General features: G+C 72.4%; 53 protein-coding genes (1 of these 53 only partly in view). 29 read left to right on the plus strand and 24 right to left on the minus strand.

From position 1 onward, the window contains the following. On the plus strand, positions 1 to 646 hold the 3' end of the coding sequence (locus tag CG747_RS05270; RefSeq protein ID WP_100600418.1) for an alpha-galactosidase. Its footprint begins 1,415 nt before the window's first position; 646 of the gene's 2,061 nt are visible here — the last part of the coding sequence; its start codon lies off the left edge, out of view; the stop codon is at positions 644 to 646. Next, entirely contained in the window at positions 643 to 1,932 is a 1,290-nt protein-coding gene (locus tag CG747_RS05275) for an MFS transporter (protein WP_100600419.1), read from the plus strand. The genes CG747_RS05270 and CG747_RS05275 overlap by 4 nt, the downstream gene beginning before the upstream one ends. On the opposite strand, the gene CG747_RS05280 is transcribed toward CG747_RS05275, so the two are convergent. Continuing rightward, positions 1,916 to 2,581, minus strand: a complete 666-nt coding sequence (locus tag CG747_RS05280; protein ID WP_180985391.1) for a TetR/AcrR family transcriptional regulator — start codon at positions 2,579 to 2,581, stop codon at positions 1,916 to 1,918. The two genes, CG747_RS05275 and CG747_RS05280, sit on opposite strands and share 17 nt — an antisense overlap. Before the next feature lie 62 nt (positions 2,582 to 2,643). Here CG747_RS05280 and CG747_RS05285 point away from each other — a divergent pair, with 62 nt between their 5' ends. Next, positions 2,644 to 3,978 carry a GH1 family beta-glucosidase gene (locus CG747_RS05285; RefSeq protein ID WP_100600532.1) on the plus strand — a complete coding sequence of 445 codons (1,335 nt, stop codon included), beginning with the start codon at positions 2,644 to 2,646 and terminating at the stop codon, positions 3,976 to 3,978. 71 nt (positions 3,979 to 4,049) lie between these two features. On the opposite strand, the gene CG747_RS05290 is transcribed toward CG747_RS05285, so the two are convergent. Next, the gene (locus CG747_RS05290; RefSeq protein WP_100600533.1) at positions 4,050 to 4,508 is read right to left on the minus strand and encodes a helix-turn-helix domain-containing protein; all 459 of its coding nucleotides are present in this window, start codon (positions 4,506 to 4,508) and stop codon (positions 4,050 to 4,052) included. A gap of 1,194 nt (positions 4,509 to 5,702) precedes the next feature. Here CG747_RS05290 and CG747_RS05295 point away from each other — a divergent pair. The 3 genes from CG747_RS05295 (at position 5,703) to CG747_RS05300 (ending at position 10,697) form a co-directional block, all read left to right on the plus strand. Further along, positions 5,703 to 6,740, plus strand: a complete 1,038-nt coding sequence (locus CG747_RS05295) for a ParB/RepB/Spo0J family partition protein (RefSeq protein WP_219621412.1) — start codon at positions 5,703 to 5,705, stop codon at positions 6,738 to 6,740. 328 nt (positions 6,741 to 7,068) lie between these two features. Continuing rightward, the gene (locus tag CG747_RS46875) at positions 7,069 to 7,239 is read left to right on the plus strand and encodes a mersacidin/lichenicidin family type 2 lantibiotic (protein ID WP_107490302.1); all 171 of its coding nucleotides are present in this window, start codon (positions 7,069 to 7,071) and stop codon (positions 7,237 to 7,239) included. Positions 7,240 to 7,394: 155 nt separating this feature from the next. Next, positions 7,395 to 10,697 carry a type 2 lanthipeptide synthetase LanM family protein gene (locus CG747_RS05300; RefSeq protein WP_100600420.1) on the plus strand — a complete coding sequence of 1,101 codons (3,303 nt, stop codon included), beginning with the start codon at positions 7,395 to 7,397 and terminating at the stop codon, positions 10,695 to 10,697. 82 nt (positions 10,698 to 10,779) lie between these two features. Here CG747_RS05300 and CG747_RS50910 read toward each other — a convergent pair whose 3' ends face one another. After that, a complete protein-coding gene (locus CG747_RS50910; protein ID WP_100600535.1) occupies positions 10,780 to 11,361 on the minus strand; it encodes an Imm53 family immunity protein in 582 nt (193 codons plus the stop codon). A gap of 22 nt (positions 11,362 to 11,383) precedes the next feature. Here CG747_RS50910 and CG747_RS05310 point away from each other — a divergent pair, with 22 nt between their 5' ends. The 5 genes from CG747_RS05310 (at position 11,384) to CG747_RS05330 (ending at position 19,677) form a co-directional block, all read left to right on the plus strand. Then, positions 11,384 to 13,783 carry a toll/interleukin-1 receptor domain-containing protein gene (locus CG747_RS05310; protein WP_180985393.1) on the plus strand — a complete coding sequence of 800 codons (2,400 nt, stop codon included), beginning with the start codon at positions 11,384 to 11,386 and terminating at the stop codon, positions 13,781 to 13,783. A gap of 23 nt (positions 13,784 to 13,806) precedes the next feature. Beyond that, complete coding sequence (locus tag CG747_RS05315; protein WP_100600422.1) at positions 13,807 to 14,220, plus strand: hypothetical protein; 414 nt, start codon at positions 13,807 to 13,809, stop codon at positions 14,218 to 14,220. Next, positions 14,217 to 16,118, plus strand: coding sequence for an AMP-binding protein (locus CG747_RS05320; RefSeq protein WP_100600423.1), 1,902 nt, complete (start codon positions 14,217 to 14,219; stop codon positions 16,116 to 16,118). The genes CG747_RS05315 and CG747_RS05320 overlap by 4 nt, the downstream gene beginning before the upstream one ends. Positions 16,119 to 16,268: 150 nt before the next feature. Next, the gene (locus tag CG747_RS05325) at positions 16,269 to 18,467 is read left to right on the plus strand and encodes a tetratricopeptide repeat protein (protein ID WP_180985394.1); all 2,199 of its coding nucleotides are present in this window, start codon (positions 16,269 to 16,271) and stop codon (positions 18,465 to 18,467) included. 319 nt (positions 18,468 to 18,786) lie between these two features. After that, on the plus strand, positions 18,787 to 19,677 hold the full coding sequence (locus CG747_RS05330) for a DUF4190 domain-containing protein (RefSeq protein WP_100600425.1): 891 nt from the start codon (positions 18,787 to 18,789) through the stop codon (positions 19,675 to 19,677). Positions 19,678 to 19,699: 22 nt separating this feature from the next. Here the strand turns inward: CG747_RS05330 and CG747_RS05335 are convergent, their stop codons facing one another. The 8 genes from CG747_RS05335 to CG747_RS05375 form a co-directional block, all read right to left on the minus strand. Next, on the minus strand, positions 19,700 to 20,503 hold the full coding sequence (locus CG747_RS05335; protein ID WP_257980227.1) for a VWA domain-containing protein: 804 nt from the start codon (positions 20,501 to 20,503) through the stop codon (positions 19,700 to 19,702). 140 nt (positions 20,504 to 20,643) lie between these two features. Further along, a complete protein-coding gene (locus CG747_RS05340) occupies positions 20,644 to 21,483 on the minus strand; it encodes an META domain-containing protein (RefSeq protein WP_100600426.1) in 840 nt (279 codons plus the stop codon). A 5-nt stretch (positions 21,484 to 21,488) separates the two neighbouring features. Next, positions 21,489 to 22,139 carry a hypothetical protein gene (locus CG747_RS05345; protein ID WP_100600427.1) on the minus strand — a complete coding sequence of 217 codons (651 nt, stop codon included), beginning with the start codon at positions 22,137 to 22,139 and terminating at the stop codon, positions 21,489 to 21,491. A 148-nt stretch (positions 22,140 to 22,287) separates the two neighbouring features. Further along, positions 22,288 to 23,007, minus strand: coding sequence for a hypothetical protein (locus CG747_RS05350; protein WP_257980228.1), 720 nt, complete (start codon positions 23,005 to 23,007; stop codon positions 22,288 to 22,290). 324 nt (positions 23,008 to 23,331) lie between these two features. Further along, positions 23,332 to 24,288: an alcohol dehydrogenase catalytic domain-containing protein gene (locus CG747_RS05360; RefSeq protein ID WP_100600428.1), complete on the minus strand. Its 957-nt coding sequence runs from the start codon at positions 24,286 to 24,288 to the stop codon at positions 23,332 to 23,334. Between the two features lie 168 nt (positions 24,289 to 24,456). Continuing rightward, a complete protein-coding gene (locus tag CG747_RS05365) occupies positions 24,457 to 25,674 on the minus strand; it encodes a serine hydrolase (protein WP_100600429.1) in 1,218 nt (405 codons plus the stop codon). 265 nt (positions 25,675 to 25,939) lie between these two features. Next, positions 25,940 to 26,353, minus strand: coding sequence for a thiol-disulfide oxidoreductase DCC family protein (locus CG747_RS05370; protein WP_100600430.1), 414 nt, complete (start codon positions 26,351 to 26,353; stop codon positions 25,940 to 25,942). Positions 26,354 to 26,450: 97 nt separating this feature from the next. Next, complete coding sequence (locus CG747_RS05375; protein ID WP_100600431.1) at positions 26,451 to 26,837, minus strand: DUF5997 family protein; 387 nt, start codon at positions 26,835 to 26,837, stop codon at positions 26,451 to 26,453. Positions 26,838 to 26,907: 70 nt separating this feature from the next. Here CG747_RS05375 and CG747_RS05380 point away from each other — a divergent pair, with 70 nt between their 5' ends. Then, on the plus strand, positions 26,908 to 27,687 hold the full coding sequence (locus CG747_RS05380) for a LysR family substrate-binding domain-containing protein (RefSeq protein WP_100600432.1): 780 nt from the start codon (positions 26,908 to 26,910) through the stop codon (positions 27,685 to 27,687). A gap of 22 nt (positions 27,688 to 27,709) precedes the next feature. On the opposite strand, the gene CG747_RS05385 is transcribed toward CG747_RS05380, so the two are convergent. The 4 genes from CG747_RS05385 to CG747_RS05400 all read right to left on the minus strand — a co-directional run bounded on the left by CG747_RS05385 (position 27,710) and on the right by CG747_RS05400 (position 30,919). Beyond that, positions 27,710 to 28,708 carry a chitinase gene (locus CG747_RS05385; RefSeq protein WP_257980241.1) on the minus strand — a complete coding sequence of 333 codons (999 nt, stop codon included), beginning with the start codon at positions 28,706 to 28,708 and terminating at the stop codon, positions 27,710 to 27,712. A gap of 202 nt (positions 28,709 to 28,910) precedes the next feature. After that, positions 28,911 to 29,540: a TetR/AcrR family transcriptional regulator gene (locus CG747_RS05390; RefSeq protein ID WP_100600434.1), complete on the minus strand. Its 630-nt coding sequence runs from the start codon at positions 29,538 to 29,540 to the stop codon at positions 28,911 to 28,913. A gap of 193 nt (positions 29,541 to 29,733) precedes the next feature. Beyond that, positions 29,734 to 30,258, minus strand: coding sequence for a MepB family protein (locus CG747_RS05395; protein ID WP_100600435.1), 525 nt, complete (start codon positions 30,256 to 30,258; stop codon positions 29,734 to 29,736). Between the two features lie 115 nt (positions 30,259 to 30,373). Beyond that, positions 30,374 to 30,919 (minus strand): GNAT family N-acetyltransferase, encoded by a 546-nt coding sequence (locus CG747_RS05400; protein WP_100600436.1) that lies wholly within the window; start codon positions 30,917 to 30,919, stop codon positions 30,374 to 30,376. A 112-nt stretch (positions 30,920 to 31,031) separates the two neighbouring features. Between CG747_RS05400 and CG747_RS05405 the strand changes: the two genes are divergently transcribed. From CG747_RS05405 to CG747_RS05420, 4 genes are all read left to right on the plus strand, one after another. Next, the gene (locus CG747_RS05405; RefSeq protein WP_100600437.1) at positions 31,032 to 31,598 is read left to right on the plus strand and encodes a nitroreductase family deazaflavin-dependent oxidoreductase; all 567 of its coding nucleotides are present in this window, start codon (positions 31,032 to 31,034) and stop codon (positions 31,596 to 31,598) included. 60 nt (positions 31,599 to 31,658) lie between these two features. Then, positions 31,659 to 32,093 (plus strand): MerR family transcriptional regulator, encoded by a 435-nt coding sequence (locus CG747_RS05410; RefSeq protein ID WP_100600438.1) that lies wholly within the window; start codon positions 31,659 to 31,661, stop codon positions 32,091 to 32,093. Positions 32,094 to 32,229: 136 nt separating this feature from the next. After that, positions 32,230 to 33,141 carry an ABC transporter ATP-binding protein gene (locus CG747_RS05415; RefSeq protein ID WP_100600439.1) on the plus strand — a complete coding sequence of 304 codons (912 nt, stop codon included), beginning with the start codon at positions 32,230 to 32,232 and terminating at the stop codon, positions 33,139 to 33,141. Next, positions 33,138 to 34,022 carry an ABC transporter permease gene (locus CG747_RS05420; RefSeq protein WP_100600440.1) on the plus strand — a complete coding sequence of 295 codons (885 nt, stop codon included), beginning with the start codon at positions 33,138 to 33,140 and terminating at the stop codon, positions 34,020 to 34,022. Before CG747_RS05415 ends, CG747_RS05420 begins: the two co-directional genes overlap by 4 nt. Before the next feature lie 521 nt (positions 34,023 to 34,543). Here the strand turns inward: CG747_RS05420 and CG747_RS05425 are convergent. Beyond that, complete coding sequence (locus tag CG747_RS05425) at positions 34,544 to 34,759, minus strand: hypothetical protein (RefSeq protein ID WP_100600441.1); 216 nt, start codon at positions 34,757 to 34,759, stop codon at positions 34,544 to 34,546. A gap of 20 nt (positions 34,760 to 34,779) precedes the next feature. Further along, a complete protein-coding gene (locus CG747_RS05430) occupies positions 34,780 to 35,151 on the minus strand; it encodes a hypothetical protein (RefSeq protein ID WP_100600442.1) in 372 nt (123 codons plus the stop codon). Between the two features lie 129 nt (positions 35,152 to 35,280). On the opposite strand from CG747_RS05430, the gene CG747_RS05435 reads away from it, so the two are divergent. Beyond that, a complete protein-coding gene (locus CG747_RS05435) occupies positions 35,281 to 38,553 on the plus strand; it encodes a CHAT domain-containing protein (RefSeq protein ID WP_100600443.1) in 3,273 nt (1,090 codons plus the stop codon). Between the two features lie 137 nt (positions 38,554 to 38,690). On the opposite strand, the gene CG747_RS50660 is transcribed toward CG747_RS05435, so the two are convergent. The 3 genes from CG747_RS50660 to CG747_RS50915 form a co-directional block, all read right to left on the minus strand. Further along, positions 38,691 to 39,980: a cytochrome P450 gene (locus CG747_RS50660; RefSeq protein ID WP_100600444.1), complete on the minus strand. Its 1,290-nt coding sequence runs from the start codon at positions 39,978 to 39,980 to the stop codon at positions 38,691 to 38,693. A 204-nt stretch (positions 39,981 to 40,184) separates the two neighbouring features. After that, the gene (locus CG747_RS05445) at positions 40,185 to 40,925 is read right to left on the minus strand and encodes a TetR/AcrR family transcriptional regulator (protein ID WP_100600445.1); all 741 of its coding nucleotides are present in this window, start codon (positions 40,923 to 40,925) and stop codon (positions 40,185 to 40,187) included. 42 nt (positions 40,926 to 40,967) lie between these two features. After that, the gene (locus CG747_RS50915; RefSeq protein ID WP_374701743.1) at positions 40,968 to 41,423 is read right to left on the minus strand and encodes a hypothetical protein; all 456 of its coding nucleotides are present in this window, start codon (positions 41,421 to 41,423) and stop codon (positions 40,968 to 40,970) included. Here CG747_RS50915 and CG747_RS47075 point away from each other — a divergent pair. From CG747_RS47075 to CG747_RS05460, 3 genes are all read left to right on the plus strand, one after another. Beyond that, positions 41,380 to 41,661, plus strand: a complete 282-nt coding sequence (locus CG747_RS47075) for a hypothetical protein (RefSeq protein WP_180985403.1) — start codon at positions 41,380 to 41,382, stop codon at positions 41,659 to 41,661. The two genes, CG747_RS50915 and CG747_RS47075, sit on opposite strands and share 44 nt — an antisense overlap. Positions 41,662 to 41,921: 260 nt before the next feature. Next, positions 41,922 to 43,091, plus strand: coding sequence for a PP2C family protein-serine/threonine phosphatase (locus tag CG747_RS05455; RefSeq protein WP_100600446.1), 1,170 nt, complete (start codon positions 41,922 to 41,924; stop codon positions 43,089 to 43,091). Positions 43,092 to 43,245: 154 nt separating this feature from the next. Then, on the plus strand, positions 43,246 to 43,689 hold the full coding sequence (locus CG747_RS05460) for an SRPBCC family protein (protein WP_100600447.1): 444 nt from the start codon (positions 43,246 to 43,248) through the stop codon (positions 43,687 to 43,689). Between the two features lie 190 nt (positions 43,690 to 43,879). On the opposite strand, the gene CG747_RS05465 is transcribed toward CG747_RS05460, so the two are convergent. Further along, on the minus strand, positions 43,880 to 44,167 hold the full coding sequence (locus CG747_RS05465) for a hypothetical protein (RefSeq protein WP_100600448.1): 288 nt from the start codon (positions 44,165 to 44,167) through the stop codon (positions 43,880 to 43,882). A 314-nt stretch (positions 44,168 to 44,481) separates the two neighbouring features. On the opposite strand from CG747_RS05465, the gene CG747_RS05470 reads away from it, so the two are divergent. Further along, complete coding sequence (locus CG747_RS05470) at positions 44,482 to 45,615, plus strand: site-2 protease family protein (RefSeq protein WP_100600449.1); 1,134 nt, start codon at positions 44,482 to 44,484, stop codon at positions 45,613 to 45,615. A gap of 70 nt (positions 45,616 to 45,685) precedes the next feature. After that, entirely contained in the window at positions 45,686 to 46,438 is a 753-nt protein-coding gene (locus CG747_RS05475) for a PP2C family serine/threonine-protein phosphatase (protein WP_100600450.1), read from the plus strand. Positions 46,439 to 46,555: 117 nt separating this feature from the next. Here the strand turns inward: CG747_RS05475 and CG747_RS05480 are convergent, their stop codons facing one another. After that, on the minus strand, positions 46,556 to 47,443 hold the full coding sequence (locus CG747_RS05480) for a phenylalanine 4-monooxygenase (RefSeq protein ID WP_100600451.1): 888 nt from the start codon (positions 47,441 to 47,443) through the stop codon (positions 46,556 to 46,558). A 281-nt stretch (positions 47,444 to 47,724) separates the two neighbouring features. Between CG747_RS05480 and CG747_RS05485 the strand changes: the two genes are divergently transcribed. After that, the gene (locus CG747_RS05485; protein WP_100600452.1) at positions 47,725 to 48,810 is read left to right on the plus strand and encodes a sugar ABC transporter substrate-binding protein; all 1,086 of its coding nucleotides are present in this window, start codon (positions 47,725 to 47,727) and stop codon (positions 48,808 to 48,810) included. Positions 48,811 to 48,862: 52 nt separating this feature from the next. Here the strand turns inward: CG747_RS05485 and CG747_RS05490 are convergent, their stop codons facing one another. Beyond that, entirely contained in the window at positions 48,863 to 49,375 is a 513-nt protein-coding gene (locus CG747_RS05490) for an Lrp/AsnC family transcriptional regulator (RefSeq protein WP_100600453.1), read from the minus strand. Positions 49,376 to 49,674: 299 nt separating this feature from the next. Between CG747_RS05490 and CG747_RS05495 the strand changes: the two genes are divergently transcribed. From CG747_RS05495 to CG747_RS05525, 6 genes are all read left to right on the plus strand, one after another. Beyond that, positions 49,675 to 50,133, plus strand: a complete 459-nt coding sequence (locus CG747_RS05495; RefSeq protein ID WP_100600538.1) for a DUF6624 domain-containing protein — start codon at positions 49,675 to 49,677, stop codon at positions 50,131 to 50,133. A gap of 163 nt (positions 50,134 to 50,296) precedes the next feature. After that, positions 50,297 to 50,890, plus strand: coding sequence for a helix-turn-helix domain-containing protein (locus CG747_RS50920; protein WP_374701744.1), 594 nt, complete (start codon positions 50,297 to 50,299; stop codon positions 50,888 to 50,890). Between the two features lie 724 nt (positions 50,891 to 51,614). Continuing rightward, entirely contained in the window at positions 51,615 to 52,334 is a 720-nt protein-coding gene (locus CG747_RS05510) for a hypothetical protein (protein WP_100600454.1), read from the plus strand. Positions 52,335 to 52,496: 162 nt separating this feature from the next. Next, positions 52,497 to 53,024, plus strand: coding sequence for a GNAT family N-acetyltransferase (locus CG747_RS05515; RefSeq protein WP_100600539.1), 528 nt, complete (start codon positions 52,497 to 52,499; stop codon positions 53,022 to 53,024). A gap of 315 nt (positions 53,025 to 53,339) precedes the next feature. Continuing rightward, a complete protein-coding gene (locus CG747_RS05520; RefSeq protein WP_180985401.1) occupies positions 53,340 to 54,842 on the plus strand; it encodes an FUSC family protein in 1,503 nt (500 codons plus the stop codon). 184 nt (positions 54,843 to 55,026) lie between these two features. Next, a complete protein-coding gene (locus CG747_RS05525) occupies positions 55,027 to 56,118 on the plus strand; it encodes a lactonase family protein (RefSeq protein WP_100600456.1) in 1,092 nt (363 codons plus the stop codon). A 34-nt stretch (positions 56,119 to 56,152) separates the two neighbouring features. Here CG747_RS05525 and CG747_RS05530 read toward each other — a convergent pair whose 3' ends face one another. After that, positions 56,153 to 56,506 (minus strand): nuclear transport factor 2 family protein, encoded by a 354-nt coding sequence (locus CG747_RS05530; protein ID WP_257980229.1) that lies wholly within the window; start codon positions 56,504 to 56,506, stop codon positions 56,153 to 56,155. Positions 56,507 to 56,643 lie beyond the last annotated feature (137 nt).

Genomic DNA, 56,643 nt, shown 5'->3' on the forward strand with positions numbered 1-56,643 from the left:
GGTCTACGAGGTGATGGACCGGCTGCGCGCCGCCCGTCCCGGCCTGTACCTGGAGTCGTGCGCGGGCGGTGGCGGCCGGGCCGATCTGGGCGTGCTGGCCCGCGCCGACCAGATCTGGACGTCGGACAACACCGACGCCGCCGACCGGGTCGCGATCCAGCACGGCCACGGCCAGCTGCTGCCCGCCCGGACCATGGGCGCCTGGGTCACCGACAGCCCGCACAGCCTCACCGCCCGCCCGACCTCGATCCGTTACCGCTTCCATGTGTCGATGGCGGGGGCGATGGGCATCGGCGGCAACCTGCGGAACTGGAGCGAGGAGGATCTGGCCTGGGCCCGGATGCTGGTCGAGCAGTACAAGCGGATCAGGCCCGTGGTGCACGGCGGTGTCCAGTACCGCCTGGCGCGCGACGCCGTGCAGTACCTCACCGAGGACGAGGTCGTCGTCTTCCAGTTCCAGCCGTCCGCACTGACCCGCTCGGCCGCCCGCGTCCGGCTGAAGGGCCTCGACCCCGATGCCCGCTACCGGGACGAGGGCACCGGTGCCGTCCACGAGGGCGCCGTCCTGCTCAGCCACGGGCTTCCGCCGCTGCTGTCCTTCGACTGGACGAGCGAGCTGGTCCACCTCAGGAGGGTGCCCCGATGAGCCTCGCCCCCGAGCGCCGCGAGCGCCCTGAGCCGCCCGAGCTGCCCAAGGCCCTCGCCGAGCCTGTCCGCAAGGTCGGCCCGGGCTGGGTCGCCCTGTACGTCCTGGCCAACGTCGGGGTGTTCCTCCCGATGCAGGTGCCGACCACGTTCCTGATGCCCGAGCAGATCGCCCGGATCGACCCGGTGGGAAAGGTCGGCAGTTACGCCTGGGTCAGCATGATGGGCGCGATCTCGGGAATCGTCATCGCACCGCTGGCCGGCGCGCTCAGCGACCGCACCACCAGCCGGTTCGGCCGCCGCCGGCCGTGGCTGGTCGTGGGCGCACTGGTCTGCATGGCGACGCTGGTCTTCGTCGGCATCCAGACGACGGTCGCCGGGGTCGCGCTCGGTTCCCTCGTACTGTCCGCCTCGTTCATGATCATCGGCGCCGGACTCTCCCCGGTGGTGCCCGACCAGGTCCCGGTCGCGCAGCGCGGTGCGGTGCTGGGCTGGGCCATGGTCCCGCAGGCCGGCGGCTTGATCGCGGGCGGGCTGCTGCTCGGGCTGGTCACGGGCTTCCCCGCGCAGTACCTGCTGCTGGCCGCATTTCCGCTGCTGATCCTGCTGTTCGCGACCGTCTTGAAGGATCCGCCGCTGTCCCGCCGGCACCGCGAGCCGTTCTCGCCGGGTGCCTTCCTGGACGGCTACCGGATCAGCCCACGCGCGCACCCCGACTTCCTCTGGGCGATGAGCTCCCGGTTCATCATGGGCCTCGGCTACGGGACGGGCACGCTCTACCTGCCGTACTTCCTGGACGACGTCCTGCACTACGAGCAGTTGTTCCCCGGCCGGTCGACCGAGGACGGCCTGCTCATCGTGATCGGCGTCAACTGCCTGGCCACGATCTCGACCGTCGTCCTCAGTGGCTGGCTCTCCGACCGGCTGGGCAAGCGGCGCATGCTGGTCTTCCTCGGCGGCGTCACGATGGCCGTCGCCGCGGTCCCGCTCGCGCTGTGGCCCACCTGGACCATGACGTTGGTCGCGGCCGTCATCCTGGGCCTGGGCTACGGTGTGTACCTGGCCGTCGACACCGCCCTGGTCACCGAGGTGCTCCCGGCCTCGGCGGATCGCGGCAAGGACATGGCCCTGGCCAACCTGATGACTTCCCTGCCGTATGTCCTGGTTCCCCCGATCGCCTCGGTCGTGCTCGGCGGTCCAGGGGGCTACCACTCGCTGTTCCTCTGCTCCGCGGCCCTGTCCGCGCTCGGTGCGGTACTGGTCTGGAGGGTCAAGACCGTCCGCTAGGTCGTGTCCGCTGACTGGACGCCAGGAGCCGGATGCGGTCGCTCAGATAGCTGTTGAGGACGTGTTTGCACTCGGCGATGAGCTGGGGATCGCCCTGCGGATCGGTACGGAAGGCCAGTTGCAGCACGCCGTCCGCGCACTCCAGGGCCACCCGCACGGCGATGTCGAGTTCGGCGTTGTCCGGGACACCGGTCAGGGAGGCGGTCAGCGCGCGCAGCCGTCCGGCGACCGCGGTGTTGTTGTCCAGTGGCGGCTGCAGGATGTGGTCCTGTCCCACCGCACCGAAGTCGACCACGCCGAATCCGGTGATCGTCCGGCGCATGGCGACGAACTCGTCGACGGTCACCTCCACGACGCCCGAGATGCCGTCGGGCGCCTCGCGCTCCAGCCGGTCCGCGACCCGCTCCAGAAAGGACTCCAGGTTGCGGGCGGCGAGCGCGCCGATCAGTCCCTCCCGGTCGGAGAAGAACTGGTAAAGGGTGCCGATGGGCACCTCGGCTCGGCGTGCCACCTCCTTGGTGGTCAGCGCGGCATAGCCGACCTCGTCCAGGAGTTCGGCGCAGGCATCCAGCAGCCGTTCGAAGCGTACGACGCTGCGCTTCTGGACCGGCAGCCGGCGCGGCGTCCCTGCAGTGCGGTCTTGGTTCACGCCTTCCATCATCCCATCGGAGCGATTAACGTGAGCCCTACTCATGTTTTAGGGGGTTGTACGTGACACTGGACCATCTGCCCGCGGACTTCGTCTGGGGCGCGTCGACGGCGTCGTATCAGGTCGAGGGCGCCACCAAGGAGGACGGTCGCGGACCGTCGGTCTGGGACACCTTCACCGCCCGCCCCGGTACGATCCGCGACGGGCACACCGGTGACGTGGCCTGCGACCACTACCACCGGTACGAGGAGGACCTCGCGCTGATGGCCGAGGCGGGCCTCACCGGCTACCGCTTCTCCATCGCCTGGCCCCGGATCCGGCCGACCGGCAAGGGCGAGGTGAATCCCCTGGGCATGGACTTCTACGACCGACTGGTCGACGGCCTGCTCGCACGCGGCATCGAACCCGTCCCGACTCTGTTCCACTGGGACCTCCCGCAGGGCCTTGAGGACGACGGCGGCTGGCTGAACCGCGACACCGCGCACCGCTTCGCCGAGTACGCCGCCGTCATGGCCGACCGGCTGGGAGACCGCGTCCAGAAGTGGATCACGCTCAACGAGCCGTTCATCCACATGGTGTGGGGCTACGGCCTCGGCACCCACGCACCGGGCCGCGCACTGTTCCTGGACTGCCTGCCGGTCGCCCACCACCAACTGCTCGGCCACGCACTGGCGCTGAGGGAGCTGCGGGCGCGCGGCCTCCAGGTGATGATCGCCAACAACTGCACCCCGGTCTGGCCCGCCTCGGACGCCCCCGCCGACCACGCCGCCGCGCGGGCCTATGACAGCCTGCACAACCGCCTGTTCAACGATCCGATCCTCACGGGCACCTACCCCGACCTGTCGGCCTTCGGCGCGGACGCCACCCTCGGCGGCTCCGTCCGGGAGGGCGATCTCGAACTGATCTCGGCCCCCCTGGACGCGCTCGGCATCAACTACTACAACCCGACCCGGATCCAGGCGCCGGCGTCCGAGGGGCTGCCGTTCGAAGAAGCCCCCATCGAGGGCTACCGCCGCACCGCCTTCGACTGGCCCGTCGTCCCCGACGGCCTACGGGAACTGCTCGTCGGCCTCAAGGAGCGCTACCCGGCACTCCCGCCCGTCTACATCACCGAGAACGGCTGCTCGACCGAGGACGTCGTCGCCGCGGACGGCACCGTCCCGGACCTCGACCGCATCGACTACCTCGACACCCACCTCCGGGCCGTCGACGCCGCCGCGGCCCAGGGCGTCGACGTGCGCGGCTACTTCACCTGGACCCTGATGGACAACTTCGAATGGGCCGAGGGTTTCCACCAGCGCTTCGGACTTGTCCACGTCGACCACGACACCCAGGTGCGCACCCCGAAGGCGTCTTTCGCGTGGTACCGCGATCTCATTCGCGCGCAGCGGGGTTGAGCTCCCAGAACAGGGTCGCAACGCAGGTCGGGCAGGTCCCCGCCGCCCGGCTGCGCTGCCCCTCGAAACCCTCACTTTTCCCTGTCGTGGGGCGGCGGCTCGGCAAGGCTCGACGGCAACTCTTTCAAGGCGTCGGAGGCGGCCTTTGCGGAGCGGAGGATTCCTGTCAGCAGTTCTGACAGTTCGGACAAGGACGCAGAGGGCTGGCTCGTGGGGGAAGTCGCCTGAGCGACCGCGCATTCCGCATCGTGCCGTCGATGGTCCTTTTCGCCGGTCTCCCACTCTGCATTGACTTGCGCGAACACCTCCTCGTCGAGGAAGTACCCCCATCGCTGGATGCCGAGGCTGTTCGCCACTTTGACCAGGGTTTCGATGGTCAGGTTCGTCCCGTCGGCGGACTCGGCCGACGCCAGCGTCCGCTTGGAGACGTTTGCGTGCTCGGCCAGTGCCGCCAAGGTGAACGGGCCCTCTGGATGGCGCTGTCGGGCGTATCGGAGACGGGCGGCGATCGCTGTCTTGGCGGCGCGCATCTGCTCATCGAGGGAGCAGGCCGCCTCCCTGTCGCGTCCATCGTGTTGAGAGTTCACAGTTCACCCACCTATTGGTGCAAGATAATGCAACAAGGTGCAGCATGTTGCACATGGGTGTTCAGGGTCGTAGGCTCACCGCGGGAGCGGACCTATCGAGGGGGAACGCAAAGTGCTGGAGCGGTCATCAGCATTACGCCGCGAAAAATTCTCCGACGGTCCGCTGAATTCTGGCATTTTCTTGCACGAGTTTCGCCCTGTTCGAGCGGGAGAGCCGTGCTGCGGGGCGGTTTCGGGACCGTGTGCGCCCCGCCGGCGGCCCCTCGACCCGGCCATCGACGCGATGCGCCTCCCGTCTTTCATGTCGGACGATCCGTCGCCCGCTGCCGGAGTGTGGCAGCGGAAAGCCGCGGTCCGATACGGGGGAGGGCGACGGCGGGAATGCCCATGTGATTCTCCGTAGATCACTTGTTGCCTCGCGACGCTTGGCCGGATGGCCGGATGGCCGGATGGGTGGGGAGAGGGGCGCTGAGGTGCCCAGGCTCCCGACCCGTCATGGGGGCGGAGCGGCGCTTCTGGGGGTTGAAACGTAGGGGCGGCGCTGCCTCCGTCAAAAACCCGCCTCCTCGGCCGTCGATCGAGCGCGCCGACGCCTGAATTGACGGTCTGCTGCTTCGCCGCTCGACCGGCCCGTCGAGCGAAGGCCGAGGTCTTCGGCCAAGGCATCTCACCCATCCGACTTTGCGGAGCAGGGCTTCAGCCAGCCGAAGCAAGCAGCTCAGGAAGGCATGTCCATGGTGCAGTATCACCCTGTGTTGTGTCAGCCCGGCCGTTTTCGGACAGTGGGTCGCCGGCCGCTTCGAGGCGCGGGAGCGGGTGCAACGGTGCGCAGCCTTCTGCGGCACGTACGGCAGCCGTGATTCCTGCGGAAAGGCCCGATCCGCAAGCGCTTCTATCGAGATCCGGATCTGAAAGAAGTCAGTCCAGGGGCGAGCCCCGAGGTCGTCAGTGGGGCACGCCGTGCTGCCGTGTCGGGCGGGCTGTTTGTTGGAGAAAGGCGTAGGTCGGGGTCGATCTGCCGGTGGCCGGTGGCTGGCCCGCCGATGGCCGGTGGCCGATGGCCAAGGATTCCGGCTGAACGATTTCACTCAAGCGTTCATTCCGTAGGGAGGGTGCATGATGACGGAAGGAGTATCCGTGAACAATCCTTCATGCGCAAGTGGCCTGTTGGCCTTGAATGTTGAAAGCGTATCCATTGACTTACTCGTTGCGGCAGGCTCGCCACGACTGGAGGGGGAAAGCGTAGAGCACGCTCGGACGCTTGCTCAGTCCGAGACCGACTTTCCCCCGATCATCGTGCATCGGCCGTCGATGAGGGTCATCGACGGAGCACATCGACTGCGCGCCGCGACTTATCAGGGCCGAGCGGAAATCGAGGTCAATTTCTTCGAAGGAAGCGAGGAGGACGCGTTTGTACTTGCCGTCGAGTCCAATGTGCAACACGGTTTGCCGCTGACCCTGTCCGACCGCACCGCGGCTGCGCGGCGCATCGTCACGTCGCATCCGGAATGGTCCGACCGCGCGATCGCCGCGGTCACCGGCCTCGCGGCGAAGACCGTCGGTGCGATTCGCCGGCGGTCGGCAACTGGGGAAGTTCTCCAGTTGCACAGCCGGATCGGGCGGGACGGCAAGACACGTCCGGTGAGCACCGCCGAGGGGCGCCGGGTGGCGAGCACGCTGCTCATGGAGAATCCCGGCGCCTCACTGCGTGAAGTGGCCAAGGCGGCCAGTGTCTCGCCCGGCACCGTGCGTGATGTGCGTCAGCGCCTTCAGCGCAACGAGGACCCGGTCCCTTCCCGTCAGCGCAGGGCCGAGCTGAAGGCGGCGAAGAAGATCTGCGCCGCGGTGAGTGGCACGACGGGTTCCGGCGCCAGGGTTGAATTCGCCGAAGTCGGGGGCCCGGAGCGGAAGATGGCGATTCAGGCGCTCATGCGGGACCCGCAGTTACGCATGTCCGACGAGGGGCGGCTCCTGTTGCGCCTCTTCACTGCCCGAGTCGTCGACGAGCGGCAGCGGCAGCGGCTCATCCGGTGGATTCCCAGCCGTTGGCGGCGCACCGTCACAGAACTCGCATACTCCTGTTCGCGTGACTGGTACGACTTCGCCCGGCAACTGGAGGCGTGTGACGGGGGAGGGGCGGCCGACGACAAACGAGTTCTGGAAGAGATCGGTTGACTCGATGTCGTCGGGGAGTGGTCAGGAGCTTTCCAGACCCTGTGGGACCGCGCAACGAACGAACGTAGAACAGTGCGCGGGTCGGCAGAGGCCGCATGTGGCGTCGCCAGGACGCATGAAGACCACCGGTCGGGTACGGAAAGCCTGGCAGCGCCACGATTTCGGTCGGCGCCGGCATGTTCAGGAACGACTGCCACTTCCCTGCCCGTGTGTCGGCTGTGCAGAGCGAACGTAGAAATTCCGTATCGGCGTGCGTTAACTTCCCCGAGGCCATGCGGAGTTCGGCTGCCGGCCGGGTTCCGCCCTGCCCATATTCCAAGGAGGTTTCATGGACAGCACTGTGAACGTCTGGAAGAACACCATGTACCGAGAGGGCCTTTCGATGGACCCGAGCCACCCCGCGGGTGTGGTGGACCTTACCGCCGACCTCTCCGACGAGGGTGACGTCGTGGCCGCGAAGACCCTCTCCACGCAGCCGTTCTTCAACTGCTGCGGCTGATCCCGTCTACGGCATCCGCCCGCACCGGTGTGTCGCGGGTGTCGAGACCGGCGTCGGCCCGCACCTCGTGCGGACCGACGCCGGTCGGCCCGGCACCGCCCGCGCCGGTTCGGACACGTGAGACGGACTCGCACCCCGCCAGAAAGGGACTCCGCATGCTGCACGACCGATGGCCCGGCGAGGACGCTGCCTCCCTCACCCCCGGCTTCTGGGCTGCAGCCTGCTACGCGCGGGAACGCGTCACCCCCGCCTCCGCCCCGTCGGTTCCCGACAATCCCGACCTGGCGGCGGCCCGGCTCGCCGACTGGCGGGCGCTGGCGCCGTTCCGGGGCTCGGGGGAAGGATTCTCCGACGCACTCCGCCCGGTCGGCGTGACCGAACCGGTGCTCCACAGACTCCTCGGGGAGGACCCCGAGGCGCTTGCCGCCCGGCTGCCCGGCCGCCCGGCATGGGCGGACCGCCTGCGCTCTGCCGACCTCACCCCCGCTCAGTCCGGCACCGAGCCGCTGCCCGGCCTCCTGCGCGTCGCCGAACCCTTGGTCCGGCGGGCCCGGGACCGGCTGCGCTTGTCCCTGCACCGCCTCGGCCCCTTCCCGGCGGAACTCGACGGGCTGTGCGAAGCCCTGCTCGCGAGCGTGCCGGTCGCCCGGCTGGCCGTGCTGCTGAAACCCACCATGATCCTCGAAATCAACGTGGCGCGCGTCCAGGGCGGACTCGCCTCCGGAAGGACCGGCGAGGAGCGCTACAACCTCTTCGTCGACGCGCTCACCACGCCCGAGGAGCAACACCGCCTGTGGTCGGAGTACCCGGTGCTGGCCCGGTGCGTGGTCGAACTGCTCGACGACTGGGTGGCGGACCGTACGCGCTTCGCCCGGCATCTGCGCGACGACCTCGCCGAGTTGTGCGACACCCTGTGGTCCGGTGCGCGGCCCGGCGGCGTCGCGGCGGTCCGTTTCGGCCACGGTGACGTCCACCGCAGGGGCAGGTCGGTGTGCCGGGTCGACTTCCACGGCGTACCGTCGGTGTTCTACAAGCCACGCTCACTCGCGGTGGACGAGCAGTTCGCCGCACTCCTGCACCGCTTCAACGAGGACAGCCCGCACGCCCTGCGCTCCCCGCGCACCTCGACCCGCGCGGACCACGGCTGGGCGGAGCACGTGACGCCGCGGGCCTGCACGAGCCGGCAGGACGTCGCCCGCTTCTACTGGCGCACCGGCGCACTGCTCGCCCTGGTGCACGCGCTGCGCGGAACCGACTTCCACCACGAGAACCTCATCGCGGCCGGCGAGCATCCGGTACTCGTCGACCTCGAAGCGCTGCTGCACCCCGGCGCCCCGGAGCGAGCGCCGCGGCGCAGCGGGAGCGGTGGGGTCGAGCCGGACGAGCCGGCCCTGGCCGCCCTGAACGAGTCGGTGCGGGCCACCGCGCTGCTGCCGTCCAAGGTGGTGCTGGACGCGGCGGCGGGCGTGTCCGCCGCCGACTACAGCGGACTGAACGGCTCCCAGGGCCAGCCGTCCGCCGTCCCGGTTCCCGTCGAGAAGAACGCCGGGACCGACGAGGTGCACATCGTGTGGGAACACATCCGCACGGAGGGCGGGGAGAACCGCCCGCGCATGCCCGACGGTACGTACTGCCACCCCGCGGACCACGCCCCTGACGTGCTGGCGGGATTCCGCTGCGCGTACGACTGGATCGTCGCCCGGCGCGCGGAACTCCTCGCCCCCGGCGGCCTGATCGCCGGTTTCGCCGGCACACCGGTGCGCTTCTTGCCCAGGGCGAGCTTCGTCTACGCCAAGGTGGTCACCCAGAGCATGCATCCGGACTTCCTGCGGGACGCGTTGGACCGGGAGCGCAGCACCGCCCGGCTGTGCGCCGGAAGATACGCCGGATCGGCGGGCGCAGCGGTCGTGCGCGCCGAGATGGACGCGGTACTGCGCGGGGACATCCCGCTGTTCCAGGCCCTGCCCGGGGCGCGGAAGCTGATGCTCGACGACGGCCGCTCGGTACCCGGGTTCTTCGACGAACCGGTGCTCACAGCGGTGCGCGGCCGTATCGAGGCCATGGGCCCCGAAGACCAGGCGCTCCAGGAGCGGATCATCGCCGGTTCGTTCGTCGGCAGAGTGGACGTCGGCTTGTTGGAGAAGCCGCCCTCCGCGGCCTCGCGGCACGGTCGGCGGCGGACCCGTACCGCCGGCGCCGGGGAACTCGTCGATGCCGCAACGGCGATCGGCGACCGGGTACGCAGGCTCGCCATCGTCCGGGACGGGAGAGTCGGGTGGATCGCGCCCAAGGACGTGGCGTACGGGGTCTGGGACCTGGCCGCACTCGACGAGGACCTCTACTCCGGACTCTCCGGGATCGGTCTCTACCTCGCGCGCCTGGGCCACCTCAGCGGCCACCGGCGCTTCACCTCGCTGGCATCGGACATCGCCGACGAGGTGGTCCGCAGGGTCCACACGCGGGCGGCGGCCGCGGCCCGACGACCCGCGGGCAGCGGAACCCCCGCGGACATCGGGGCATTCGGCGCCTGGATGGGGCCGCTGTACTTCCTGGCGCACCTCGACCGCTTGCTCGGCGGCACAGCTCATGTGGCCGCGGTACGCGAGCCGCTGCTGTCCGCCGTGGAACGCGACCTGGGCAGGACGAAGACCTTTGACGTCGTGGCGGGTTCGGCGGGCTGCGCGCTGGTTCTGCTCACTCTGATCGACGCCGGACTCGACAGCGACGGCCGGGCGGCGGACCTGGCCCGGCGCGCCGCCCGGCACCTGGTCACCGGTGCCGTTCCGGGTGGCACCGGGCGAGGTCTGGCCTGGGAGCACCACCAGATCGGCAGCAGTCGGCCGCTCACGGGCTTCGCCCATGGAACGGCGGGCATCGTGACCGCACTGGCCCGACTGCACCCCTTCGTACCCGAGGAGGGATGCGCCGCCGCGGTGACCGGTGGACTGGCCTACGAGAAGGAGGCGTTCGACGCCGAGGCCGGGAACTGGCCCGACTTCCGCTCCGACGCGCCGTCGCCGTTTCGCTCACTGTGGTGCCATGGTGCCGCGGGAATCGGCATGTCCCGCCTTGATCTGCTCGGCCGGACGGCGACGACCGGCCGGGAGGAAGAGCTGGCCGCCGACGCCATGGCGGCGCTACGACCCGGCGACTCCGGTGCCGGCACGCTGCGCCTCACCGGTCGCGGCAGCGACAGCATGTGCCACGGGGACCTGGGAAACCTCGAACTCCTCCTGCTGGCCGAACAGAGCGGCCGGGTCGAGCCCGGCCACCTGGCGCGGTCGCTCGGGGAGAAGCTGGATGCCGCGGCGGAGACCGACTGGGTGTGCGGTTCGCCGTCCCGGAGCGAGGCCCCCGGCCTGATGACCGGCCTCTCGGGCGTGGGGCACCAACTGCTGCGCTTCGCCTGCCCGGAGCAGGTGCCCTCCGTCTTGCTGCTGCACCCGCCGGGGGCGTGAACGGATCGGGTCAGGCAGTCAGGCTGCCAGGCAGTCAGGCCCCTGCCTGTCCCGGCGCGCCCGATGCCTGTCCTTCCTCTTCCTACTCTCCCTCCTGTCCGTGCCGGGCTGCGAAGTCCGTGAACCGCTCCAACGCGGAACCGAGGTCGGCCGGTCCGCAGCGGAGATGGCAGACGGAGCCGTCCGACCATGCCTGAATCCAGGAATCCCCCTCGGCGACCTCGGTCCGGTCCAGGGTGACTCCGTTGAGTCCGGTCTCTTCGAGATCGACCTCAACGGACCAGCCGGGATTGTCCAGCGTCTCGATGCGGATGCCGAACCCGTTGAATCGAAGGACATGTCGAGCACGCCGACGGACCCAGTGTTCACCACTGCGGCGGGGTCCGGCACAACTCGTAGGACACTCAAGCACCTTGGCCTCGCCGTCATGCGCCCCAGGCGCCGCTCCCGTCGCGGAGTTACCGCCGTGACACCGTCGCCGGGCATAATTGGGTGACCATGCCGGGCCGCGGCGTGTGCCGGCATCGCGGTGCGGAGGGTGCGCCGGGCGGTGCCGGGACCAGGCGCGGCGGCGGACCGGCGGTGCGGCAGGCGGCGCTCCTGGGCGCGGGCGAGGGCGTTGCCACGCGTTGCCATCGGTGAACGTGCGAACGAACGTCCGCACGGCGCATTTCTCTGGGGGGACGGTGGAGAGCGGAGCCCGTCGGCAGAAGCCGACCTACGACGCGTTCATCAGCTACAACACCAAGGACGGGGCCGTGGTGCACCGCCTCGCCGAGATGCTGCACGAGGAGGGCTTCCACGTCTTCCTCGACGACTGGAGCCTGGTGGCGGGAGAGCCCTGGCACGAGCGCCAGAACGAGGCATTGGCCAACAGCCCCTGCTGTCTTGCGATGTGGGGCCCGCACGGCCTGGGGCCGTGGCACAACGAGGAGGTGCGGCTCGCGGTCGAGGCCCGGGTCAGTGGCCGCTCCATGCGGGTGATCCCCGTGCTGCTCCCGAACAGCCCGGATGCGGCCCTGGAGCATCCGGACTTCCTGGACCGGTACACCTATTGCGACTTCCGCGACGGGCTGGACCAACCCCGTTCGTTCACCCGGCTCTGCGCCGGGATCCGCGGCGAGGCACCCGGACCACCGGAACCGCGGGCCGCGACGCCACCGGGCGGATCGACCGACGCGGCGTATCGGTCGGAGTTCAACACCCCTGCCAAAGGCTGGCGGAGGAGCTCTGTCGTGACGGCGGCCCGCGCCGCGGCGACGCCGGGCGGGCCCCCGGTGGTGCTGTGCGGACTGCCCGGCATCGGCAAGACACATGCGCTGTGCGACACCGCGGACGACCTCCGCGCCGGCCGGACCGTCCTCGCCCTGTCCGCGGGAGGGACCGTGGCCGCCGAGCCCCGCTTCCTGGTGGACGGGGTCAACGACTGGCTGGACAGGGCGTTCGACCGCGGGTTGGCCGGTGAGGACCTGTACCCGCGTGACTGGCCGGACGCGCTCGCCGCCCTACTGGCGTGCGTCGCGGACGAACCGCTCCTGGTGCTGTTGGACAACCTCGGCACGGACCGTGTCGGACGGACCATTCTGAGCGCCTTCGCCGGACTCCGCGACTGCCTCGTCCTGGCCACCGCCCAGGAGCACTTCGCGGACACCACCGACGTCCTGCACGTAGTGGTGCCGCCGATGTCCCACGCCGAAGGCACCGACTTCATCGCGCATGTGGCGCGGAGCACCAACCTCCCGGTGGACCCGGCCGAGCTGGCGCGGCAACTGCCGGGTGACGTGCTCTCGCACCCCCTCGCCCTGCGCACGTTCCTGGCACACACCGCCTACGTGCCCGCACCTCTGCTCATCCGCCCCGACCTCCCCTCCGATGTCCTCTCCGCACGGAAACTCGTGGCAACGGCAGTGGCCCGGCTTCCGGCCGTACACCGCAAGGCCCTCGCGTACGCCGCGGTGCTCGACCGCGTACCCCTGGCGGATCTCCTCTCGGCGGGGATGGCTCTTCCACCGTGGTTCACCGCGTCGTTGACCGATCTGGGGCCGCGCTGCCTCGTCGTCCAAGTCGCCGGCGGCATCGAGGTGCCCCAGCTCGTGACGCAGGCCCTGGACGATGTGGACCCGTCGGCCCGCCGGTCCGCCCTGCACGACATCTTCGCCGAACTGGCGGACCTGGCGGCCGAGGCGGAGAACGAAGCGCTGGGGGCGCTGGCGGGTGTGCTGGCGCCGGTAGCCCTGGTGTCGGTGGAGACGGATGAATGGCGCGCACTTCGCGACGCCGTCCCCGACCGGCTGCTGGACCGGCTCAACTCACGCGGTTTCTGGAAGGAGTACGTCCTGCTCACCAAGGCAGTCATCGAGGCGGTCGACGGCCTCGGGGACGATGCGGACCGGGTCCGCCTGCGGGTCCGGCTGTCCCGCAAGATCGCCCAGCTCGGCGACACCAGGTCCGCTTGGCAGTTGGCGCGCGAGTGCGAGTCGATCCCGGGGGCCCTCGACTCACCCGGGCTGCGCGCGGAGCTGGCGGGCCAGCGGGCCTTCCTCTCCTACTTGCAGGAGGACGACCGTTCGACCTTGCACGAGCTGGGTGTCTGTGTCGACCTGCGGACCCGCACGGGCGATGCCGCGGGCCTGCTGATCGCCCACAAGCTGGAAGGCAACGTCCATCTGCGGCGCGGGAGGTACCAGGAGGCCGCCGAGGCCTATCGCACCGCTCTGGCCGTGGGTGGCGAGACGGCTGACGCCCGGCACCGTCTCGACACGGAGGCGAGCCTGGGGATGTGCGAGGCGCGCCTCGGCTCGCCCTCCTCGGCCATGCGGCGTCTGAAGGGCGCGGTGGACGAGATGCGCGCCCTGTCCTTGACCATCGACCTGCCCCGTGCGCTGCACGGCCTCGCCCTCGTGTACGAGCGGCTGGGGCTGCCGGCGCGGGCCCTGGAAGCGGTGCGCCAGGCTGCCGCAACACCGGCCCGCGACCCCGCGGTGCGCAAGGCGGTCGACCGGATGCTGTGGCGCTTGGAGAACCTACGGCCGGTGACCCGGTTCGCGGTGGACGAAGGGAAGGCAGAGGGCGATCCGCGGTGCTAGGACGAAAGACTCCGGCACGGGTGATGAGGTCGGCGCTCCGTGCCAGCGGCCTGCCGGGCTATCTGCGGAAACTGTTCGCACAGGCCGCCCCCGGACGGATGAGCAAGCGGACCGGGGAGCTGCTGCGCGGCCACCTGGTGCTGCTGGTGCACGCCTCACGGTCGGACGATTCGGTGCTGGATGCCGGGGACGCCTTCGGTGAACTGCGCAGCCGCTGGGCCGTCGAGGGCGGGAACACCGCCGACCTGCTGAAGCTCGTCAGAATGGTGGACTACCGTGCTCAGGCGCTGCACGCGCCCGTGGCCGGTGAGCCGGGGGAGGAGACCGGCCCCGCCGCTCTCGCCCAGTTCTGGGCGACGAGCGGTCACGACATCGAGGAGCTGTCCGGGTTCCTGGCCGATGTCGACCAGGAGGCCGCTGATTGGCTTCCGGGGTGAGCGGCACGACGGCGTTGACGACGCTCGCCGAACTGCTCGAGTACTCCCGCCGGCACGTCCCCCACTACCAGTCGCTGGTTCCGCCGGGCCCGGTGACCGGGGAGAACGCGGTCGCGGTGCTGCGTCGCCTGCCGCTGCTGCGCCGTGCGGCCGTCCGGAGCGAGCGCCCGCGCCTGTGGTCGGCAGAGGGGGACGCCCGCCGGTGGCGGCGGGTGCACACCACCGGAACGACCGGTGCGCCCCTGGAGGTCGTCGTCGACGACGCGGCCCAGCACGCGGAACGTGCCGCCCTGCTCCGGCATGCTCGGCGTCACCTCGGTGGGCACAGCGCTCTGGCGATCACGCATCTGACGCTGCACCTGGCGTCGACCTCCCGCGCGTCGGTCCCACCGGACCTGCCCGACGTCGCGCTGGTGAAGTGGAACCTCAGCCGTGCCTGGCAGTTGCCGGACGATGAATTCCGTTCCGTGCTGGGGGAGCTGCGCGGGAAGGTGATCACCGTGATGCCGAGCGTCATGGCGGCCCTGTGCGATCGCCTGGGGCCGTCGAGCGGGATCGCGCCGCGGTTGGTCGTCCTGTCCGGTGAGCAGTTCACCGCGGGCCTGCGGGAACGCATCCAGGAGACGTTCGAGTGCCCGGTCACCGCCCTCTACACACTCGCCGAGGCCGGCATCGTCGCGCACGAGTGCGGGGAGAGCGGGACGTACCACGTAGAGGAGACGGGTGCCTTCCTGGAGGTGGTGGGAGAAAGGGGGGATCCGCTGCCGCCCGGGGTCGCCGGCGACGTCGCGGTGACGCCGCTGGTGAATCGCGCCATGCCGCTGCTGCGCTACGTCAACGGGGACAAGGGCGTCTGGGTCGACGGTCCGTGCGGCTGCCGGCGGCCCGGTCCGCGGCTGGAGCTTCTCGCCGCCCGGACACAGCACGCCCTGGTGACCGGGCCGAACGGCCATGGGGTGCGGAGGGCCGATCTGGCCAAGCTCTCCAGACAACTCGACCTCAGCGTCTCGCGGATCGCTCGGGACGGCGACGAGGTCGTGGTGGAACACCATGACCCGCACCCCGCCACGGACCTCCAACGGACCGTGCTCGCCGCGGCGTTGCGTGCGTTTCTGGGAGCCGACCTGACCGTCCGGACCCTTCGGACCGCCAGCGCGCCCTCCGCCGCGGGCCCTCCCGCGGATCCGGGCCCCGTCCGGCCCGCGTTCCTGCCACCGGGGGACATCGCGGCCTGGGCCCGCGGCGTGCTGCGCGGCCGGCCCGGCGTCCAGGCCGCCGTCCTCACCGGCTCGACGCTCGACCCGGCGGCCGTCAGTCGCTTCAGCGACATCGACGTCACGGTCGTCATCGACGACGACCCCTGCCAGGAGCAGTGGTACGCACTGGCCGCGGCGATGAACCGGCACCTCGCCACCCTGCGCGTGAACGTCACCGAGGCGGCCGGGCTGGCGCGGTCCCCGCTGGTCGCCTGTCGCCTGCTGGCGGAACACCGTCCCGTGGTCGGAACGCTGGCGGAGGCAGGGGTGACCTGGCCGACCACCGAGGCTCTGGCCAACGAGGCCCGGTTCTGGGCACAGAACGCCGAGAGCGTGCTGTGGACCCGGCTGACCGCAGCCGATCGGCAGCGCACGGACCCGGTGCGGGACGCCTGGCTCGCTTCCCGCTTCTGCCTCGACGCACTGCGCTACCGGTTGCTGTGCGAGGGCGTGCGGGTGACGGCGGCCCGTCATGTCCTCCTGTGGGCGCCGGAGTTCGGGGTGCCGGACGCGACGGGCATCCGGCGTGCCTTCGCCGTGGGGCGCGAGCACCACCCGCCACCCGCGCCCGGATCGCCGGAGGCGGACGGGTTCCTACGGGCCGCCCTGGCCTGTGTGCGATGGCTGGGCCGGTCTCTGTGACCCCGTCCGACGGCACACGGCCGGCACGACGGCCAGGACACCGGACCACCGAGGAGGAGGGAGCCATCCGGCGACCCTTCGCTCCCGGATCACCGCACGATACCGTCGTCGGGTCGGGACCGAGGCGGCTCGGCAGGGGGGATGTACGAGGTGAGCGCGAGCGCGGCTGACGGTGCCGGTCAGGATGCCCCGGAGCAGCAGAGCGGGGTGTCCGGCACCCCACGGGTATCGGGCGGTGTGCACAACACCGTCTCGGGCGGGGTCTTCTACGGTCCGGTGATCCAGGGCGGGCAGGTGACCATCACGGCCCCGCAACGGCCGGCGGGCGCGCCCTCCGGCGGATTTCCGCCGCCGTCGTCGGTTCACATCGGCCACGAGGCGGAACTGGCCTCTCTGGTGGCCGCTCTGGACCCGGCCGGCCGTCCTTCCGGACCCGCCGCCTGCCTGGTCACCGGGCCGGGCGGGGTGGGCAAGAGCGAGCTGCTGCTCCAGGCCGCCCACACCGTGCACCGGCAACGGCGATTCCCCGGAGGCGTCGTCTTCGTCGATCTCCAAGGGCACGCGTCGGGCACGCCCCCGCTTCCACCAGGGGAGGCCCTCGGGCGCCTGCTCCACCAGCTCGGCGTCCCGGAGCAGGCGATCCCGGCGCACACCGAGGACCGGGCCGCCGCCTACCGCAGGCACCTGGCAGAGCAGCCCGTGCTCGTACTGCTGGACAACGCGCACGACAGTGACCAGGTGCACTCGATGCTCCCGCCGCCCGGTGGGAGCAGGGCGGTGGTGTCGAGCAGACGGCTGCTCCCCGCGCTGGACGACGCCCACCGCATCGCCCTCGACGTCCTGCCACCCGACGCCGCGGTCCGGTTGCTGGTCGAGGTGTCCGGGCACCCCGGTGCCGGGGCGGGCGATCCGGCCGCGGCGGAGCTGATGCGGCACGCCGAACGGATCGCCCAGCGATGCGGAGGACTGCCGCTGGCGCTGCGCATCGCGGCTGCCCGGGTACGCGGAAAGCAGCCGGCGGCCTTCGCCGACCTGGCCACATGGCTGGCGGACGAGCAGAGCAGGCTGTACGAACTCGACGACGGGGAGCGCCGGATGACCTCCGTGCTGGCGGTCTCGTACCGGGACCTCGACCAGGACCAGCAGCGGCTGTTCGCGCTGTGCGGCGTCACCCCCGGCCCCCGATGGGGAATCCACGCCGCCGCCGCTCTCATGGGCCTTCCGCCGGCCCGGGTCCGCCGCCTGCTGGAGGGCCTGTGCGGCGCCCACATGATGCAGGAGGAAGAGCGAGGGCGCTATCGGATGCACGGGCTGGTCCACGACTACGCCCGAGAGAGGGCCGGGGAGGATCTGGCACCCTCCGGGCGGGCAGCCGCCGTTGACCGACTGGTCGATCACTACCTGGCCACCGCGGACCGCGCCGACCGCGTGCTGTCGCCCCACCGCTACCGCCTTCAGGACGAGCTGGGACTCCCGTCCGGCATCACCCCGGAGCTCCCGTCCCGGAGCGCTGCCCTCTCCTGGCTGTCCACCGAATGCGACAACCTCGTGGGCATCTGCCGGGCCGCTGCCGAGTCCACGGCGCCGGAGCGCAGTTGGTTGCTCGCCGACGCGCTGCGCGGGTACTTCTTCCTCGCCAAGGCGTGGGCACCGTGGGAGGGCACCCACCGAGTGGCGCTCGCTGCCGCCGAGCGGGCCGGCGCACACCGCGAGCAGGGCATCCTGCACAACAGCCTGGGGCTGGCGCTACTGGAACAGCGCGACCTGACGCGTGCCGCCACGCACTATTCGGCCGCCGCACGCCACTTCGAGACCGCGGGGGACGCGCACGGAAGCGCGAACGCGATAGAGAACCATGCGTGGGTACGGCACTACTCCGAGGACTACGCCGGGGCTCTGGACGAACACCTTCAGGCGCTACGGCAGTACGAGCTGCTGGGGGCGGAGCGGAACCGCGCCATCACCTTGCGGGGCATGTCGCTGGCCGAGATGGAACTCGGTCGTACCACGGACGCCATCGAGCATCTGCGCGAGGCCGGGCGGATCTTCGACGAACGGGATCTGCACCTGGACGCGGCGATGACGCTCAACGGGCTGGGCGAGGCGTATGCCAAGGCCGGTGATCTGAGGGCGGCCCGGTTGCATCTGCTGCGGGCCCTGCGCCTGAGCCGGTCCTGCGGCAGCACGTACGAGGAGGCCCGGGCACGCCGTGGCCTGGGCTCGGTCAGCAGGGCCGTCTCACCGCGGCTCGCCGTGCACCACTGGGAGCGCGCCCTGCACCACTACACCGAACTGGGGTCGCCCGAGGCGGAGACCGTGCGCGCCCTGATCGCGGAGGTACGCGCATAGCGCCGACCTTTGTCGGTAGCCGAGTTGGCGGTTCCTGATGGGTTTCCGGTCTCCTGTGCGGCGCTCGGCGGCGCGGGAGACGGCTGTCGTGACTTGCCCGGTGTTCCGTGTTCGGTGCCTGGGGGCCGATGCCGGGGGTTCGATGCCTGGCGTTGGGTGTCTGGGGTTCGGGCCCGCGCCTTCGTCGGGTGTCGGCCGGGTGCCTGGGTGGGATGCCAGTCGCGCCCCGTCCGTCCATCCCCTCCCCAAGAGGTAATGAAATAGTAAAACCCCTGGTATGGTCGGAAATTCACCAAGTGATCCGGCTGAAGGATTCTGCATGACCACGCCCGTCTCCCCGGACGGTCCCGCGCCCGCGGACCCGCGGTCGCCGGACCGCGACCCGTGGGCCCCGCCGACCACCGAGGGCGCCGCGCAGCCCGCGTCGCCGTACCCGCCGCCGGTGTGGGTCCGGCCGCCGGGCAACGGCATGCCCATCGCCGCCCTGGTGCTCGGTCTGGTGGGCATCGGCCTCGGCCTGTTCGTCGTCCTGTTCTGGGTGTCCTGGCTGCCGGCCGCGCTGGCCGTGGTGTTCGGCTGCGTCGGACTGAGTCAGGTGCACAGCGGCCGGGCCACCAAGAAGGCCATGGCGCTGAGCGGCGTCATCATGGGCGTCATCGGTCTGCTCCTGGCCGTGGCCACTGCGGTGTTCACCGTCGTGCTGGTCAAGGGGGCGGTCGACGAAGCCCGCAAGGAGGTCAAGGAGGCCACCGACGAGGCCAGCGCGAAGGCCAAGGCGGCCGAGGACGCGGCGGCTGCCGCCGAGAAGGCCCGGCACCTGACCTTCGGCCGGTCGTACACCTTCGGCAACGGTCTCAAGGTCACGGTCGCCAAGCCGGAGCCGTTCGTCCCGGACGCCTTCGCCAACGGCCACGCCAAGGGCAACAAGGCCGTCGAGGTCACCGTCACTGTGGTCAACACCGGTAGCAAGCGGGTCTCCGTCGAGACCGGGCTGCCCGACGTCAACGACGCGGACGGTGCGTCGGCGGAGTTGGTGATCGACGGGAGCGGGCGGCAGAAGGTGCTCACCGGCTACGTCCTCCCCGGCAAGGAGGCCGTCGGCAGATACGCGTTCTCCCTGCCGCCCGACGCCGCCGACGCGATGGAGGTCGAGTTCAGCCCGGACGCCATGCGGTGGGAGGACGCCTACTGGAGCGGCCCGACCTCCTGACGGCCTCGCCCTCGCCCTCGCGCTACGCCGACGGGGACGCAGGCCCGGAGCTGCCGGCGCCGTACGGGCCGTGGTCGAGGATGCCCTGGGCGCGGGCGGCGGTGAGCCAGCTGGGGAACTCCCCGAGCAGCCGGTCGTAGAGTTCGGCGTCCGGCAGGGAGCGGGGTTGGGTGCCGGCGGGGAAGAACCCGGCGTTGTCGACGATGCGGCGGCCGGGGACCGGGAGTTCGTCCAGCCGACGGAGGAAGTCGAACTCCCGGTGTTCGGGATCGCCGAAGCCGATGAACTGCCAGAACAGCGGCAGTCGGGCCGCCTTGCACAGCCACTTCTCGGCAGCGGTCCGGCTGGTGGGTCCACCGTCGGTCTGGAACACCACCAGCGCCGGGGCGGTTGCCCCGGAAGCGAGGTAGTGGTCGAGTACGGCGTCCATCCCGGCCTCGTAGTGGGTGCGCCCCATGTGCCCCGACTGCTCGTGGAAGGCGGCCACGCGCCCTCGGTAGTGGTCCAGGCTGAGCTCGTGCACTCCGTCGACGTCGGTGGAGAAGAACACCAGCGGGACGACCGCGTCATCGTCGAGGTGCGCGGAGACGGCCAGCACCTGTTCGGCCAGGTGCTGCATCGTGCCGTCCTTGTAGTACGGGCGCATCGAACCCGACCGGTCCAGCACCAGGTACACCGCGGCCCGCTGCCCCTCCAACCCGTGCTTGCGCAGGCTGACTCCGGCCTGCTTGTAGAGGTTCACCAGCGGCGGCGCGGTCTGCTGCACCTTCTCCAGACCCAGTGGACTCAGTGGACTCGGCGCACTCAGCGGACTCAGCGGACTCATTGATCGGGCTCCTTTCCCTTTCGGGAGCCTACGCACCCGGTGACGTCGGAGCCGCCGCGGTGCGTCGCGCGCAGCGCTCCGGCCACCGTTCCCCGAGGCTCGGCCGATCGTGACCGAGACCGGGACCGAGACTCCGCCGGTTACCGGCGCGGTATGGCCGAGAAGGTGAAGCCGTGCTCGATCGCGGGGTAGGCCAAGTCGTCCTGGAGGGACAAACTGCCTTCTGATTCCGCCGAGTACCAGTAGTTGAGCGACTTCTTCAGTGTCGCGAGGACGCCGGCCTCCTCCTCCATGGCCTTTGTGCCGCAGGTGCGCCGCGTCGTCAGGACGGGGTCGTGGAAGGAGACGTGGACGCCGGCGAACGCGGCTTCGGCGGTGAAGTCGTTGCGCCTGGCCTGGGCGAGTGTGATGTCGTCGCCCAGGCGGTTCTTGACGTGCAGCTTGGTGTAGCCGCCGGGACGCTCCGTGGAGGGCGAGACCTCGCCGCCGAAGACCGCCTTCACCTTCTTCTCGAAGTCCGCCAGCGGTGGTGTGCGGGCCACGTCGTCCGGATGGCACGGCCCCGGCCCACCCTCCGGCACAGCGGGCGGCAGGGACGGCGCGGGGAGGGGAGCCGCCGCCTCGCCCAGTGTCAGGCGGGTGGCCGTCACCTCGGACTTCGCGTGGAACGGTGTGCAGCCGTAACTGCCCGATGCCGTCCCGTCGTCGTCCATGGCGATCCATGGCCGGGCCTCGGACGGCAGCGTCTCCTCATGGCCACCGATCGTGACCGCCTGGATCATCCAGACCCCTCCCGACAGCAGCCCGCCCGCCCCCGCCGGCCGCTGCTTCGCGGGTGGGGCGGAGGCCGTGGTGCCCTCCGACGCACCGCCGTCCCTTCCGCCGCGCGGGGCCGCCGAGCCACCGCACGCGGACAGCGCGAGGAGTGCGGTCACGGTGGCGGTGACGGAGACGAGCAGGAATCTTCGGGCCAACTGCATGGAGATCAGGACGCAAGATCCGTATGAGGGGTTCCGGTTGCCTTCGGCGCGGCGGCCAGCATCTCTTCGACGGCCCGCTCCAGAACGGCGGCCCTCTGCGCCGGGGCGCTCCTCTTGACCTGGGCGTTCACCCGCTGGGCCAGTTCGGTGGTCGGGAGGAGCCCCACCAGGAGGACCGGCAACAGCAGGCGCCGGGCGAGGAGTTCGTCGTCCGAGGTGATCCGCGGTCGCCGCACGACCGAGACGTTGACCCGGACGGCGTGTTCGTTGCCGGGCCGGACGCCGGGCCGATCCGTCTCGATCGCGGCATAGCGGAAGCCGTGCGCCCGGTCGCAGTCGGCGCAACCCACCGGACCGCGACTCAGCCGATCACCGCAGGCGGAGCAGACCAGCCTGTCGAGCGCGGCGTCCACCAACCGCCAGTCGTGGCGGTCGGGTTCCGCCACCACCATCTCCGCAAGCGCCACCTCCTGGTCGCCGCGGTCGCTCCCGTCCGCGCCACCGAGGTTCCACTCGTGCAGAAAGGCGGACCACTCACCTTCCACGATGCCGTCCACCAGCGCACGGCAGGCCGTACAGTCCGGGGCTCCGCCGTACTCGTATCCGCCGCACTCCGCACAGCGCCGCAAGGCCGCCCCCACCGCAGGTCTGGCCATGCGCCCTCCTCCGTCGCTGCCGGTGCGGCACATCGGACGACCGGCGATCCACCTCGTATCGAGCCCGAGCCCGAGCCCGAGCCCGAGCCCGGTGATTTTCCCGCGACGGGACGGGGTCGGGGAAATGAATTACGGCGGCGGTGCCTGCCTACTGCGCTGCTCCGGTGGCGGAGGCGCCGTCCGTCGGCACGGCCGCGGGCGGTACGAGTGCGGCCGGGACGGGCGGGCGCGGAAGGCGGCGGGCGAGGGGGAGGGCGATGGCGCCGAGGACGAATCCGTAGCAGGCCACGAGACCGTGCCCGTTCTCCTGGGCGAGCCACATCGCGAGCCCGGCCGCGGGCACGCCGACCGCCGGCAGCCGTTCCTTGGTTTGGGTGCCGGTCAGGAGCAGGGCCGCCGCGAGGGTGGCGGCCAGGAAGTACGTAGCGCCGGAACTGCCCGCGAAGTTGCGGGGATCGGTGCTGGGCGCCGTCTCACCGAACAGCGCGTCGATCTGCTGGGGCAGCAGAATGCCGCCGGCGAACAGCAGCAGCATGAGCGGGCCGCGCCAGAACCACTGCGCCAGCGCGGCGATCACCGCCAGGGTGGCGATGTTCCAGACGCCTCCGAACAGCCCGCCGTTCTGCATGAACACCGAGGTCACCACGCGCCACCAGCCGGTCTTGCGCGGATCGCCGTCCAGGGCGTCCATTGCTCCGGACCACGTCAGCTGGAGGACCACCGCGCCGACCGCCACGGCGGTGAGGGCGATCGCCACCCAGGGCACCGGTCGGCGGCGCATGGTGTCTTCGCCGACCAGGAGCAGGCCGCACTTGAACATCAGCACCAGCAGTGCCGCGGTCGTCAGATTGAAGATGATGGCGTCCACGTAGCTCTTCCCCCGTTGAAAAGACCCTGGTCACAGGTCGGCGCTCACCGTAGTCCAGGGAGCGTCCGTACGGTGAAGATACTGGGAGAGGGCTCAGGGTTCCGTTCCGGGGCCGCCCGCGGCGCACCCGGGCGAGCGCGCCGCGGCCGAGGGGGAGCGGCTTGCTCCGCTGCTGCCGGAGCCGGACGGGCGCGGTCGGCCGTGGCGCGGTCACCGGCCGGTGGCCGACGGGATTCTGTGGTGGTTGCGGGCAGCGCACCGGCGTTGCGCGCTGCTTCGGCCGCCTCGGATCGGCGGTGCCCGTCCGCCGCCCGGCGCCGTGCGTCAGGGCAGCATGATGACCTTGCCGAACTTCCCCGGACCGGCCAGCCGGGCGTAGGCGTCGGGGTATCGGGCCAGTTGGAAGGCCGCGTCGACGGGGACCCGCAGTCGGCCCTCGGCCAGCAGCGGGACGACGTTGGTGCGCACCGTGGCCGCGAGGAGCGCCTTCTCCGCGTGGGAGCGGCCGCGAATGGTGGTGCCGATCAGCTGGGCGCGGGCAAGCATCAGGTCGAACATGCGCAAGGGGGCGATGGACCCGCCCTGGACCCCCACGACGAGGATCCTCCCGCGGGCGCGGAGCAGTTCGACCCGCCGTAGGCAGTCCTCCCCGCCGACCAGTTCGACGACGACGTCGTACGGAGCCCCCGCGCCCTCCTCGCCGGGGACCACCACCTCCACGGTGCCACCGGTGGGGGCGAGTTCCCGCACCCGGTCGTGCAGTTCGGGCCGGCGCACACTCGCCACGACATGGGCGCCGGAAGCGGCGGCCACCTGCACCATCGCCGTACCGACTCCGCCCGCGGCGCCGGTGACCAGAACCCGGTCGCCGGCGCGAACCCCCGCTTGGCCGACCAGCGCGTCCCAGGCGGTGCTGAACGCCTCCGGGAAACCCGCGGCCTCCCGCCAGGACAACCCCACCGGGATCGGAAGGAGCAGGTCGGCGGGGACCACGATCCGTTCGGCGTGGCCACCGCCACCCACCAGGGCCATGACCCGGTCGCCGACGCCCAGTCCCGTGACCCCCGCGCCGACCTGCTCGACCTCACCGGCGATCTCCAGCCCGGGGATGTCGGCCGGCCAGCCTGGTGGCGCCGGGTAGTCGCCCCGGGCCTGTTGGAGGTCGGCCGCGTTGAGTCCCGCGGCGTGGATCCGTACTGCCACCAGGCCGGGTCCGGCCACCGGATCGGCGCGCTGTTCGAGCCGGAACGTGCCCCTGCCGTCGATCACCACTGCTCGCATGGCCGCGAATCTACTCTCCTGCCCCGGCAGGGCAGTTGGGCGCACGAACCCTCCGAGCCGCAGTCATGCGGCCGTCGGTTCCGAGACCGCGACCGCGGCGGGCAGGCGCGCCCGACCGGCGGCGCCGGGAAGACGCCCGGCACGGTCAGCGGCGCGTCAGGCGATTCATCAGGGAGCGGGCCGGGCCTGGCGGGGAATGCGGGCCCCCGTGCACAAGGTGGTGTCGAGGAGGGACCGTGCGTGGTCGGGGGTCTTGGGGGTGGGCGTGGGGTCGGCGGTGACCGCGACCGTGACGCCGCGGCCGTCCGCGGTGACGCCGGTGCGCGTGCGGTAGCCGGGTATGTCGCCGCCGTGGCCCCACATCACGCCGCCGCAGCTCAGCGGTGTACTGATCAGCCCCAGTCCGTACCGGGCGCCGGGCCACAGACCGGATTCGGCCGGGACGGTGCGGCGCATCTCGGCGAGCTGCGCGGGGCGCAGGAGCCGGCCGCCGAGCAGCGCGGTGAAGAAGCGGTTCAAGTCGCTCGGGGTGGAGAGGAGTTGGCCGGCGGCCCAGGCCCAGCCGGGGTCCAGTTCCGTGACGTCGGTCAGCGGCCCGCCGGGCTTCGACGGGAAGTAGCCCTCGGGGTGGGCCTCCCGGATGTGCTCGTCGCCCACGCCGGGGAAGGCGGTGTGGCGCAGCCCGATGCGGTCGATCACCCGCCGGGTGATCTGTTCGGCCAGCGGGCGGCCGGTGACCCGCTCGATGAGCAGACCGGCCAGGAGGTAGTTGGTGTTGCTGTACGACCAACGCGTCCCGGGGGCGAACAGCGCCTTGTGCGCCAGTGCCAGGTCGAGCAGGGCGCGCGGCTGGAGGTAGGTGTGGCGGTACGTGCTGAAGTCGCCCATGAAGTCGAGGTAGTCGGGCAGTCCGCTGGTGTGCTGGAGCAGTTGGCGTACCGTGATGCGGCGTCCGTCGATGCCCTCGCCCCGTACCAGTCCCGGCAGGTAGCGCTCGATGGGCGCGTCGAGCGCCACATTGCCTTCGCCGACCAGTTGCAGGACGACCGTGGCGGTGAACGCCTTGGTGTTGCTCCCCGCCCGCACCTGCCCGTCGACCGGCACCCGCGCCCCGGTCGTCAAGTCCGCCACGCCCGCGGTGTAGTTGCGGGTACGCCCGTCCCGGCCGGTGGTGGCGGCCAGCGCGGCGGGGAACCGGTCCTCCTCCACCAGGCGGTGCAGTCCCTGCCGGACGGCCTCACCGGAATCACGGGCCTGCGCGGCCGGTGTGGGCAGTGTGCCGCTCAGGGCCAGCGCGGCGGCCGTCACCGTCACCGTCGCGATCCCCCGCCGCCCGCACCATGACGAAGCGCGGGACCGCCGCACCTGATGAGCGGGATCGGTCATGACATCTCCCCTGTCCCTCCTGGGCGCAAGCCGCCCGCCGCATCGGATATGCGGCCCTGCCCAGCGTGCGCCCGTACGCGCCGCCGAACCATCCGGGCAGCGGGACCGTGCGCGGTGGGGACAGCCCCCGGTTCCGGGGCCGCGGCGGCATGCGCGCGGCGGCCTCCGGGCCGGGTCAGCGGAGCCTGGCGCCGTACACGTGCTCCACCGTCATCGTCATGAGCACCCTGCGGTCGGACTGCCGGCGGTGGGCGCCGCGGGGCCGTCAGGAGCCCGGGTTCGGGCGGCTGTTGGCCGGGAGGGCGCAGGCCGGGGTGCCGCCGGGCATGCGGTGGCGGTTGGTGGCGATCAGGCGGTAGACGGCGTGGGCGATCCAGCGCACCGGGGGGAGGGTGAGGACGGCGCCGGCGACGGACCAGGGGGCGCCCGCGCCGAGCAGGAGCTTGGCGACGGCCTGGGCGCCGCCGTGGACCGTTCCCGTCGGGGTGATCCACAGCACCTCGTGCTCGGCGCGCTGCTGGGTGACCCCGAGTGCGTCCAGGTCCGTGAACTGCCAGGCGGTGATCAGGCAGCGGGGCCGGAGGTACCGCTCGGCGATGTTCACGGAGGTGGTGCAGAAGCCGCAGTCGCCGTCGTAGACGAGTACGGGTCGGGTCCTCGGGGTCGTCGGAGTCGTCATGTGCCCATCATGGCGGAGCCGGGCGTCGCCGAGCGTGAGGGGGGTTGACGGTCGGTCGTGGGCGCGGGGGGCAGGGTGGCCCGCTGTCGCGGGGTGGTTACGCCTCGTCCTCGGTGTGCTGCTTCTCCTTGAGGCGGGCCGATTCCTTGCGGACCTCGGCCTGGGTGGCGCGCTCCTTCTGGAGCCACTCCGGGTTCTCCGTCTTGAGGGCGTCGATCTGCTCCGTGGTGAGGGCCTCGGTGACCCCGGCACGGGCGAGACCGGAGATGGAGACGCCCAGCTTGGCCGCGACCACCGGTCGGGGGTGGGGGCCGTTGCGCCGCAGCTCGCGCAGCCACTCGGGCGGGTCCGCCTGGAGTGCGTTGAGTTCGGTGCGGGAGACGGCGCCCTCCTGGAACTCTGCGGGGGTGGCCTGGAGGTACACACCCAGCTTCTTCGCCGCGGTGGCGGGCTTCATCGTCTGGGCGGTCTGGTGCGACTTCATGGCTCCAGGGTATCGAGCGTGCGCACCACCTCTGACCACGGCCTCCGGCCACGCCGGGTAACCTGGCGGGGTGACAGGCTCGGAAGCATCCCCCTCGTTCCGGCTCGCGTATGTACCCGGAGTGACACCCGCCAAGTGGGTGCGGATCTGGAACGAGCGCCTGCCGGACGTCCCGCTCACCCTCCTCCAGGTGTCGGCCACCGAGGCCGCCGCCGCCCTGCGGGACGGTGGCGCCGACGCCGGTTTCCTGCGGCTGCCGGTCGACCGGACGGATCTCAGCGCGATCCCGCTGTACACCGAGAGCTCGGTGGTCGTCGTGCCCAAGGACCACCTCGTGGCCGCCTTCGAGGAGGTGAGCGCGGAGGACCTCGCCGAGGAGATCGTGCTGCACCCGCTCGACGACACCCTGGACTGGGCGCAGCCGCCGGGCCGGCCCGCGATCGAGCGTCCGGCCACCACTCCCGACGCCATCGAGCTGGTGGCGGCCGGCGTGGGCCTGCTGGTCGTCCCGCAGTCGCTCGCGCGGCTGTACCACCGGCGGGACCTCACCTACCGGCCGATCACCGGCACCCCGCAGTCCCAGGTCGCGCTGTCGTGGCGCGAGGACCGGACCACCGACCGGGTGGAGGACTTCATCGGGATCGTCCGCGGGCGGACGGTGAACAGCTCCCGGGGCCGCCGCCCGGCCGAGGAGACCAAGCAGAAGCCGTCCGGCAAGAAGGAGCAGCCGTCCGGCAAGGGGGGCGGGGCGGCGCGGGGGAAGGCGCCGGCCGCCGGGCGCGGCCCGCGGCGCGGCGCCGGTGCACCCAAGGACGGGGGCCGGCGCGGTCGGCCGCGCCGGCGGTCGTAGCGTCCCTCGGAGGCCCGGGGGCTCAGTGTCCCTGGGCGGCCTTGACGTTGTCGCCGAAGGTCCAGCCCTTCGCGCCGTCCCAGTTGAGGGACCAGGTCATCAGGCCCTTCAGGCCGTTGCGGTAGGTGTTCCACGCCTGGGCCACCAGGCCCGGGGCCATGTAGCCGCCGCCCGCGCCCGGCTGGGCGGGCAGCCCGGGGACCTGCTTGTCGTAGGGGACCTTGATGGTGGTGCCCTGGACGGTCAGGCCCTTGTCGAGGCAGTCGGTCTGCCGGGTGAAGCCCTCGACGGTGCCGGCCTCGTACGAGTCGCCGGAACACCCGTACATGCTGCCGTTGTAGTACTGCATGTTCAGCCACCAGAGGCGGCCGTTGTCGGCGTACTTCTTGATGATCGGCAGGTAGGCGCCCCAGATGGAGCCGTAGGTCACGCTGCCGCCGGTGACGTAGGCGGTCTCGGGGGCCATGGTGAGGCCGAAGCCCGCCGGCATCTGGGCGAGGATGCCGTCGATGATGCGGATGAGGTTGGACTGCGAGGGCGACAGCTGGTTGATGTTGCCGCTGCCGCTGAGGCCGGTCTCGATGTCGATGTCGATGCCGTCGAAGTTGTACTTCTTGAGGAGCGGCACGACCGTCGCGACGAAACGGTCGGCCACGGCGGTGGAGTTGAGGTCGATACCGGCGGTGGCGCCGCCGATGGACATCAGGATGGTGGCACCGTCGCTCTTCGCCTGGCACATCTCGGCCGGCGTCGGCACCTTCACCGTCGCGTCCATGCCGTCCTCCCAGCGGGCGGTGCCGTCCGAGCTGATGACGGGGAACGCGGCGTTGAGGACGTTGTAGCCGTGGGCGCGGATCTGCGGGTCGGCGATCGAGGTCCAGCCGAACGGCGGGTGGACGCCGTTGGCCGCGCCGTCCCAGTTCTCCCAGTACCCCTGGAGGACCTTGCCGGTGGGCTTCGGCTTCACGGCGCAGGTGTCGCTCCGGGGCGCGGCGGTGGCGGGTGCCGCGGCGCCCAGCATCGGCAGGAGGCAGGCGGCCGCCAGGCCGGTTTTCAGCAGACGCGCTATCCGACCGGTCACGCTGGGCTCCCTTCGCGCCATGACGGGGCGTCAGTGGCGGGGAATCGGGGGGTGGTGCGCACACCGTAGATTGGTCCATACCTTTCGTCAATGGGTAGGGACCGTACGGGACTTGGGGCCTGCCGGCTTCGGGTGTCGGGGCTCAGGAGTCCGTGCGGCGGGTGCGGCGGGCCCGGGAAACGGCGTGGATCACCAGCGGGAGATAGGTGCCGGGCAGCTCGTCCGGGGGGAGGTGGTCCGGTTCGACCAGGCTCTGCGCGAGGGAGCCCTCGTGGACGGCGGTGACCAGGCGGGCGAGGGAGTCCAGGTCGACGGTGGGGCGTCGTCCCAGCCGGTCGAAGAGGACGGCCAGCAGCCGGGCGATCTCCGTGCGGAGGCGGCGGTCGTGCTCGGCGAGGGTGCGGGCCGTCTCGGGGTGCCGGATGGCGTGGAGCGTGAACTCCGTCGAGAGCAGGTACCAGCGGCGCTCGGCCTCGTCCGGCGTGCTGGTGCGGGCGATCAGCGTGCGCAGCGGGTCCTCGGTGTCCTGCATCTCGTCGACCGCCGCGGTCAGCCGCTCGACGACGCGCCGGGCGTGCAGGTCGAAGAGCGCGAAGAACAGCTCTTCCTTGGTCCGGTAGTTGGAGTAGAACGCCCCGCGGGTGAGGCCCGCGCGGTCGCAGATCTCCTCGATGGAGGCGCCGTGGAAGCCGCGGTCGGCGAAGGTCTCCCGCGCCGCGTCGAGCAGTCGGGCGGTGGTCTGCGGCCGGCGCTTGGTCGGTCCCTTGGGCAACGCGTCCCTCCACAGGCATTGACACATTGACACGCCGACGTGACTGCGCTCACGGTACAGCACCGTATGCGATACGTATTCGTATCCGATACGGCATGTACCGCCTGTGGGTTCGCGTCCCCCTTGCCCGCCGTATGCCGCTGTATGTCGCGGCACGACGCCGGATGCCGCACCGCGGGTGGCGGCCGGGCGGCTACGAGCCGTAGAGGGCGCGTGCGCGCGTCAGGTCGGCGGGCCCGTCGTGGCCGAGGTCGAAGAAGTAGTGCACCTGCCAGGCCTGGGTGCTGCGGGCCTGCCGGTTGGTCGTGGTCACCCACGGCGGATAGACGCGGAATCCGCGCTTCCCACCGGATCCGCCACGGGAGACGATGCCGCGCTCGCACAGCACCTCGCGCGGGAACACGAACTGCCCGAAGCCGTCGTCGTCGCGGCTGCCGATGACGAAGAGGTCCACACCGTCGTCGGCGTCGAACGGCCGAATCGGCCCCTCCTCGGACCGCTGCCACACGGTGACGAACTGGCCCACCTTCGTGGGGGTGGTCTTGGCCACGCGGAACCGGACCGACCGGTCGTCGAGTGTGAACCCGCAAGCCGCGTACGCGGCGCCCTCCGGTTCGGGCACCGGCACTGAGCAGGCGAAACCGATCGGGTCGTACACCGACGCCTTCGCCACCAGGAGGTCGCCGTGGAGCCCCGCCCACGGCTGATTCGTCACCATGCCGCCATCCTGCCATCGCGACCGCGCGCCGCGTCGGCCCCCACCCGTCCCGTGACGCAAGGCGGCGCGGCTCGGAGCCGCCCCGGGCACGGCCGAGCCGTAGCGGACCGGCCCCTTACCGGCGCGCCTGCCACTCCTCACGGGTCAGCGCGTACTCCACATCGCCGTGCTCGTCGCCCTCCACCCGGTAGGGCCACTCGTCGAAGTAGGTGCGGACGTAGGAGAGTCCGCTCTTCTCCATCACGCGGCGGGAGCCCGCGTTGACGTACATGGTGTTCGCGGTGATCCGCTCGTAGCCCAGCTCGCCGAAGCCCTTCCCGATGAGCGCCAGGGAGCCTTCGGTGGCGAACCCTCGGCCCCAGGCGGCCTTGCGCAGGCGGTATCCCAGCTCGGCCGAGCGTGCCGGGCCGTCGCCGTGCGGTCGGAGGCAGTGCCAGCCGAGGAACTCGCCGGTGGCGCGCAGATGCGTGGCCCAGAAGCCGCCCGGCAGCATCCGTGCGAAGGACTCGGCCCGGATCTCGTCCCGGGTCGTCGGACGGCCGCCGGTGATGTACCGCATCACCTGCGGGTCGCTGTCGAGTTCCACCACCAGATCGAGGTCGGCCTCGGTGTCGGTGAACGGCCGGAGGGCCAGGCGGGCGGTCGTCAGGTACGTCTCCATGGGGTGATGTTCAACAGGCCGGGCCGCCTCCGCCAGCCAATTACGGGGGAGCGGCCGGGCCTGCCGGGGCGACTTGACCTTCACCCCGGCGTGAAGGTCGAGGGTGGTGCTCATGGATACCTCGCCTGTCGCGCCCATCGCGCCCATCGCGCCCATCGCGCCCATCGCGGCCAACGCGCCCTGTTCCCCTGCCGTGGACGGCAACCACCCCGCGCCGGACGCCCCGAAGGGCGACCACGGCAGCCAACACAACCTGGGCGGAAACGAGTTCAACCGCCGCGTCATCGAGGAGTTCCGCGCCAACGGGGGTGCGGTCGGCGGTCCGCTCGCCGGGCAGGCGTTGCTCCTGCTGACCACCACGGGAGCCCGGTCCGGGCTGCCGCGCACCACGCCCGCCTGCTACCTGGCCGACGCCGACGGCCGGCTCGCCGTCTTCCCCTCCAACGGGGGCACGGCCACCCCACCGGCCTGGTACCACAATCTGACCGCCCACCCCGAGGTCACCGTGGAGGTCGGCGCCCGCGTCTTCCGGGCCCGCGCCACGGAGGCCACCGGGCCGACCCGGGACCGCCTCTGGGACCAACAGGTCGCGGCCGACCCGCAGTTCGCCGCCTTCCAGGACCGCGCCGGGCGGCGCATCCCGGTGGTCGTCCTCACCCCGCTCGGCGAACCGGCTTGACCTTCACGTCCACGGCAAGGTCTACGCTCCCCCCGACGGCAGCCACCAGGAGGAAGCACCATGCGCATCGGGGAACTCGCCCGTACCACCGGCGTCACCACCCGGGCGCTTCGCTACTACGAGGAGCAGGGGCTGCTCCGCCCCGAGCGGTCCGCCAACGGCTACCGCAGCTACGGGGAGAGCGCCGTGCGGGTCGTGGCGAACATCCGGCTGCTGCTGGCCGCCGGCCTGACGACCGACGATCTGCGGTTGCTCGACGGCTGTCTGCGCGACGAACTGACCGGACCGCACACCTGCGCCGACCCCACACCCAAGATCGAGGTCTTCGAGCAGCGGCTCGCCCTGCTCCAGGGCCGCATCGACGACCTGGCGGCCGTCCGCGACCAGCTCCTGGACCGGCTGTCCGACCTGCGCGGGCAACCGGCCCGGCCCGTGCGGCCGGCCCGCGCGGTCGCCCCGCATGCCGCGTCCGCGGCCGAGCCCGCGGCGGCCTGAGGCCGCGGCCGAGACCGGCGCCCCGCGGACGTCATACCTGGGAGCCACCACCATACGAAGGAGCTACCGACCGGGCCCGGCAAGTGCAGACCAGAGGGTGACGCCGGTTACCCGCCGCGCCGGGCACCGTTGAGGCGTGATCGAAGCGACCCGACTGACCAAGCGATACCGCGGCGCCACCGCCGTCGACGCCCTGACCTTCACCGTGGCACCGGGCCGCGTGACGGGGTTCCTCGGCCCGAACGGCGCCGGCAAGTCCACCACCCTGCGCATGATCCTCGGGCTGAACGCCCCCACCAGCGGCTCCGTCACCGTCGGCGGCGTCCCGTTCGCCGCCCGCCCGCGCGGACTCCGTCACGTCGGTGCCCTGTTGGACGCCCAGGACGTGCACGGCGGCCGCACCGCCCGGGCCCACCTCGCGATCCTCGCCCGCACCCAGCGCATCCCGCCCGGCCGGGTGGACGAGGTCCTCGACGAGGTCGGGCTGACCTCGGCCGCCGACCGCCGGACAGGGGGCTTCTCCCTCGGGATGAAACAGCGCCTCGGCATCGCCGCGGCGCTCCTCGGCGACCCGCCAGTCCTCCTCTTCGACGAGCCGCTGAACGGCCTGGACCCCGAAGGGGTGCGCTGGGTGCGCGGCTTCTTCCGCCGCCTGGCGGCCGAGGGCCGTACGGTCTTCGTCTCCAGTCACATGATGGCCGAGATGCAGCACACCGCCGACCACCTCATCGTCATCGGGCAGGGCCGGCTGCTCGCCGACCAGGCCATGGCCGAGTTCGCCGCCCGCGACTCCGCGCCGCGGGTGACCGTGCGCACCCCCGGGCTGACCGGGCTGGCGGCCGTGCTCACCGCCGACGGCGCCGCGGTACGGCCGGAGAGCGCCGAGGAGGCCGAGGTCACCGGCCTGACCGCGGCCCGGATCGGCGAACTCGCCCACCGCCACCGCATCGTGCTGCACACCCTCACCCCGCGCACCACGTCCCTGGAGTCGGTGTTCCTGTCCCTCACCGCCGGCCACGCCGACCACCTCACCGGAGGGCTCCGATGACCAGCACCCCGATGGCCGGCACCCCGGTGCCGCCCCCGGTCACCGCCCGTCTCGCGCACCGGGAGGACCCGGCACCGCGGTTCACCGATCTGCTCGCCGCCGAGTGGCTCACCGTGCGCTCGCTCCGTTCGACCCCCTGGCTGCTGGCCCTCAGCGCCCTCGCCGCCCTCGCCGTCAACATCAACGCCGTCCACAGCGACCTCCCCTACATCGACCGGCCGCACCCCGCCGTCCCCGGCTTCCCGCCGTACGTCTACGACCCGCTCTTCCACGGGCTCAACGCGATCGCCGCCGACCTGATGGCGCTGGCCACGGCCAGCTTCGGCGCCCTGACGGTCTTCGGCGCCTACGCGACGGGCACGATCCGCGGCACCTTCGCGGCGGTCCCCGACCGCCGCGCGGTGATCCTGGCCAGGGTGACCGTGGTCACCGCGCTCACCCTCGTGCTGGGCGCGGTGGTCTCCACGGCGTCGTTCTTCACCACCAACGCCATGCTGGCCTCCCGCCACGTCGGCCTCTCGCTCCACGACCCGGGCTGTCTGCGGGCGGTCCTCGCCTACGCGCTGGTCGTCCCGGTCTGCGCGCTCATCGGCATGGCGTTCGGCGCAGTGCTGCGGCATCCCACCGCCTCCCTCGTCGGCGTCGTCGCGCTGCTGTTCCTCCTGCCCCTGCTGTTCGGCGGCGACCACTACCGGTTCCTGAAGGAGATCGGCAACTGCCTGCCGCTCAGCGCCCTGGCCCGACTGACGCACAACCCGAACTCCACCGCCCCACTGGGCGGTTATCCGGCCACGGTCACCGGGTCCTGGCTGGCGCTGGCCGCCTGGGCGCTGCTCTCCACCGTCGTCACGGTCACCGTCGTGAGGCGGCGCGACGTGTGAGGCGCCGGGCGGCCCGGCCGCGGGTAGCCTCCGGGCATGGGCCTCTTCCGCCGCAAGCCCCGCCCGGCCGGCGCCCCGCCGCGAGCCCCGGCACGCCGGCGGCCCCGAAGCGGTACGGCCGCTGCTGATCCCGCGGTTGCGACGAGCGGACCAGCTCCCGGACCGGGGGGATCAGGTCGTCCGGGAGCTCGGCGGCGGATTCCTGGCCGTCCTGGGGGCACGGGCGCCCGCGGGGACGTACTTCCTGCGGACCGGTCAGATGCACGGCTGGGGTGCCGATCCGGCCGAGCTGTGGTCGGTGGGACTGCACAACCTCCGCCGTGAGCCGCGCGAAGTGACGGTGTTTCAGCCGGGACGGGGGCCCGTCTACCAAGTCAAGGGCGGAGCCTGGACCGCCACCCAACTCCTGCGGGCCGAGGAGTTGGTCGATGTGGCGACTCCGCACGGCTGCGTGGTCGCCCTGCCCGGCGAGGACCTCCTCGTGCTCCACCCGCTGGTCGACGTCAACAGCTACCTGCGGATCATGACGCTGCAGGACATGCTGCCGACGGCGGCCGGGCCGCGAACGACGTCGCACAGCGGGCGACGCGGTACAGCAGGCGGGCGTGGTCGAACGGATGCCGCTGCCCGAGCGCCGCCCCGACCAGCGCGGTGGCGGCCAGCAGCAGCCCGGGCAGGGCGAGTCGGCCGACCCACCGCTGGGCGAGCTGACCGCCCAGATCACCCGGGACCGGCATCACCGGACGCGGCCCATCGGTCAGTCCACCAGCAGCCGCATGTCCGAGCCGAGCACCAGGCAGCGCGGCCGCTCACCGCCTGGTTCCCGGATCACCGTGCGCCCGCAGCGGCCCGCCGGGCAGGCGTACTGCTCACCGTGGCTGTGGCCGGAACCCAGCCCCGCGACGGTGGCCGCGCCGCCCCAGGCGTCGCGGTCCTGCCCGGCCGGCGCGATGCCCAGCCGCGCCAGCAGCGCCGCGGCGGGCGCCCCGTCGCGCACCGCGAGCAGACCGTCCGCGAGCTCGGCCGCCAGCGGGGTGCCGTGCACCGCCCGGCTCAGCGCGGCGAGTTGGGAGCAGAGGGCGGTCATGTCCGGGTCGTCGCGGCCGTCCGCGAGTGATGTCGATGCCATGGGCTGACCTTCCGGTCGGGCTTATGCTGTCCTGCCTGAAGAGGCCGTCGGGACCGTACGGGGAAGGAACCCCTACGGGACCACAGGGGTGAGAACCGGACACCTCATTCTCGGGCCAACGGGGGCGCGATGCGAGAGCTTTCACGGGATCCGGCGCGGGATCCCTCACGGGACGGTTCACGGGACGGGCTGCTCGTCGCGGCACGGCAGGCCATCGCCGCCGTCCGCGACACCGGCGACCTCGCCCCCCTGCGGGCGCTGGAACGACAGGGAGCGGTCTCCCGGCTGGTGATCAGCATGGACGACGCCCGATGGCCGGACCTCGCCGCGTTGCACGCCGTCGGCATGGCCCGCTGGCTCCAGCACGTCGCCGGCCCCGAAGGCGCCCACCAGGCCGAATGGGAGGCGTCCCTGCAACCGCTGTCCTGCGTCTACGCCAGGGAGCCGGACGCGGTGCCGCCGGAGGCCGCCGCCGTGCTGGAGGCGGTGCGGTCCGGGCGCCGGCTGGGCGGCCCCCGGGTGCCGCGGGAGGTGCGCCGCCGGGTGCTCTCCGGACTCAGGCTGCGCGAGGAGCTGTCCGAGGACTTCGTCGCGGCGGTCCGCGGACTCGATCCGCGCGGCGGCCGACCGCACCGGGACGCGCGGGCCCTGCGCCCCTTCCTCGACATGACGCCCCGGCACATACCGGACCGGGTCCGGACCCTGCGCCTGCTCGCCGTCACCCTCCAGATGAGCTACCGCGCCACCGGCGACGCCGCCACCCTGGCCGACGCGGTCCGGCTCGGCCGGGAACTGCTGCTGCTCATCCCGGCGGGCGGGGCACGCTGGGCCGACGCCGTCGCCAACCACGCCCGGGTGGTCGGCGACCACTACCGGCACACCAGCGACCGCCGGGACATCGACGAGGCGGTCGACTACGGCCGCGAAGCGCTGCGGCACACCCCGCCGGACAGCGAGTGGCTGCCGTCACGACTCGACGAGTTCAGCCTGCACCTGTCGCTGCGGTACGACGTCAGCGGCGCCCCGGCCGACCTCAACGCGGCGATCGACGCCAGCCGCGGCGCGGTACGGGCCGCCCCCGCCGGGGCCCCGGACGCGGTGTCCCACCGGGCCCGGCTGGCCGGTCTGCTGGTCAAACGCCACCGGGTCACCGGGGACGGGGCCGCGTTGGACGAGGCGGTGCAACTGGTCCGCCGCGAAGGGCATCCGCCTCCCGCACCCGGCCGCGACGGCGTGCTGGTCGAACACGCCGAGGTGTTGCACGCCCAGTACCGGCGCACCGGACTGGCGAGCGTGCTCCACGACGCCGTCACGCGGTACCGGCAGGCGGCCGACGACCGGCGGACCCGCGGCGGCAACCCCACCGAACTCGCGACCGTCCTCAGCCACCTGGGCAACGCGCTCTACGACCTGTGCGCCGACTTCCCGGAGGAGGCCGGTCCCGCACCCGGCGGACCACACCGCCCGGAACCGTCCCCGCTGCGCGAGGCGATCGCCGTCCACCGCGAAGCGGTGGCGGTGAGCGCCCCCGACGACCCGCAACGGCCCGGCTACCTCAACAACCTCGCCCGCACCCTGCGTGAACGGGCCCGCCGGGAAGCCGGCCCGGACGCCCTCGACGAGGCGATCTCCCTGCTGCGCGAGGCCATCGAGACCGCCCGCCCCGGCCACGTCTTCCGCTCGGCCATGCTCTCCCACCTCTCCGCGGCCCTGCTGGAACGCCAACGGCACACCGCGGGCGACGAGCCGGAACCCAAACTCCTCCGGGAGGCGTACGCCTTCGCCGACGCCGCCGCCAGGACCGCCACCGGACCGCCCGGCGAGCTGATCCGCCTGCACCGCGCGCTGGCGGAGCTGGCGGCCGCCACCGGCCGCCACCGGGAGGCCGCCGCGGCATACGCCCGCGCCGTCACGCTGCTGCCCCGGGCGGTGCCCCACCAGCTGCACGGCAGCGAATCGGAGACCCAACTGGCCCGGCACGGCCGGGGACTGGCCGCCGACGCCGCGGCCGCGGTCCTTCGGGCGGGCGGCCCCGACGCCCCCGCGCGAGCCCTGGAACTCCTCGAACAGGGCCGCGGCATCCTGCTCACCCGTACGCTCGGACTCCGCGGCGAGGAGGAGGCGCTCCGGGACGCCGCCCCGGCCCTCGCGGACCGGCTGGCGGAACTGCGTACCGCCCTGGCCACCGCACCGCCCGGCGCGGACCCGGGCGACCGCCGTCACCAACTGGCCGAACAGTGGGACGCGGTGGTCGCCGAGGCCCGCCGGCTGCCCGGCCTGGACGGCTTCCTCAGACCGCCGCGGCTGGCCGCCCTTCGCCCGGCGGCCACCGGTGGCCCGGTGGTGACGGTCAACACCAGCCCGCTGCGCTGCGACGCGCTGATCCTCACCAGCGGGGGAGTGGCCGCCGTACCACTGCCCGACCTCTCGTACGCCGAGGCGGAGAGCCGTGCCGCGCGGTTCGCCGAGGCGCTGCGCACCGCCGAGACCGCGGGCACCGCACTCGTGGACCGCCTCACGGCCCAGGCGTACCTCCGCGAAACCCTGGAATGGCTCTGGGACACCACGGCGGCCCCCGTCCTCACCCACCTCTCCCACACCACCGCCCTCAACGCCACCCCGGCCACCACCGCAACCGCTCCCCACCCACCCCGCATCTGGCTCTCCGCCACCGGCCCGCTGGCCCAACTCCCGCTGCACGCCGCCGGCCACCACACCGACCCCGACGCGGCCCGCTCCCTCCTCGACCGGGTGGTGCCCTCCTACACCCCGACCGTCGCCGCCCTCGCCGCGGCCGTCCGCACGGCCGCCCGCCGCGGCCCGCGGCCCCGCCCGCCCGCGCCCCTGGTGGTGGCGATGCCCCGCACGCCCGGCTTCGCCCCCTTGGCCGGCGCCCTCGCCGAGGCCCGCGCCGCCGCCGACCACTACGGGCCGGGCACCGTCCTGCTCACCGGTGAGGAGGCCACCCGCGCCCGGCTGTTGGCGGCCCTGCCCGCGAGCACCCACACCCACTTCGCCTGCCACGCGGTCGCCGACCCGACCAGCCCCTACGGCAGCCACCTCATCCTCGACGACCAGCCGCTGACCGTGTCCGAGATCTCCCGGCTCCGCCTCACCCGCGGCGAGTTCTGCTACCTCTCGGCCTGCGCCACCGCCCGCTCCGGCCGCCTCCCCGACGAGTCCGTCCATATCGGCGGCGCCTTCCACCTCGCCGGCTTCGGCCAGGTCGTGGCGACCCTCTGGCCCGTCGAGGACACCACCGCCGCCGAGACCGCCCGGCTCTTCCACACCAGCCCCCACCCCACCCCCGCGCACGCCCTGCACCAGGCCGTACGCGCCCTCCGGGCGAGCGCGCCCCTGCTACCGAGCCGGTGGGCGGGGCATGTCCACATCGGGCCGTAGGACGGCAGGGAGGCGGGACGCGGTCCTGGCGGTCCCGGAGCCGGCGGCCGGCGACCCGGCAGCCGAACCGGGTGGCGCCCCGCACCACGGGCGGTGCCCCGTCGGCGTGCGGCACCGCCCGGGTCCGGGGGCCCCGCTCAGTGCAGCCGGACCGGCAGTGCGGCCAGCCGCCAGTTGCCCGGCAGCGGGACCCGCTGGAGGGCGTCCGGTTCCACCGCCAGCGACACGTCCGGGTAGTGCGCGAACAGGTTCCCGAAGGCGACCTCGCCCTCCTGGCGGGCCAGGCTGGCGCCCAGGCAGTAGTGCATGCCGTGGCCGAAACCGACGTGGTTCTCGGCCCGGCCCGCCGGCTGGCGGGTGAGGTCGAGCCGGGCGGGGTCGGCGAAGTGGCGGGGGTCGTGGTTCGCCGCGACCAGCATGGCCAGCACCGCTTCGCCCTGCTTGATCTGCACCCCGGCCACCTCGACGTCCTCGGTGGCGTACCGCAACTGCGTCATCTGCACCGGTCCGCACCAGCGCATCAGCTCGTGCACGGCGCGCGGGAGCAGCTCCGGATCGGATTTCAGCAGGCGCAGCTGGTCGGGGTGGGTGAGGAGCGCGGCGGTGCCGTTGCCGATGAGATGGGCGGTGGTCTCATGACCGGCGAGAACGAGGGTCAGGACCATCGTGACCATTTCGACGTCGCTGAGCCGGCCGCCGTCGTCGTCGTGGACCCGGATCAGTTCGCTGAGCAGATCGTCGGTGAGCGCCGCGCGCCGTTCGCGGATCAGCGCGTGAATGTGCTCGATCATCGCCGGGAACGCTTCGCGGAGCCGATCCGGTTGCAAAGAGACGAACACGGACCCCCAATCCCGCCACTGCAGCCGGCCTTCCTCCGGAATTCCCACCAGTTCGCAGATGACCGTTATGGGCAGCGGATAGGCAAAGTGCTTGATGAGGTCGACGACGCCGTCCTCGGCGTGCTCGGGCAACCGCCTCAGCAGATCGTCCGCGATGTCCTCCACCCGGGGCCGCAGATCGGTGATCTTACGGGCGGTGAAGGCCCGGGAGACCAGTCGCCGGATCCGGGTGTGGTCGGGGGCGTCCATGGTGAGGATGGTGTTGGCGAGGTACACCCGGTAGTGCTCGGGCAGGCCCATGATTTCCATCAGCCGGTCGGAGGGCGTGTCACCGTTTCCGCCTCCCGCCGCGAAGGCGGGGGCATTGGCGAACCGGTGGTCGCGCAGCACCTCGCGGGCTTCCTCGAAACGGGTGATGAACCACACGGGGGTGTCGTCCGCGAACCGGCCGCGTACCACCGGGCCCTGTTCGCGCAGTTCGCCGTAGCCGGTGAACGGATCGGTGAGCAGGGCCGGTTCCATCACGTTCGGCTCGCCGGGGTGTTTGCCGACGTGCTCGCTGAAGGGGGAGTCCGCTAATTCGGTCATGTCTCTCTCCTGTGAGGTGCGGTGAAATGAGCCTGGAACGACGTCGGACAGGGGGCCGAAAGGGGGCCGAAAGGGGGCCGAAGGGACGTCGAAAGGGCGCCGAACGGACATCGAAAGGGCGTCGAGAAGAAGCCGAAAGGGAGCCGCGGCGGAGCCGTGCCGAAGTCGCGGTGGGCCGTGGTCGGGTGCGGGCCGCGCGGGACGTCAGTCCCGCAGGTGCCGGCGCAGCTCCCGGGCGCTGTGTTCCTCCACCTGCGCGTACAGCGGGAGGATTTCGAGCGCGGCGGCCGCCAGCGCCTCGTCCACGGTCTTTCCCCGGGGCGGCCCGGCATCAGCTGCGGGGAATGCCTCCGCGGTGCTTTCCAACGCGCTGCGGATCGTCTCGGCGAGGAGTTCGGCGCGCACGCCCGGAGTGTCCGGCGCACGGTCGTCCAACATCGCCTCGGCCATGAAGAATCCGGTGGCCGTGGACAGCAGAATGTAGCGCTGGTGCAGTACGTCGACGTCGGTACGCACCAGACCGTGCTCCCGCAGTACTTCGAGGTAGCGCCGTATCACCTCGTCGTTGAACGCGATCAGTTCGGCGAATTCCTTCTTGGCGGCGTCGTTGAGCCGGCCGAGGATGTCGACGTCGTCGGTGTAGAGGGCGCGCAGTACCGGCTCCTCCAGGAAGTCCTGGTAGTAACCGCGCATCATCCGGCTCGGCAGGATTTCCCGCGGATCGGCCCGCATCCGCTCCAACTGCCGTCGCTGGCTTCGTGCTTTGGCCACCAGCACGACGGCCAGCAGCAGGGAGTCCTTGGTCTTCCAGTGCAGATAGACCGTCCCCTTGCCGACCTTGGCCCGGCGGGCTATCTCGTCGATCGTCACCCGCCGGTACCCCCAGGCGACCAGGAGCTCCCCGGCGGCCTCCAGGATGCGCTCACCGCGTTCGGCTCGCTCCACGGACCCTCTCCTTCCCCGTGCGTGACCAGATTTCAAATCTGGTCACGTGGTCAAAGGTAGGGAGGGCGCGGTCGCCCGATAAGGCGGATTCCGGCCACTCGCGGGCGGTGGAGCGGTAGTTGGCAAGCCGCTTGTCCGAGCCCGGAACGGCCGGGCAGCATGGCATCGTTCGCCGCCCCCGCGCCGACCGCTCAGAGGCGGCGACGGGACCGAATCGAGGAGAACACCATGCTCAAGTCCTTCGCCGAGCTGTCCACGCCCCTGGTGGCCGACGCCTGTGTCCGGCTCGGCGCGCCGCTGCGCGCCGCCCCGCCCGGGATCGGTGCGGTGGTTCCCGGCCACCGGGTCGCCGGGCGGGCGCTGCCGGCTCGCCACTACGGCCAGCCCCGCGGCCTGCGCTTCGAGGGCCAGCAGGTCGCCGACGCACGCCTCGTCCTGGCGGCCCGCGTTGTCGATGACCAGGACGTCGCCCGGCTCGGCGTCGGTGAACGCCTCCAGGAAGGTCTTCGGCGACGACGACGGGGTGCTGTTCGTCGCCGCGGACCGTGCCGAGGAGGTACTGGAGACGGCACGCGCCATCTGGGAGACCGAACGCGAGCAGGCCCGCCGGATCCGCGCCGGCGAGACCCTGCGCCGGCAGACCGCCTTCGACGACTTCCTCGCGCGCCGCGCCACCGATCCGGCGTACACGTTCCGGCAGCACCTCCGGCGCGTCGGCGGAGCCGTGGAGGAGTAGCGCGGGCCGCGGGTACCGAGGCCGGGGGGAGTGCGGCGTGGCGCCGCGGCGACGGTGGGTGACATGCCGCCGACGGCGTAATCGTCGGGTTGGCTGTCCGGGCGCGTCAGGCTGTGGGCCTCGGGAACGGTCGTGACAGGAGTCCGTGGCGGGAGTCCGTGTGAACAGGTCGCGTGAGTGGGTCGTTGAGCGGTGACGCTGAGGACGAGGGTGACGGCGCTGGTGGGTCCGGTCCCGGCGGCACGGCGGGAGCCGCCGCCGTGAGGTCGTCGAACCAGGGCCACCCGGGCCCGCGGCTCTCCGGACTCGTCGACAGCAACGGCTTCGAAGTGCCGACGGTCCCCCCGTGGATGCGCTGGCTGCCCGGACTCTACGTCCTGCTCGTGCTGCTGCTGGAGTTCGTCACGCCCACCCTGTGGGCGGTGAGTTCCCTGCTGATCGCCGTGCCGGTGCTCGCCGCCTTCACCCACGGCCCGCTCGGCGTCGCCGTCGTCACCGCCTTCGCCGTCGTCCTGGAGGGCGTGCTCGCGGGCACCCCGTGCTGCACGGGCCACAACATCCATCAGTTATGGGGAAACCACTACGTCGCGACGTACATCTCCACCATCGTCGTGGGGATCATGGGCGTGGCGCTGGCCGGGTACCGGCAGCGTCAGCAGCGGCACCTGGTACGCGTCAACTCGGTGGCCGAGGCGCTGATGCGGACCCTGCTGCGACCGGTGCCGCACCGGGTCGGCGGGGTACTGGCGGCCGGTCTCTACCGGTCGGGCGAGATCGGCACCATGGTGGGCGGCGACCTCTACGACATCCGTGCCACGCAGGCCGGTGAGCGGGCCATCATCGGCGACGTCCGGGGAAAGGGGCTGCAGGCGGTCCGTACCGTCGCCGACATCCTCGGCAGCTTCCGCGAGGCGGTCTACGATCCCGGGGACCTGCTGGCGGTGGCCTCCCGGATGGAACGGCGGCTGGCCCACGAGGCGGCGGAGATCCCCGACGACGAGCTGTTCGCGACCGCGGTCCTGATCGAGTACGACGCCGGGGCCCATCAGGTGACGATCATCAACCACGGGCACATCGAGCCGGTGCTGATCTCGGGCGGAGAGGTGACCGCCCTCACCGGCCCGCCCGCGCTTCCGCTGGGGCTGGGGGCGCTGGCCGCCGAACGCCCGGTCTCGTACACGCACCGCTTCGCCCAGGGTGACGTGCTGCTGCTCTGCACGGACGGACTGATCGAGGCCCGCGATCACACGGGCGCGTTCTATCCGCTGCTGGACCGGCTCCGCCAACGGTTCGGGGGCCGTCCCGCACCCGGACCGGCCGACGTCATCGACTTCCTCAACACCGACCTGCCCCGCCACACCCGGGTCCTCCACGACGACGTGGCGATCCTCGCGATCGCACCGTGCGACCAGGCTCCCGAGCCCGCATAGCTACGGTCGGCACGCTCCCGTCCACCGGTCGGCGCTTCCCCGGCCGACGCCGGGCGGGGGTGGGGAGGGCCGGGGCACTCGGGTCGCTTCCGGCCGCCGGGCGGAGGACCCTGGAGACGTAGCGGGGGGCGTGCAGGAAGGTGTGAGGTGTCCGATGAGCACTCTCGAAGAACACATCGACATCAGCGTTCCCCTCGAAGACGCCTGGGCCTGCCTCCATCGTGCGGAGGCGTATCCCCGGTTCCTGAACGGCGTCCGGGAAGCCCGGTCGGCAGGCGAGCGGCGGGCGCACCTGGACATCGACGCGGGTGGCCGGGCGCAGGAGTTCCAGGTCGAGATCGTCGACCGGGAGATGGAGAACGTGATGACGTGGCAGACCACGAGCGGCCCCGATCTGGCGGGGACGTTCTCGCTGCTGTCCATCGACCGGGGGCACACCCGGCTCCAGGCCCGGTTCGAGTACGACCCGGGCACGATCAAGGAGACCTTCGGCGGGCCGCAGGGATTCGCGCAGGCGGTCGCGATCGAGCGTGGTGTCCGCAGCGATCTCCAGCAGTTCAAGGAGCTGGTGGAAGCGGAGCGCAAGACCACCAAGTAACCACCAAGACCACCGCGTGGGAGAGCGCAGCAGGGTGAGGAGGGGGACGGCTAGGCCGGGTGCGGGGAAGAAGGCGACGAGTCGGTGAGTCGGCCTCGGGCCTGTCACTGATGGGGGAAGGGCGGGGTGACGGGCGGCCGCGGGGGCGGCGGTGCGGCCGCGACTGTCGCTTCGATGGTGAGACGGGGGCTCAGGCGAGGTGGCGTTCGGGCATCGGGCGTTCCACGCCGTCCAGTTCCAACGTGCAGCGGGGCGCCGTGGGGACGAGCCGTGGCTCGCGGATGCGGACCCGGAAGAGCCGGGTGGGGTCGTCGGGGAGTTCGCCGGTGAGGAGGTTCAGACCGGTGCCGTGCTCCTTCTGGTAGGCGACGACCTTGCCGTTGACCAGGAGTTCTATCTCGCCGTCCCGTCCCGGGCCGATGTTCACGGTGATCGAGTGGCCGCCCTGATCGAGGTGGAAGTGGTGGCTGCGTCCCATGGCCCTCGCCTCCCGTGTCCGGGGCGGTGCGCCTTGCGTGGTGGCGTCCGCACCCGATGGCGTCAGCACTTCCAGGTTAGTTCGGCGGGCCGACAGACAGGCCGCAAGGGCAGCAGGGCGGAAGGCGGGTGCGGGCACGGCCGTGCCGAGGGCGGGCCGGGGCCGGCGGGTGCGGCAGCCGGCGGGGACGGCGGGGCGAGCGACAGGCCGTAGCGAGTGACAATTGGGGTGAATACGGTGCCGGGTGGTCCGCGGAGTGCGGGGCGGGAGGCCCCGCCCGGAGGAACCACCGCCCGGGACGGCGGGAGACGCTGATGAACGGCTCGGTCCGGATCGGACAAGTGGTCGGGGTGCCGCTCCGCATGCACTGGAGCGTGCCGCTGCTGGTGGTGCTGTTCGCGTACGGCCTCGGGCGGCAGACGCTGCCCGTCATCGTCCCGGGGCGCTCCGCCGTCGTCTACGCCCTGGCCGGGGTCGTCGGCGCCGCGCTGCTCACCGGCAGCCTGCTGCTGCACGAGACGGCGCACGCCGCGATCGCGCGGCGCAAGCAGATCTCCGTCGAGGACGTGACCCTGTGGGCGCTGGGCGGGATGACGCGGATGGGGCGGCCGCAGACCGCGGCCGCGGCCTTCGCGGTCGCCGTCAGCGGTCCGCTGACCAGCCTGCTCATCGGGGGTGTCGCGCTGGGGGCCGGATTCGGGTTGAACGCGCTGTCGCTGTGGGCGGTGCCCTCGGTGGTCCTGGTGTGGTTGGGCTGGGCCAACGTGTTCCTGGGCGTGTTCAACCTGCTGCCGGCCGTCCCCCTGGACGGCGGCCGGGTGGTGCAGGCGCTCCTGTGGTGGCGCACCGGGGACCGGGACCGCGCGGACCTGGTGGCGTCCCGGGGCGGGCAGGTGATGGGCGCACTGCTGGTGGCCGTCGGCTGGATCTCCGTACTGCGCGGGTCGCCGGGCGGGCTGTGGCTGGGGTTCATCGGACTGTTCATCATGGTCGTCGCCGGGGCGGAGCGGCGGCGCGCGACGCTGCAGACGGCGCTGCGCGGGGTGCGGGCGGCCGACGCCATGTCCAGTCCCGTGGTGACCGGCGCGGACTGGCTGACCGTCCAGCGCTTCATCGACGAGGTGGCGGTGCACACCGGGCACTCCGCCGTCCCGCTGTTGGACTTCGAGGGTCGGCCGAGCGGCGTCGTGCAGCTCCGCAGGCTCGCGGCGATACCGCTCGCGCAGCGGGCGGAGCTCCGTGTGCGGGACGTGGCGACACCGCTGTCCCAGTGCGCGGTGGCGGCGCCGGACGAGCTGCTGACCGAGGCGTTGGAGAAGCCGTCCCTGCGGACCGGGATGCGGATCCTGGTCGTGGACGCGGGGCATCTGGTGGGGATCATCACCGCCAAGGACGTCTCCCGGCTGATGCAGCGGCACACGTTGAGCGGTCGGGCGGGGGCCGGGTGAGCCCGTGGGCCCGGGGCGGGAGACGTCGCGGCGGACCCGGCGGGGGAGCGAGCGCAAGGGAGCGACGGCCATGGACACGGTGACGCGGTACGTCACGGTGACGGCGCTCAGCCACACCGGTCTGATCCGGGAGCACAACGAGGACAGTCTGGTCGCCGGGCCGTGGACGCTGTGCGGCACGGTGACCGAGAACCCCCAGACGCTGGTGTTCCCGTTGGGCAGCCCCCTGGTGGTGGCGGTCGCCGACGGAATCGGCGGGCAGCCCGGCGGCGAGGTGGCGAGCGCGCTGACCGTGGCGCACCTGGCGGCGCTGGGGCCGTCACTGGACAGCGAGGAGGCGGTACGGGAGGCCCTGACCCGGTGCAACCGGGCGGTGTACGCCGCGGCCGAGCGCGATCGGGCGCTGACCGCGATGGGCACGACGGTGGCCGGCACCGTCGTCCTGCCCGACGAGCTGCTGGTCTTCAACGTCGGCGACAGCCGGGTCCTGGAGGCGGACGGGGACGGGATGCGCCAGGTGAGCGTGGACGACAGCCCGCCGTTGCGGGCGGGACAGCGGACCACGTCGCTGGTGACGCAGGCGATCGGCGGCGCGGCGCGGTTCAGCGCGATCACCCCGCATGTGCGGAGCGTGCCGCTCGCTCCGGAGCGGCGGTACGTGGTGTGCACGGACGGGCTGACCGATCCGGTCCTGGACGAGGAAATCGCCGCAGTGCTGCGGGCGCACGACGGTGGGCGGGCCGCCTTCGAGCTGTGGAAGGCGGCGATCGAGGCGGGCGCGCCGGACAACATCACGGTGGCGCTGGTCGGCGTCGGTGGGTGAGGCGGCGCGTCCGGTTCGGTGGCCGCAGCGGTCGGGCCAGGGTGGCCGCGCCGGTACGGCACCGCCCGGCGGCTGCGGGCCACCGCCGTCGGGCAGCCAGGAGGCCGACGACGGGGCCTATCCGCGATCGCGGGGGAGCGACGGCAGTCCGAGCCGATTCCCGGTGTCGTCGTCGAATTCCGCGCAGAACGCACCGAGCGAGTCCTCAAGATGGGAGAAAGAGCGCGCTGCGAACAAAACAGGCTGATAGCTGGAAATCCGGTAGTAAGTGCTGGCTGCCGCAGACATGTCCAGTTCGCGGACTTCCCGGCCGGTGTGCGCGGCGATCTCCCCGTACGAGGACAGCAGCGCCGCGCCGAACGCCTTGGCGGCCCCGGATTCGGTGATCAACCCGAATTCGAGGGTGTACCAATACACCCGGCTCAGGATGTCCAGCGCCCCCTCGGTCCGGACCCGGTTCGCGGCCCGGCCGATCACCCGGTACAACTCGGCGACGCGCGGCGACGACAGATGGATCCCGTGCCCCAACACGTCGTGCAGCACATCGGGTTCGGGGGTGTACAGCGGCACGGCCGGATGGCGTACGAACTGCACCGCGTGGAAGTAGCCGTGCTCCATCGCGCCCAGGAACCGCTCGTTGGGCACCACTCCGCCGGCCAGGGTGAGCGCGAACCCGGAGCGGGCCCGCAGCCCGGGTGTGACGTCCGCGTGCTGCGGGACCCGCTCGGCGGGGATGTCCGCGCCCTCGCCGCCCTCCAGTACCTCCCGGCAGGCGTGCGCCCGGTGCGCCGGGGCCAGCGCGGCATGCACCGTCCGCCAGGTCCGGTGCTCCTCCTCGGTGTACTCGACACCGGGGTACGGCGCGCCCACCGGGTGGCCGGTGGCGCGGGCCGCCAGGGCGTCGCGGCGCTGCCGGTAGTCCTGGTCGCGGCGCCCGGGGTGTTCGTTCGCGCGGCCCAGCCGCCCTTCGGCGGAGACGGGGGTCCGCTTCCGTACCGTGCTCATGGCCCAGAACCTGCCCCACGGCCGGGAGAAGATCACCTGGCGTAGCCGCCGGTGTGCGGTCCGCCGCGGCCGGCGCCGTGCGCGCCGCCGGGTCGCCGCGCGCCGCACCCCCGTCGCCTTCGGCCTCTCAACGCATGACTCGCTTTTGTATCGGTATTGCTTCGTTTCTTGACGATCCGGGCTTCGGTGACGTTCACTCAGCCCTTCATGGGCCGAGTCAGGCGGCCCCTGTGGAGGTACTTTTCATGAGGCCGATGAAGGCAATGGGCGCAGTGAATGTGATGAATGCAACAATACGTCGCCGCGTCATCGTGAGTGCGCTGACTCTTTCCCTCGCCGCACCCTTGGCGGCCTGTGGAAGTGGTGATCAGGCAGCGCCCGAAGGGAAGGACCACATCGGCCTCCTCCTTCCCGAGAACAAATCCACCCGGTACGAGAAATTCGATCACCGCATCATTTCCCGCAGAATCGCGGCGCTCTGCCTCGAATGCACGGTGGACTACGGGAACGCCCAGTCCAGCGCAGACACCCAGCGCACCCAGTTCGAGGCCATGGTGAAGAAGGGCGTCAAGGTCATCGTCCTCGACCCGGTCGACGCCGCCGCGGCCAAGAGCTGGGTGGACTCCGCCGCACGTCAGGGCGTACAGGTCATCGCCTACGACCGGCTCGCCGAGGGCGACGTCAAGGCGTACGTCTCCTACGACAACGAGAAGATCGGCCGCCTCCAGGGCGAGGGAATTCTCGCCGCGCTCGGCTCCCGGGCCGCCACCGCCAACGTCGTCATGTTCAACGGTTCCCCGGACGACCCGAATGCCCCGTCCTTCAAGAAGGGCGCGCATGCCGCACTCGACGGCAAGGTCCGCAAAATCGTCGATGAGCAGGACGTCCCCGAATGGTCCGAGGCAACCGCGAAGAAGGAGATGACCGACGTCATCAACTCCCGTGGTCCGCAAGGCTTCGACGCCGTCTACTCGGCGAATGACGGGATGGCCGGCGGTATCGCCGACGCGCTGAAGTCGGCCGGCGTGAAGAATGTTCCCGTCGGCGGTCAGGACGCCGAACTCCCCGCATTGCAAAGGTTGTTGAACGACACTCAGGCGTTCACTATTTACAAGGAGGTGCGGCCGGAGGCGGAGACCGCCGCGGAGATCGCCTTCCGTCTGCTGCGCGGGCAGAGCATCACCTCGCTGACCTCCACCACCGCCGACAGCAAGAGCAAGTCCGGCATCCCCGCCAAGCTCTTCAAGGCCACGATGGTCACCAAGGACAACCTCAAGGACACCGTCGTCAGCGACGGCGTGGTCCGCACCGACTGGCTCTGCACCCCGGCCCTCGCCGCGGAGTGCGCCTCCCTCGGCCTGAAGTGAGGCCCGGGGCCGGCCACGCCCTAGCGCCCGGCCGGCCCCGGACCCGCCGCGGTCACCCCGGCCTGCCGTCCCGCCCGCGCGCCTCACCCGCGTGCCCGGCCGCGCCGCCCACGGCCTCGACCAGCGGCAGCATCCGGTGCGGCACCCGCTCGCGCAGCACCACCTCCGTGCGCGTACGCACCACCCCCGGCAGGCTGATCAGCCGCTGGATCACGTCTTCCAGGTGTGCCGGGTCCCGGGCCACCACCCGCGTCAGCAGGTCCCCGCCGCCGGTCGTGGAGAACGCCTCGATGATCTGCGGCACCTCGGCCAGCGCGGCGGCGACCTCCTCCAGGTGCCCCTGCGTCACCTCGATGTGCACGAAGGCCAGCACCGGGTGGTCCAGCGCGGTGGGCGAGAGCCGCGGACCGTAGGCGGTGATCACCCCGTCCCGCTCCAGGCGGTCCAGCCGGGCCTGCACCGTCCCGCGGGCGACCCCCAGCACCCGGGCGTACTCCCGCACGCTCGTCCGCGGCTGCTCCAGCAGCAAGCGGAGGATCTTCGCGTCCAGTGCGTCCACGGCCATCGGCCCACGGTCTCCTCACGGTCGGCTGGTTGGTCGGCGGGGCGCCGAGAACGGCCGGAGCGTTCCGGGGACAGATCCATTGTCCGGGCGCGGCACCCCTCCTGTCACCGTACCCAAGCATGATCTTCCGTGCCGATTCGCGCCTTTAGCGTGGAGGCAGTCGACCCGGCGCAGGGTCACCACCACCGTTTGGAGCACGGATGACGTACGACGCGCAGGAGCCCGGCACCGACCACGGCGACCGGGGCCACCACGGCGCCGACGACGGCCTCGCCACGGCGGCGGCCGAACTCGTCGCCATGGCCGTCGCGGACAACCAGGCCGCGCCCCTCGCCAACAGCGGCGACTTCGCCGACCAGTTGGCCTGGCGCCGGCTGACCGCCCGGCACGCCGACCGGCTCACGGAGATCATCGACGCCCACGGCTGGCCCACCGCGGACCGCTTCGGTGCCGACGCCGCCCGCGCCGCCTGGCTGATAGCCCAGCACGCCGACCGCCAACTGGAGGTGCAGCGCCGCGCCCTGCGCCTGATGGAACAGGCCGTCGCGGACGGCCTGGCGAGCCCCCGCGACCTGGCTTTCCTCACGGACCGCACCCGCGTCAACGACGGGCACGAGCAGGTCTACGGCACCCAGATCGCCGGGGTCCGGGACGGTGCGCCCGTACCGTGGCCGTGCCGGGACCCGGAGCGGATGGACCAGCGGCGGGTCGAGGTGGGCATCCCGCCGTTCGACGAGTACGTCGCCCAGTTCGCCTGAGCGCCACCCGGCACCCCGCCCGGGGCCTGCGGTGCCCGCCGCCCCGCGGCACACCGGCGGCTCTTCGGGGGGTACTTCGCCCGAAGAGCGCCGTCCGCCCGCGCCGGACTGGGAACCTGAGCGGGGTGACCGCGGAGGGGGCGTCGTGGACCGGACGGACGACGTGCGCAGCCTGGCCGAGCTGCTGCACGAGCTGAAGGAGCGGGCCGGGCTGAGCTACGCGGCGCTGGCCCGGGCCACGTTCACCACCGGTTCGACGCTGCACCGGTACTGCACCGGTACTGCACCGGCCGCAGCGTGCCGCGCGACTACGCCGTGGTCGCCGCCCTCGGCCGGGAACGCGGGGCCGACGCCTGGGAGCTCAACGAACTGCTGCGGCGGTGGACCGCGGCGACCGCCCCGCCGGCAACGGAGCAGACCCCACCGGACCCACCGGACCCACCGGACCCGCCGGATCCACAGGACCCGCCGCGCCCGCCGGCACCACCGGCCCCGGACCGTGCCCCCGGGCCCAACCCGCCCCGGCCGCCCGCTCCGACCCGGGCCCGGCCCCGCGCACCCCGCGCCCCCGCGGTGCACGCCGTCCTGTGCCTGGCCCTCCTGCTGCTCCTCACCTCCTCCGGTCCGGCCCGCCCACCCGCCACCCGCCACCGCGGCGCCCCGGACCGGCCCGCCACCTTCGCGACCGCCGACCCCGGCGACCGCTGGACCTGGGCCCCGGACCCGGTCGACCCCGCCCTCTTCGGGGTCACCATGAACAGCAACACCGGCACACTGCCCTCGTTCCGCATCGGCAGCGTCCGCCTCTGGGACAGCGGCACCCGCTGGACGGAACTGGAGCCCCGGCGCGCCGCCTTCGCCTGGACGGCCCTGGACCGCATGGTCGCCGCGGCCCGACGGGGCGGCAAGCAGACCTTGTTCACCCTCGGCGGCACCCCGCCCTGGGCCGCGCCCGACGGCCGCAAGTCCCTCTACGCCGACGGCGCCCGCACCGCACCCCCCCGACCACCTCGCCGACTGGGACGCCTTCGTCGCCGCGCTCACCGCGCGCTACCGGGGCCGCATCGGGGCGTACGAGCTGTGGGACACCGTCAACGACCGGCACTTCTACTCCGGGAGCGCCCGCACCATGGCCGAGATGGTCCGCCGGGCCGCCCGGATCATCCGCCGCACCGACCCGGGCGCCGTCGTCGTCTGCCCGTCCATGGGCCACCTCCGGGAGACCGCCGGACTGCGCTTCCTCCGGGAGTTCGCGGCGGCCGACGGCTACCAGGCGTGCGACGCCGCCGCCCTGAAGACCCGGCAGCGCCCCGCGGAACGGCCACCGGAGGAGGTCACCGGCGAACTGGCCGCGGTCAACCGCGTCCTGCACGGCGCGGGCGTCGGCACCCGGCTGTGGATCACCGGCCCGGACTACGACATCGCCTACCAGCCCGCCGACCGGCCCGCGCGCCCGCGACTACGCGGTCCGCTTCTACCTGATGGCGCTCTACGGCGTCGAACAGGGAGTGCGGCGGGCCTACTTCTACAACTGGGGCGGCGCCAGGATCCCGGTCGTCCTCCAGGTGGAGGGCGAACCGCCGACCCCCGCCGCCGGCGCCGTGGACCGGCTCCAGCAGTGGCTGGCCGGAGCCCGCCTCCGCGGCTGCGGGCACGGCGCGGCGGGGGGGAAACGGCACGGCCCGCCGCTGTCCACCACCGTGGCCCGCCGCCAGGCTCGTTGCCGGGCGCCCTACCACCACCGACCCGGCACACGGGTACGCAACGGGGAACGACGAGGAGAGAGACATGCGACTGCGGACGACGATCGTCGCGGCCGTCAGCGGGGGGATCCTCGCGGCCGGCACGCTGATCGGGGACGCGGCACCGGCCTCGGCCGGGACCGCGACGACCATGGGGGCTGCACGGGCCCGCTGTGCAGCGAGACCACCAACGAGACCGGCCATCCGGTCCTGGTGGCGAAGGACTGGTGCGACAAGCGGCACGGCCCCTGCAAGGGCACCGCCCGCAAGGTCCTGCACAAGAACCGGACCACCCCGAAGGGCCACGACTGGGACACGTTCTACGTCAACGCCCACTGCACCTTCCGCGGCCTGAAGCACTCCTGGGGGATCGGCTTCACCGAGCGCGGCGGCAGCCACGGGAAGTGGGTCAAGGTCAGCGACGCGGAGCACTTCTACATCAAGAAGGTCAGCTGCTAGGCCGTGGCGGCAGACCGGCGGGGTGAGCCCGGGACGGTGGCGCGCGCCACCGTCCCGGGCTCACCCGTCCCGATGGCCTGGTGGCCTGGTGGCCCGGTGGCCCACCCCGGCCCGAGCCGCCCGGGCTGGTCACCGGCCGTCCGGCGGATCATGATGCACGGCATGACCGAACTCCCCGCGCAGCGCGCCGCCGTGCGCCTCGACGACTTCACCGGCGACCACCTGACCGAGATCCTCGGCGACGGCCCCGACCCCTTCGGCGTTGCCGCCGCGGGCCTGACCTGGCTGCCCAAGGAAGAACACTTCGGCATCCGGCTCGACGGCCGCCTGGTGGCGCACGCCGGTCTGCGCCGGCTGCCGATCGAGCTGGGCGGGACGGAGACCTCGGTGATCGGCGTCGGCGGGGTGGCGGTGGCCTCCGACGTCCGCGGCCTGGGGCTGGCCCGGCGGGTGGTGGCGGCCGCACTGGACCACGCCCGCACCATGGGACCGCGACACGGCCTCCTCTTCTGCCGCCCGGCGCTGGTCGCCCTCTACGCCCGGCTCGGCTGGCGGGAGGTCCAGGCGGAGGTGCGGGTCGAGCAGCCCGCCGGACCGGTGGTCATGCCGCTGCGCACCATGTGGACGCCCTTGCAGGACGGCGCCTCGTGGCCGTCCGGCCCGGTGCGGCTGCGCTCCCTTCCCATGTGAGGCATCGCAGGTGAGACATCCCGGGTGAGGCACCCGGGTCGGGCACCCCACGGGAGGCCCACCCGACGCGGCCCCGCCGTCCGGGCATCCCGCAACGGCTGGTCCGTTGGTCCGCTATTGGCACACTGAAATGCCTCTCGACTAGGCCAATGGACCAGCTGCTTCGTCCTCTGTTGAGCCATCTGGTGGCTTGATGGTGTGATGTTCTCGTCAATGGCGCTGCGGACTCCGCGGCGCCTTTTTCATGGGCTGTCGCCCGCCCCGGCGCACCGGCCGGCGCGGGCGAAGAACGAAGGGGAGGCCGTGCTGAAGAGGATGTTCGTGGCTCCGGACCCCGGACGGGTGCGGCTGCGCAGTGCCGTCCGGGCCGTCCTGGGGATCGGGCTGGCGGTGACGGTGTCGGGACTCGCCGCGCAGTCGGTCCTCGCGGCCGTCGCCGGCGGGCTCGCCGCGCTGCTCGCGCTCTTCACGGTCGGCGACCCCACGGTGCGCGGCCAGGCCGTCACCACCGCCCTGCTGCCCGCCGCCGGCCTCCCCGTGCTCGCGGCGGCCTGCGCGCTCCACGGCCACCCCCTGCTGCGCGACGCCGCGTTCCTCGCCGTCGTCGGCGCCGGGGTGTACGCCCGCCGCTGGGGCCCGCGCGGCCACGCGCTGGGGATCTTCGCGTTCATGATGTTCTTCATGGTGCAGTTCCTGCACGCCACCCCGGACCGGCTGCCGGAGCTGTGCGGCGCGGTGACGCTGGGGCTGCTCGCGTCCGCGACCGTCCGCTTCGGCCTCTGGTGCTACGAGCGCCGGATGCCGCCACCGGCCGCGGTGGCCCCGCCGGGCGGCCGCGGTCTGGCCCGGATCACCACCCGGCAGGCGGTCCAGGCGACCGCCGCCTGCGGCTTCGCGCTCGCCGCCGGCCAGGTGCTGTCGCAGGACCGGTGGTACTGGGCGGTGGTCTCCGCCTGGTGGATCTTCGTCAACACCGCCTCCCGCGGCGACACCCTGGTCCGCGGATTCCGGCGGATGCTGGGCACCGTCACCGGCATCGCGGTGGGCCTGCTGGTCGCCGTCCCGCTGCACGGCGCCCCGGTCCCCACGGTCGCACTGGTCGCGGTCTGCGTCTTCGGCATCTTCTACGCCGCGGCGCCCTCGTACAGCTGGATGATGTTCTTCGTCACCGTCATGGCCGGACTGCTCTACGGCCTGCTCGGCGTCCTGCACCCCGGGCTGCTGGCGGTGCGGCTGGAGCAGACCGCGGTCGGCGCGCTGGGGGCCGCACTGGCGGTCGCGCTGGTGCTGCCGGTGACCACCCATGCCGCGACCCACGCGTGGATCGAGCGCGCGGTGCACTGCGTACGGGACTGCACCGCGGTCGCCGCCCGCCGGCTCGCCGGGGACGACCGGGCCGACCCGACACCGCACGTCGCCGAGCTGGAGCTGCTGCTGGCCCGTGTGCGGCTGGCCCTGGTGCCGCTGCTGCACCCGCTCAACCCGCTGCGGCACCGCAAGGCCCGCGCCCGCCAGGTCGTGGCCTACCTGGACGAGTGCGCCGCACAGGTGCGGGGCCTGGCCGAGGTCGCCGCCGATCCGGCGGCCTCGCACGACGCCCGGCTGACCGCCGCCTGCCAGCGCGTGGAGGCCGTGGTGGGCACGCTGTTCGCCCCCGGGGCCACGGCCATGGCCGCGCTCGACGGCCCGGCCCCGGCACCGGCCCACCACCCGGGTGCCGAACGCGCCCTGGCCCACCTGCACCACCTGGAGTCCGCGCTCACCGCGCTCGCCCACCCGGTGCGCAGCTCGCCCCGGGCGCCGTTCGCCGCGTCCTGAGCGCCGACCGGTGGCGCGCCGGCCGCGCCACCGTCCGGTCTCGGCCACCACCGGCGCCGCCCCCACCGGTCCTGTTAGCGTCGCCCCGACAACGGGACACCGTCCGGACGGCGGGGCCGCCACGGACCGGCCGCCACCCGGCCGAACGGTCCCCGACGGGCAGGCGCACGAAGGGCGGCGACCAGTGGCGACGACGGGACCAGCGGCCGGGCGGACCACCGGCGGACCGGCGCACGGCGAGGGCCTCCGCGCCTACCTCGGCTCCTTCACCACCGCCGGCGGCCACGGCATCACCACCGCGGCCGTCGACCCGGCATCCGGGGCGCTCACCCCGCTGCACTCCACCGACGCCGTCCCCAACCCCTCCTACCTGGTGCCGGACCCCGGCGGCTGCCGCCTCTACGCCGTCAGCGAGACCCCGCACGGCGCGGCCGCCGCCTTCCGCCTCACCCCCGAAGGGCCCGTCCTGCTCGCCCCCGCCGTCCCCGTGGGCGGCGCCGACCCCACCCACCTCACCCTGACCGCCGGCCACCTGGTCACCGCCAACTACAGCTCAGGCGGCGTCAGCACGCTCCCCGTACGGGACGACGGCACCCTCGGCGGGCCGGCGCGGGTCCTCGCCCACGAGGGCAGCGGCCCCCGGACCGACCGCCAGGAGGGGCCGCACGCCCACGCCGTGCTGCCCGCCCCCGGGGGCCGGTGGCTGCTCAGCGTCGACCTGGGCACCGACTCGGTCCGGATCTGCACCCTCGACCCCGCCGACCGCACCCTGACCGTGCGGAACGAGACCCGCCTGCGCCCCGGCAGCGGTCCCCGCCACCTCGCCTTCCACCCGCGCGGCGACCTCGTCTGCGTCATCAACGAACTCGACCCGACCGTGACGCTCTGCCGGTGGGACGCCGACCGGGGCACGCTGACGCCGCTGGGGGAGACCCCGTTGCTCACCGACGGGGCGGCGGGCAACGGCCCGACGTACCCCTCCGCGCTCGCCGTCTCCCGGGACGGCCGGTTCGCCTGGGCCGCCCACCGCGGTCACGACAGCATCGCGGTGCTCTCCCTGGACGCCGGGGCCGGGACCGCCGCCCTCGTCGCCAACGTCCCGTGCGGCGGCCACTGGCCCCGCGACCTCGCGCTCCACCCCGACGGGTGCCACCTCTACGCCGCCAACGAACGCTCCGGCGACGTCACCTGGTTCACCGTCGACCCGGAGACCGGCGTCCCGGCCCGCGGCGGCTCGGTGCCGGTGCCGGCCGCCTCGTGCGTGGTCTTCGTCTGACGGACCGTCCGCCGGGGGCCGGCCGGCGCGGCCGTCACCCCTGGGGGAAGCGCCCGCCGAAGTACACCTGGGTCTCGGTGAGCCGACCGTCCCGCACCGTCATCACCTCGACGTTGCGGTGGCGTTCGCCGGTCGTGAGCACGTACTCGTAGCGGACGAACACCTGGCCGCCGTCGAACGGGACGGCGTCGAGGACCTCCTGGGAGCGGACCCGGTCCGCGGTCGGGAAGCAGACCTCCAGGAACGCGGCCCGGTCGATGTGGTCGTCCTGCGGGCTGGTGAAGACGAACTCCTCGGCGAGCAGCCGCTCCATGGCCGGCCGGTCCTGGGCCAGGTACGCGGCGAAGCAGGCGCGGGCGACGTCCTCGGGCGCGATGGTGTCCTGCACGGTGTCCTCCTCCTGAGGGGCGGGGTGGGCCATGACGGTAGACGAGGCATCGGGGCCCGACTCATCGGCCGCGCGGGGAGACCGGGGAGCGGGGCGGCGCAGGGCGGGGCGCACGGCGGCCGCAGAGCGCCCGTACA

Source organism: Streptomyces sp. CB02959, assembly GCF_002803155.1.
Taxonomy (GTDB): domain Bacteria; phylum Actinomycetota; class Actinomycetes; order Streptomycetales; family Streptomycetaceae; genus Streptomyces.

Excerpts from the sequence above, each read along its gene's own strand:
- CG747_RS05490 (WP_100600453.1), bottom strand. The coding sequence starts at position 49,375 with ATGGCCGTGGACGCACTGGACGCGAAGATCCTCCGCTTGCTGCTGGAG.
- CG747_RS47075 (WP_180985403.1), top strand. The coding sequence starts at position 41,380 with ATGACCAGGACGTCGCCCGGCTCGGCGTCGGTGAACGCCTCCAGGAAG.
- CG747_RS05465 (WP_100600448.1), bottom strand. The coding sequence starts at position 44,167 with ATGGGACGCAGCCACCACTTCCACCTCGATCAGGGCGGCCACTCGATC.
- CG747_RS05290 (WP_100600533.1), bottom strand. The coding sequence starts at position 4,508 with ATGCGCGCCGCCAAGACAGCGATCGCCGCCCGTCTCCGATACGCCCGA.
- CG747_RS05335 (WP_257980227.1), bottom strand. The coding sequence starts at position 20,503 with ATGAGTCCGCTGAGTCCGCTGAGTGCGCCGAGTCCACTGAGTCCACTG.
- CG747_RS05430 (WP_100600442.1), bottom strand. The coding sequence starts at position 35,151 with ATGGCATCGACATCACTCGCGGACGGCCGCGACGACCCGGACATGACC.
- CG747_RS46875 (WP_107490302.1), top strand. The coding sequence starts at position 7,069 with ATGGACAGCACTGTGAACGTCTGGAAGAACACCATGTACCGAGAGGGC.
- CG747_RS05300 (WP_100600420.1), top strand. The coding sequence starts at position 7,395 with ATGCTGCACGACCGATGGCCCGGCGAGGACGCTGCCTCCCTCACCCCC.
- CG747_RS05495 (WP_100600538.1), top strand. The coding sequence starts at position 49,675 with ATGGCCGTCGCGGACAACCAGGCCGCGCCCCTCGCCAACAGCGGCGAC.
- CG747_RS05385 (WP_257980241.1), bottom strand. The coding sequence starts at position 28,708 with ATGCTGGGCGCCGCGGCACCCGCCACCGCCGCGCCCCGGAGCGACACC.
- CG747_RS05460 (WP_100600447.1), top strand. The coding sequence starts at position 43,246 with ATGAGCACTCTCGAAGAACACATCGACATCAGCGTTCCCCTCGAAGAC.
- CG747_RS05365 (WP_100600429.1), bottom strand. The coding sequence starts at position 25,674 with ATGACCGATCCCGCTCATCAGGTGCGGCGGTCCCGCGCTTCGTCATGG.
- CG747_RS05400 (WP_100600436.1), bottom strand. The coding sequence starts at position 30,919 with ATGGAGACGTACCTGACGACCGCCCGCCTGGCCCTCCGGCCGTTCACC.
- CG747_RS05375 (WP_100600431.1), bottom strand. The coding sequence starts at position 26,837 with ATGAAGTCGCACCAGACCGCCCAGACGATGAAGCCCGCCACCGCGGCG.
- CG747_RS05475 (WP_100600450.1), top strand. The coding sequence starts at position 45,686 with ATGGACACGGTGACGCGGTACGTCACGGTGACGGCGCTCAGCCACACC.
- CG747_RS05275 (WP_100600419.1), top strand. The coding sequence starts at position 643 with ATGAGCCTCGCCCCCGAGCGCCGCGAGCGCCCTGAGCCGCCCGAGCTG.
- CG747_RS50660 (WP_100600444.1), bottom strand. The coding sequence starts at position 39,980 with ATGACCGAATTAGCGGACTCCCCCTTCAGCGAGCACGTCGGCAAACAC.
- CG747_RS05360 (WP_100600428.1), bottom strand. The coding sequence starts at position 24,288 with ATGCGAGCAGTGGTGATCGACGGCAGGGGCACGTTCCGGCTCGAACAG.
- CG747_RS05410 (WP_100600438.1), top strand. The coding sequence starts at position 31,659 with ATGCGCATCGGGGAACTCGCCCGTACCACCGGCGTCACCACCCGGGCG.
- CG747_RS05315 (WP_100600422.1), top strand. The coding sequence starts at position 13,807 with ATGAGGTCGGCGCTCCGTGCCAGCGGCCTGCCGGGCTATCTGCGGAAA.
- CG747_RS05485 (WP_100600452.1), top strand. The coding sequence starts at position 47,725 with ATGAATGCAACAATACGTCGCCGCGTCATCGTGAGTGCGCTGACTCTT.
- CG747_RS05340 (WP_100600426.1), bottom strand. The coding sequence starts at position 21,483 with ATGCAGTTGGCCCGAAGATTCCTGCTCGTCTCCGTCACCGCCACCGTG.
- CG747_RS05405 (WP_100600437.1), top strand. The coding sequence starts at position 31,032 with ATGGATACCTCGCCTGTCGCGCCCATCGCGCCCATCGCGCCCATCGCG.
- CG747_RS05420 (WP_100600440.1), top strand. The coding sequence starts at position 33,138 with ATGACCAGCACCCCGATGGCCGGCACCCCGGTGCCGCCCCCGGTCACC.
- CG747_RS05515 (WP_100600539.1), top strand. The coding sequence starts at position 52,497 with ATGACCGAACTCCCCGCGCAGCGCGCCGCCGTGCGCCTCGACGACTTC.
- CG747_RS05345 (WP_100600427.1), bottom strand. The coding sequence starts at position 22,139 with ATGGCCAGACCTGCGGTGGGGGCGGCCTTGCGGCGCTGTGCGGAGTGC.
- CG747_RS05395 (WP_100600435.1), bottom strand. The coding sequence starts at position 30,258 with ATGGTGACGAATCAGCCGTGGGCGGGGCTCCACGGCGACCTCCTGGTG.
- CG747_RS05370 (WP_100600430.1), bottom strand. The coding sequence starts at position 26,353 with ATGACGACTCCGACGACCCCGAGGACCCGACCCGTACTCGTCTACGAC.
- CG747_RS05425 (WP_100600441.1), bottom strand. The coding sequence starts at position 34,759 with ATGCCGGTCCCGGGTGATCTGGGCGGTCAGCTCGCCCAGCGGTGGGTC.
- CG747_RS05510 (WP_100600454.1), top strand. The coding sequence starts at position 51,615 with ATGGCGCTCTACGGCGTCGAACAGGGAGTGCGGCGGGCCTACTTCTAC.
- CG747_RS05470 (WP_100600449.1), top strand. The coding sequence starts at position 44,482 with ATGAACGGCTCGGTCCGGATCGGACAAGTGGTCGGGGTGCCGCTCCGC.
- CG747_RS05435 (WP_100600443.1), top strand. The coding sequence starts at position 35,281 with ATGCGAGAGCTTTCACGGGATCCGGCGCGGGATCCCTCACGGGACGGT.
- CG747_RS05520 (WP_180985401.1), top strand. The coding sequence starts at position 53,340 with ATGTTCGTGGCTCCGGACCCCGGACGGGTGCGGCTGCGCAGTGCCGTC.
- CG747_RS05480 (WP_100600451.1), bottom strand. The coding sequence starts at position 47,443 with ATGAGCACGGTACGGAAGCGGACCCCCGTCTCCGCCGAAGGGCGGCTG.
- CG747_RS05330 (WP_100600425.1), top strand. The coding sequence starts at position 18,787 with ATGACCACGCCCGTCTCCCCGGACGGTCCCGCGCCCGCGGACCCGCGG.